Raw genomic sequence first — 56,394 nt, 5'->3', positions numbered from 1 at the left:
GTCGAAGGGCTTCTTCAAGTCCCGCAACATCGAGCTCACCCTCGAGGCCGGGCAGGGCGGCGCCGCGATCCTCCCCGCTGTCACCAACAACCAGCTCCAGTTCGGCTTCAGCAACCTGACCTCGCTGATGATCGCCCAGTCCAAGGACATCCCGGTCAAGGCGATCGCCGCGGGCGCCTCCTCGACCGGCGAGGCCGGCAAGGACTTCGGCGCCGTGGTGGTGAAGGGCGACAGCTCGATCAAGACCGCCAAGGACCTGACCGGCAAGAAGATCTCGGTGAACACGCTGAAGAACATCGGCGACACCGTCACCCGCGACTCGGTGCGCAAGGCCGGCGGCGACCCGGCGTCGCTGAACTTCGTCGAGATGGGCTTCCCGGCCATGCCGGCGGCGCTCGCGGAGGGTCAGGTCGACGCGGCCTGGGTGGTCGAGCCGCAGCTGTCCGCGATCAAGGCCGCCGGTGGCCGTGAGGTCGCCTCGACCTTCGTCGACGCCGCGCCGAACCTGACCGTCGCCGCGTACTTCACCTCGCAGAAGCTGGCCGCCGACGACGCCGACCTGGTCAAGCGGTTCACCGAGGCGATCAACGAGTCGCTGACGTACGCCGACGCCCACCCCGACGAGGTGCGCGCGATCCTCGGCACCTACACCAAGATCGACGAGAAGCTGCGCGCCGCCGTGGTCCTGCCGAAATGGCCGACCCAGATCAACGAGGCCTCCGTGCAGACCATCGCCGACCTGGGCAGCAAGGACGGCATCTTCACCAAGGCGCCGGACCTGGAGAAGCTCCTCCCGTGACGACCGCCCGTCGCGGCAACCCGGCCGGTGACACCGCGCTCCTCGGTGTCGCCGGCCTGGCCGGGTTGCTCCTCATCATCGAACTGATGCCGCGGCTGGGCCTGGTCGACGAACGGTTCCTGCCGCCCGCCAGCCGGATCGGGGCGGCGCTGGCGCAGGAGGCCGCCAGCCCCGCGTTCTGGGCGGCGCTGTCCGACACGCTGATCGCGTGGGCGATCGGCCTGGCTCTCGCGGTCGCGGCCGGCGTGCTGGCCGGGATCGTGATCGGGTCGGTGCCGGTGCTGCGGGCGCTGACCGCGTCCACCGTGGAGTTCCTGCGGCCGATCCCGTCGGTGGCGCTGATCCCGCTGGCGGTGCTGCTCTACGGCACCGATCTGGCGTCCACCCTGCTGCTGGTCTGCTACGCGGCGTTCTGGCAGGTGCTGGTGCAGGTGCTGTACGGGGTCGCCGACGTCGACCCGGTCGCCTTCGAGACGGCGCGCAGTTTCCGGTTCTCCGCCTGGGCCCGGATCCGGCACGTGCTCTGGCCGACCGCCCTGCCGTACGTGTTCACCGGTGTCCGGCTCGCCGCGTCGGTCGCCCTGGTCCTGGCGATCACCGCCGAGCTGGTGATCGGGTCGCCCGGCCTGGGCCGGGAGATCGCCGTGGCACAGGCGTCCGAGGCGGTGCCCACCATGTACGCGCTGATCGTCGTCACCGGCGTCCTCGGCGTGCTGATCAACCTGCTGACTCGTACCGGCGAGCGCCGCCTGCTCGCCTGGCACCAGTCGGTACGGGGCGAGGTACCCGTCTGATGACCGTACTCAGAAAGCTCGTGTTCGCTCTTGCTCTTCCGGCCGTGCTCTTCGGGGCCTGGTGGGTGCTCAGCGCCGGCAGCGAGTCCTACTACGCTCCCCCGCTGTCCGAGATCCTCGCCGTCTTCCCGGCCACCTGGACGCCGGCGCAGCTGGAGTCCGAGGTCGTGCCCAGTCTGCTGCGGCTGTTCGCGGGCTACCTGCTGGCGGCCCTGCTCGGCATCGGCGCGGGCCTGGCGATCGGCCTGAACCGGCGGCTGCGGGCCGTCGTGGAACCGGTCCTGGAGTTCTTCCGGGCCATCCCGCCGCCCGTCCTCGTCCCGGTGATCATGCTGTTCGCGGGCATCGGCGACACCATGAAGGTGATCGTCATCGTCTTCGGGTGCATCTGGCCGATCCTGCTCAACACGGTGGAGGGCGTCCGCGCGGTGGACGGCGTGGTGCTGGAGACCGCCCGCTCGTACGGGGTGACCGGCACCGCCCGGCTCACCCGCGTCATCCTGCCGTCGGCGAGCCCGCAGATCGCGGCCGGACTGCGCCAGGCGCTGTCCATCGCGATCATCCTGATGGTGATCAGCGAGATGTTCGCGGCCAGCAACGGCCTCGGCTTCACCATCGTGCAGTTCCAGCGCGGCTTCGCGATCCCGGAGATGTGGAGCGGGATCATCCTGCTCGGCCTGCTCGGCTTCGTGCTGTCGCTGCTCTTCCGGCTCGCCGAGCGGCGGGCGTTGCGGTGGTACGAGGGCCTGCGCGCGGCGCAGCGATCCGGCTGAGGGGGCGAGGATGCTCGAAGTCACAGGGCTGCGGAAGGTCTACCAATCCGGCGGCAGCGCGGTGGAGGCGCTCCGCCACCTCACGTTCACCGTGGACAGCGGTGAGCTGGTCTGCCTGGTCGGCCCGTCCGGCTGCGGCAAGACCACCCTGCTGCGCTGCCTGGGCGGCCTGCTCGCGCCGACCGCCGGCGACGTGCGGGTCGACGGGAGGACGGTCGACGGGCCGCCGGAGGGCATGGCGGTGGTGTTCCAGGAGTACGGGCGCAGCCTGTTCCCCTGGATGAACGTGCGCGACAACGTGGAACTGCCGCTCAAGCAGAAGAAGGTGCCGAAGAGCCGCCGGCGGGAGCTGGTGGAGGAGGCCCTGGACGCGGTCGGGCTGACCGGGACCGCGGCGGCGTACCCCTGGCAGTTGTCCGGCGGCATGCAGCAGCGGGTGGCGATCGCCCGGGCCGTCGCGTACGAGCCGCGGACGCTGCTGATGGACGAGCCGTTCGCGGCGGTCGACGCGCAGACCCGCGCCGACCTGGAGGACCTGGTCCGGCAGCTGTGGCAGCGGCTCGGGGTGACGATCCTGTTCGTCACCCACGACATCGACGAGTCGGTCTACCTCGGGCAGCGGGTGGTGATGCTGTCGTCGTCGCCGACCGTCGTGCAGGACGAGCTGATCGTCGACCTGCCGGACGCGCGCGACCAGCTCGGCACCCGGGCCGATCCCCGGTTCATCGAGCTGCGGACCCGCGTCTACGAACAGATCCAGGCCGCGAAGAAGAACGCCGGCCAGTGAGGGGTGGCCCGGGCGGTTCACACCGCCCGGGCCGTTTCATCAGCGCGGGCCGATCTCCGCACGGAACTCGTCAGCGGCGCCGACCTTCGCGAAGGTCTTGGCGGCCGTCGGGTCCGGCTGCGGGTTGGGCTCGCACTTCTTGTCCGAACGGTTGCCACGCACCCGGTCCGGCAGCGCGCCGGTGGCCAGGTAGGCGGCGATCGTGTCGTCGGTGCACGCCACGCCGTTCAGCGAACCGGAGTGGGTGGTGCCGCCGACGCCCTCGACCAGCACGGACTTCGGGAACCGCGAACGGACCTCGAGCGCACCCTCGAACGGGGTGGCCGCGTCCTCGGTCTCACCGATCAGCAGGATCGGCGGGATCTTCTTGCCGTTGATCTCGACCGGCTTGCCGGCCTTGGCGCCCCAGTTAATGCAGGGCGCGTTGTACCAGGCGTTGTTCCACGTGATGAACGGGTACCTGAGGTGGACCGCCCAGTTGTCACGCTGCCACGTCGACCACTTCGTCGGCCACTGCACATCGGTGCACTGGACACCCAGGTAGACGGCGTAACCGTTGTCGGAGCCGGGCGCGCCGGGCGTGCCGAAGAGCTCCAGCAGCGGGGCGGCGTCCTTCTCGTTGACCCAGGCCGAGAACGCCGTCGCGACGTCCTCCCAGCCGTAGACGTAGTAGCCGGCCTGGACGAAGACGTCGTTCCACTCGTCCGGGCCGATCTTCCCGGCGGCCGGGTTCTTGATCAGGGAGTACAGCGTGGTGTAGTACTTGCGCTTCACTTCCTTGGCGGTCTTGCCCAGGTGGTAGACCGCGTCGTACTTCGCGATCCAGCCGAAGTAGACGTCCATGTTCTGGTCGAACTGGATGTCCTGGTCCAGGTTGGCCTTGTACCAGACCCGCTCCGGGTTGACCACGCCGTCGAACACGAACCGGCGGACCCGGTCCGGGTGCAGGGTGGCGTAGACCTGACCGAGGTAGGTCCCGTACGAGAAGCCGTAGTAGTTGATCTTGTCAGCGCCGAGGGCCTTGCGCAGGCTCTCCATGTCCGCGACGGTGTCGGTGGTCTTCAGGTGGTCGAGCAGCGCCCCACCGGCCTTGTCGCAGGCTTCCGCGTACCCCTTGGCCTTCGCCAGCCAGGTCTTCTCCAGTTGCCGGGTGACCGGCACGTAGAACGGCCGGTTGTAGCCGGTGTAGTTCGGGTCGCAGGTGAGCGCCGGCACGCTGGAACCGACGCCACGCGGGTCGAAGCCGATCCAGTCGTAGTAACCGCCCGCGCCGTCCGGCACGAACTCGCCGAGCACCGGCAGGCCCAGCCCGGAGCCGCCGGGGCCGCCCGGGTTGGTGAGCATGACGCCCTGGTACTCGGCGTCGCTCGACTTGTGCTTGATCCGGGACACCGCGATCTTGATCTTGGTGCCCTGGGGCTTGCCGTAGTCGAGCGGCACGACCAGGAAACCGCACTGGGCGCCACGGGACGCCAGGCTGGCCCGCGTACAGGTCCCCCAGTCGATGGGTGGCGGGGTGTAACCGGGCGCCTTGGCCGGCGCCTTGGGCGCGGCCGAAGCCGCGACCGGGACCACCCCGGCGCCGATCAGCAGACCGACGGATGCGGCGATGGTGGCCGCCAGGATTTTTCGCATCCCTTGCCTTCCGTTGTCGAGCCGTCCTCCCGCCCGTTCCGGTCGCGGTGGCGACCGGCGCGAGCCTCGGACGATCCCCCGCATGCTAACCATCAAGCCATGCACATGCCTCACATCCACGGCGGTAGGTACCGATTGATATGAACGTGTGGACGCATGTCGATGCGATGCTCGGGCGATCCGTTCCCCGCTTTCCAGTTCGCAGAGGAGAACCCGTGCGAGCACTCCCGCTCATCGGCGCGACGGCGCTGGTCGCCGTCATCGGCGCCGCGAGCCCGGTCCAGGCGCAGGCAGCGGCCGCGGCGCCGGACATCTCGGTGGCCAACGTCAAGGCGCACCTGGCCCAGTTCCAGAGCATCGCGACCGCCAACGGCGGCAACCGGGCGCACGGCCGGCCCGGCTACCTGGCCTCGGTCACCTACGTGAAGGGACTGCTCGACGCGGCCGGGTTCACGACCACCCAGCAGTCGTTCACGTACAACGGCGCGACCGGGTACAACCTGATCGCGGACTGGCCGGGCGGCGACACCAGCGACACCCTGATGATCGGCGGGCACCTGGACAGCGTCACCGCGGGCCCGGGCATCAACGACAACGGGTCCGGGTCGGCGGGCATCCTGGAGGTGGCCCTGCAGGTCGCCCGATCCGGCTTCCAGCCGGACCGGCATCTGCGATTCGGCTGGTGGGGCGCGGAGGAGCTGGGTCTGCGCGGTTCCACGGCGTACGTCAACTCGCTGTCCAGCGCCCAGAAGGCCGCCATCACCGGGTACCTCAACTTCGACATGATCGGCTCGCCGAACCCGGGCTACTTCCTGTACGACGGGGACAACTCCGACGGCACCGGCGCGGGTCCCGGCCCGGCCGGCTCGGCACAGATCGAGTCGACCCTCGCGGCGTACTTCACCTCGATCGGCGTGCCGACCCGCGGCACCGACTTCGACGGGCGCAGCGACTACGGCCCGTTCATCGCCGCGGGCATCCCGGCCGGCGGCATCTTCACCGGCGCCGAAGGCACCAAGACGTCCGCGCAGGTCTCGCTCTGGGGCGGCACGACCGGCCGGTTCGACCCCTGCTACCACGCGTCCTGCGACACCACGTCGAACATCAACGACACCGCGCTGGACCGCAACTCCGACGCCATCGCGTACACCGTCTGGACGCTCGCCGACGGCGGCACCACCACGCCGCCCGGCCAGACCGTCTGGTCCGACGGCCTGGAGACCGCGACCGGCTGGACCGCCGGCACGTCCGACACCGCCACCTCCGGCCGCTTCGAGCGCGGCGACCCGGCCGCCACCAGCAGCTCCGGCGTCACCACCCAGCTCGGCACCACCGCCGGCGGCACGTACGCCCTGGTGACCGGGGCCAGCGCCGGAGCCAGCGCGGGCGCCAACGACCTGGACGGCGGCATCAGCACGATCACCTCCCCGGCGATCACCCTGCCCACCGGCACGCTGACGCTGAACCTGTCCTGGTACCTCGCGCACCTCAACAACGCCACCAGCGCCGACTACCTGCGGGTGCGGGTGGTGTCCGGGACGACCACGACGACGGTGCTCAGCCAGACCGCGTCGGCGGCCAACAAGGCGGCCGCCTGGACCACTGCCACGGCAAACCTTTCGGCGTACGCGGGACAGACGATCCGCCTCCAGGTGGAAGCCGCCGACGCCGGGACCGCTTCGCTCGTCGAGGCGGCAGTCGACAACCTGTCGATCACCCGTTCCTGACCGCTTGCGGAACGTCCCGCCCGCCGATTCAGCCCCGGCGGGCGGGAACCCTCAGCTTCACGCGTGCCCGGCCGATCAGGCACCACAGTCCCCGCCCCGGCCGACGAAGGAGCACGCCCATGACGCAGCCCGCCGGATGGTATGCCGATCCGAGCGGCCTGCCGGCGCGACGCTGGTGGGACGGCAGGCAGTGGACCGACCACATCCAGCCGGGCGGCCCCCCGACCCCGCCGCCGAACGGCTACTTCCCGCCGGTCCCGCCGAGCGGCCCGGCAGTTCCGGGCCCGCACACCGTCCCGCCGCTTTACGTGAGCCAGCACGCGGGGCCGCCGGCCCGGCAGTTCACCCTAGCGCCGCAGCCCGGGACACCGACCGGCCCCTCCACGATGCGGCCGGTCGACGCGTTCTCCGAACCGCTCGCCCTCGCGACGCCGCTGCCGGTCGCCGCCGCCCCGGACGGGCACGCGGCGTGGCGGCGGGTCGCCGGCCCGGTCGTCCTGGCCGTCATCGCCGCCCTGGTCCTGGCTCTGACCGCGTTCATCCTGCTCCGCTGACCCCCACTTCAGCGTGTGGAGTTGCGGCGCACATAGCGGCCGAACTCCACACGCTGAAAGCAAGACCCAGCGTGTGGAATTGAGGCGCACATGACGGCCGAACTCCACACGCTGAAAGCAAGACCCAGCGTGTGGAATTGAGGCGCACATGACGGCCGAACTCCACACGCTGGGGTTGGGGTTTCAGTCGGTGGACAGGTCGCGGCAGATGGCCCAGAGGGCGACCGGAATCGCCGCCGCCGTCCAGCCGAGCAGCACCGTCAAACCCTTGACGTTGCCGCCGGAGGCGAGCGCGAACGCCGCGAACGGCAGCCCGTTGTCCATCCGGTTGATCAGCCCCTCGGCGAACAGCAGCCACGCGAACACGCCGCCCAGCAGCCACATCGGGTGCCGGACCACGGTCGTGCACAACGTGCCGAACACCGCCATCACCGGAGCCACCAGCACCGTCGACCGGTAGTGCGCGGCACTCTCGCCGACCAGCACCGGCACCCCGCTGACGGCCGCCAGCACGATGCCGTACACCGCCGCCGACAGGCACTGCGCGACGAGCACCCGCCAGCGGTGCGGCTGGTTCAGCAGCACCAGCACCATGGTCCGGTGCTGGTAGTGCTGCGCGGTCACGGTCACCGCGATCCCGAAGGCGCCCAGCCCGGCGAACAGTGACCAGGCCTCCTTGCTGAACCAGCCGAACAGCGCGGCCATGAAGGTGTACCCGATCAGCGCCAGCCACGACGACCGGATGCTCACGCTGCGGTACAGCTCGCTGCGTACGACGGCGATCATCGGCCCTCCGCCACGCTCATGAAGATGTCCTCCAGATGCCGGGCCTCGGCCACCAGCTCGTAGACCGCGACCTGCGCGGCCAGCGCGATGTCGCCGGCCTGCTCCGGGGTCAGCCCGGAGACCATCAGTGCCGGGCCGTCCACCGCGACGGCCGCGCCGTGCCGCTCGAACGCCGCCGCCAGCCGGTCCGGGTCACCGCCGCGCACCCGCAGCCGCACCGTGCCGGCCAGTTCGGCCGGGGTGCCGGAGGCCAGGATCCGGCCCTGCCCGATGATCACCACGTCGTCGACGAGGTGCTCAAGCTCGGCGAGCAGATGACTGGAGATCAGCACCGTGCCGCCGTTCGCCGCGTGGGCCCGCAGCAACTCCCGTAACCAGGCCATGCCCGGCGGGTCGAGGCCGTTCGCCGGCTCGTCCAGCACCAGCACCGACGGCTCACCGAGCAGCGCCGTCGCCACCGCGAGCCGCTGGCGCATGCCGAGCGAGTAGTCGCCGGTCCGTTTGGTGGCCGCGTCCTCCAGGCCCACGTACTCCAGCAGCCGGCCGACCCGCTCGCGGGGGAAGCCGCCGAGCATGGCCTGAGTGACGAGGTGGGCGTACCCGGACTGGCCGGGATGGCTCAGGCCCTGCTCGATCACCGCCCCGACGTGCCGGACCGGGTGGTCGAGGTCGCGGTACCGCCGGCCGTTGATCAGCGCCGCGCCGCGGGTGGGTCTCGCCAGGCCGAGCAGGATCCGCAGGGTGGTGCTCTTGCCGGAGCCGTTGAGGCCGAGCAGTCCGGTGACCCGCCCCGGCGCGGCGGTGAACGTCACGTCCCGGACGGCGTCCACCCTGCCGTAGGTCTTCGTCAGTTCCCTGATCTCGATCATCGCGGGGCATTCTGCACGGCCGCGTCAAGGCCTGTCACGGTCCGTCCGAAGTGTCCGATCACGGATAGATGGATGCGCGCGTACGCTGCGCGCACTAACCTGTCCCACCACGGGTCTCCGTTCGGTGGAAGGACACCATGACGGCTGAGGGCTCCCCAGCGCACCGCGCCTCGGACGCACGCCGGAACCGGCTGATCGCCGTCGGGGCGGGATTGCTGCTGGCGATCATCCTGCTGTTGTCGACGCTGGCGTACTGCACGAACCGCAACGACCCGCCTCCGACGGCGGGTGGGCCGAGCAGCAGCGCGCCGAGCCAGCCGGACTACCTCCCCGGCGAGCCCGGATCACCCAGCCCGGGCACGTCCCCCGGCGGCGGTGGACCCGGCGGGAGTGGACCCGGCGGCGGTGGACCGGGCGGTGGGCCCGGCAGCGTCAGCCCGGGGACGGGCGACGGCGGGCCCGGCGGCGGTGGTCCGGGCGGCGGCCCGACGGAGGAGACCACGACCCCGGAGACCACGCCGGTCCGGTCGCCGACCCCGTCCGGTGGCGTCGACGCCGGTGGTGGCGGCCTGGTCTCCGGGCAGCGGGTGGCGCTGCTGGTGACGGGCGGGTTCCTGTTGATCGCGGCGGCCGGCGCGGGAGCGTACGCGCTGCGCAAGCCCCTGCACCACCGCTGAACCGCGACATGCCCGCCATCGACGACCGCCGGATGACGCCGGTCCTTCCGCCGCCGCGGATCCGGGATCGCCGGGCGGCCGCGGTCGCCGTGGTGCTCGCGCTGCTGGGCGGCCTGACCATCGCTCTCGGCCTGCGTACCGAGGACGAGATGCCGGCACCGGCGGCTCTGACGGCCGCGCCGCCGAGCGCTCCTCCCCCGGCCGCCACGTCGCAGGCGGCCGGCTCCCCGGCTCCCACGTCGCCGGCCGCCCCCTCGAAGGCCGCGGTCACATCGCCTGCCGCGCGGAAGCCGGCCGGGATGAGGGCCTCGGCGCCGGTACGGCTGCAGATCCCCTCGATCGGCGTGGATACCGCGATCATGCCGCTCGGGCTGCGTGACGACGGCACCCTGGAGGTCCCGCCGCTGCGGGGGGACGCGCCGGCCGGCTGGTACCGGCACTCCCCCACCCCGGGCGAGGTGGGCGCGTCGGTGCTGGCGGGGCACGTGGATTCGGCGCGGGACGGCCCGGCGGTCTTCTACCGGTTGCGCGAGATCAAGGTGGGCGATGCGGTCGCGGTACGCCGTACCGACCGTTCCGTCGCCCGCTTCCGGGTGACCCGGGTCGCGGTGTACCCGAAGCACGACTTCCCGAGCGAGGACGTCTACACCCCACTGGATCACCCGGGGCTCCGGCTGATCACGTGCGGCGGGGTCTTCGATCGGGGTGAGGGCAGCTACCGGAGCAACGTCGTGGTGTTCGCGGACCCGGTTACGTAACCGGTTCCGACCGGCTTTTCGGTCAGTTTGGTTCCGGAACCCGAGGGGTTGGTCCGGATAAGAACTCTCATGCCCGACAGGTCTGCTTGACATGGTGGTTCGACGGTTGATTCTGTGACGGGCATCATTGCGATCTTGTTACGGAAGGAACCCCTCCGCATGACGAGACTCCGCCGGTCCGCTGCGCCGGCCATCGCCCTCGGGCTCGCGCTCGCCGCCGCCCCGGGCCTGCCGGCTTCGGCGCACGGCGCGGCCGGCACGCCCAGCCTCGGCTCCAACGTCACCGTCTTCGACCCGAGCATGCCCGTCGCGCAGATCCAGGCGACCCTCGACGCGACCTACGCCAAGCAGGTCGACAACGAGATGGGCACGGCCCGGTACGCGTACCTGTTCAAGCCCGGCACCTACGGCACGGCAGAGCAGCCGCTGCAGATCAAGGTCGGGTACTACACGGAGATCACCGGTCTCGGCGCGAAGCCGGGCGACGTGGTGATCAACGGGAAGGTGGAGGCGTACAACCGCTGCCTCGGCACCGACCCGGCCAACCCGAACTGCATCGCGCTGGTCAACTTCTGGCGCACCCTGTCCAACCTGACCGTCAACATCAACGGCACGGGTCAGGACGGCTGCCGGCAGACCGCCAACTTCTGGGCCGTGTCGCAGGCCGTCTCGCTGCGCCGCACCCAGTTCACCGGCGGCACCCTGTCGCTGATGGACTACTGCACGGCGGGCCCGCAGTACGCCTCCGGCGGGTTCATCGCGAACTCGAAGCTGCCGGCCACCACCAACGGCTCGCAGCAGCAGTGGCTGACCCGCGACAGCGAGGTGGAGAGCTGGTCCAACGCCGTCTGGAACCAGGTCTTCTCCGGTGTGAAGGGCGCGCCGAGCGAGGCCGACTTCCCGGCCACCCCGTACACCACCCTGGACGCCACCCCGGTCAGCCGGGAGAAGCCGTTCCTGTTCGTCGACGCCAAGGGCAAGTACCAGGTACGGGTCCCGGCCGCGAAGCGCAACACCAGCGGCACCTCCTGGGACGACACCTCCGGCCGCACCCTGCCGCTGTCGGACTTCTACGTCGCGAAGCCCGGCGACTCGGTGTCGAAGATCAACCTGCACCTGGCGCTCGGTAAGCACCTGCTGCTCACCCCGGGCGTCTACGACATCGCCCGCAGCATCGAGGTGCGCCGCCCGAACACCGTCGTGCTCGGTCTCGGCCACGCCACCCTCACCGCGGTCAACGGGGCGATCCCGGTGGACGTGGCGAACGTGCCCGGCGTGATCGTCGCCGGTGTCACCGTCGACGCCGGCCTCAAGGAGTCGCCGGTGCTGCTGCGGGTCGGCCAGAAGCACGGCCTCGGCTTCAGCTCCGCCGCCAACCCGACCACGCTCAGCGACGTCTACTTCCGGGTCGGCGGGCCGCACATCGGCAAGACGAACATCGCGCTCGAGGTGAACAGCGACGACGTGCTGATCGACCACACCTGGGTGTGGCGCGGCGACCACGGCGTCGAAGGCTTCACCAACGGCGTGAACGGCGACACCGACCGCTGGAAGACCAACACCGGCCGCTACGGCGCGGTGATCAACGGCGACGACGTGACCGCGACCGGCCTGTTCGTCGAGCACTTCCAGAAGTACAACACGGTCTGGAACGGTGAGCGCGGCACCACCGTGCTCTACCAGAACGAGCTGCCGTACGACCCGCCGACGCAGGCCGACTGGATGAACGGCAAGGTCGAGGGCTACGCCGGTTACAAGGTCGGCGACAAGGTCCGCAAGCACAACCTGTACGGCGCGGGCGTGTACGTCTTCAACCAGAACAACCCGTCGATCCACACCGAGAACGGGTTCGAGGTGCCGAAGACGCCCGGCGTCAAACTGCACCACATCATGACCGTGAACCTCAGCGCGGGCGTCATCGACCACGTGGTCAACGGCGTCGGCGAGGCCGCGGACATGACGAAGGTGGGCCAGCCGGTCTACGTGACCGATTACCCCGCCGTTCCGTGATCGAGGCTGGTGGTCACCCGTTCACGGGGCGGGTGACCACCAGCACCGGACGGCCGGCCTTCTCGATCAGGGTCAGCGGGACACTGCCGAGCAGCCGCTGCGCCACCACCGGGCGGGCGCTGGAACCGGCGACGATCAGGTCGGCCTTCTGATCCTGGGCGAACCGGATGATCTGCTCGGCGGGGCGGCCCGGGAGGACCGTACGCGAGGCCTCGATGCCCGCCTCGGCCAAGCGGCCCACCGCAAGCGTCGCCGCCTTCTCCGCCCGCTCGGTGTAGACCGCCCGCGGCAGCGGCGAGAGATGTTCCGTCTCCAGTTCGTCGACCGCGACCACGGCGACCGACCCGCCGGTCTGACGCACCAGGTCGGCCACCGCGTCGGTCACCCACGGCTGCTCCGTCTCGGGGTTTGCGGCAAGCACGATATGCATGTCACCCAAGGTACGGGTAACGTCACTAATCCGCAGTGGACCTTTTCCGGGGAGCACTCATGGCGGATGTGACCTCGCACGACTCCGAGCAGCCCACTCTCAACCGGGTCATCGGCCCGGCGCTTCTGCTGCTCTTCGTGGTGGGCGACATTCTGGGCACCGGCGTCTACGCGCTGACCGGTAAAGTCGCCAACGAGGTCGGCGGCGCGGTGTGGCTGCCCTTCCTGCTGGCCTTCGTGGTCGCGCTGCTCACCGCGTTCAGCTATCTGGAACTCGTGACGAAATACCCCCGCGCCGCCGGGGCCGCGCTCTACACGCACAAGGCGTTCGGGGTGCACTTCCTGACGTTCATGGTCACGTTCGCGGTGATGTGCTCCGGCCTGACCTCGGCGTCCAGCGCGTCCAAGGCGTTCGCCGGCAACTTCGGCGAGGCCTTCGACCTGTCGATCGGCGACGGTTTCGCCCTCACCGCGGTCGCGCTCGGCTTCATCACCCTGGTCGCTCTGATCAACTTCCGCGGCGTCGGCGAGAGCGTCAAGGCCAACGTGGTCCTGACCTGTGTGGAGCTGACCGGCCTGCTGATCGTCATCGGCGTCGGCGCGTGGGCGCTCGGCGGCGGCAACGGCGACCTGTCCCGGCTCACCGATTTCCAGACCGCGCCCGGCGAGAGCATCGCGCTGTCGGTGACCGCCGGGACCGCGCTGGCCTTCTTCGCCATGGTCGGCTTCGAGGACTCGGTCAACATGGCCGAGGAGACCCGCGACCCGGTCCGGATCTTCCCCAAGGTGATGTTCACCGGCCTCTGCATCACCGGGGTGATCTACGTGCTGGTGGCGATCTCGTCGGTCGCCCTGGTCGCCCCCGCCGCACTCGGTGAGGGCGACACCCCGCTGCTCAAGGTGGTCGAGGCCGGGGCGCCCGCGTTCCCGCTCTGGATCTTCGCGTTCATCACCATGTTCGCCGTCGCCAACTCCGCCCTGATCAACATGATGATGGCCAGCCGCCTGCTCTACGGCATGGCACGCGAACGGGTGCTTCCGTCCGTGCTGGGCCGGGTCCACCGCACCCGCCGTACCCCCTGGGTCGGGATCGTCTTCACCACCGTGATCGCGTTCGGCCTGATCTGGTTCGCCGACCTGGCCGCCCTCGGCGGGACCACCGCCCTGCTGCTGCTCTGCGTGTTCACCGTGGTCAACGTGGCCTGCCTGGTCCTCCGCAAGGACAGCGTCGAACACGATCACTTCCGGGCGCCCACCGTCATCCCGATCCTCGGCGCCATCGCCTGCGCGTTCCTGGCCAGCCCGCTGTCCGGGCGGGCCGGCGCGGACTATCGGGTCGCCGGAGTGCTGCTGCTCATCGGCGTGGTGCTGTGGGCCCTCACGTACGCCGCCAACCGCTACGTCCCCGGCGCCATCAACCGCTGACCGCGCACGGCCCGCGGGGTTTCTGCTCCGGTACGGGCGACGCCCCGTGGCCGGCTCGTACCGAACACCGCGTCTCCACGCCGTTGCTGTTCGAGACGGGTCGGCACCCACGTCGTGGCAGCTCAACGGGATGTGGAAAGCTGCCCGCTACCACATGCACCCTCCTCTCCTGTCCGGAGGCCCGATATGGCATCATTCCTCTACTTTGTCGCCGGGCTCGTGATCGGCGTGATAGGCGGCTGGCTGGTATGGGGACGCCGTTCCGGCTCCGCCACCCCGGCCACCACGGCCGCGCCCGCCGCCGAGACCACCCCGGCCACCGAGTCCGCGCCCGCCGTGGCCGTCCCCGCCACGATCGCGGCGACCACCTCGGCCGGCTCCACCACCGAGACCGGCTCCTCCGCGGCGATTCCGGTCTCGCCCGTGGACACCGTCTCCTCCGTACCGTCCGCCAACGGCTCGCTCGCCGACGCCTCCGCGCTGACCTCGGCTTCTCCGGCTGCGTCGGCGATCACTGAGGACTCGCCCGTCGCCGCCGACTCGTCCGCCCCGGTCGACTCGCCGGTCGTCGTGGACTCGCCCGTCGCTGTCGACTCGTCCGCCCCGGCCGACTCGCCGGTCGTCGTGGACTCGCCGGTTGCGGAGCCCGTCGCGGAGAAGCAGACCGAGATCGAGCCGGTCGCCGCGCCGGTCAGCGATGCCTCGCCCGTCGTGTCGGACGAGCCCGCCACCGAAGCGCTTACCGGGACGCCCGCCGAGACCTCCGCTGAGACGCGTGCTGAGACGTCCGCCGACGCTGAAGTGACCGCGACCGACGCGCCCGCCGACGCTGAGGCGACCGCGACCGAGCAGCCCGCCGACGCCGTCGTGGAGTCGACCGACGCGCCTGCCGACGCCGAGGTGGACGCCGTCGTCACGCCGGCCGCGACCGAGGGCACTGCTGGGGACGAGCCGGCGGACGAGGCCGAGAAGCCCGCCGACGCGCCCGCAGCCGCCGTCATCGACGAGCCGGCCCCCGTCATCGACGAGCCGGCCGCCGTCGTGGACGAGCCGGCCGCCGTCGTGGACGAGCCGGCCCTGAGCAGCGAGCACACCGCCGCCGACCCCGAGCCGACCCCGGTCGCCGAGCCGGAGCCGGTTGCCGCCGCTGAGCCGGTCGTGGCGCCGGAGCCGGTTGCCGCCGCTGAGCCGGTCGTGGCGCCCGAGCCCGTCGCGGCGCCGGAGCCCGTCACCGCGGTTCCGGCCGTCATCACCGCGGAGCCGGACCTCGTGGGCACGCCCGCGCCGGTCCAGCAGCCGGACGACCTGACGAGGATTCCGGGCATCGGCCCCAAGGTGGCGATCGCGCTGGCCGCGGCCGGCATCACCACCTACGCGAAGCTGGCCGAGTCCGACGTCATCAGCCTCAAGCAGGCGATCAACGCGGCCGGAATGCGCGGTTCCGCGAGTCTCGCCACGTGGCCGGAGCGCGCCCGCGAGCTGGCCGGCTGACACACCACCACAAGGGCGTGGCCTCGATCGGAGGTCACGCCCTCAGTGTTTTCCGGGCGCGACCGGTGTCGCCCAGGTCACCTGAAAAAGTTGCAAGGTGGGAGCCGGCCCGACGATGTATGCGGCCGTTCGGAAGACGCGGATCGTCGAAGGAGCCAGCATGAACGTCGCCTCCCCCACGGCCTGGAACGCCCACGCCGCCTACAGCCGCCTGTCGAGCGCCCGCGCCAAGCTCGTGACCGACCAGATGCCGACCGCCGCCGCTCCCGGCGTCATCACCGCCGACCGGGCCGCCGTCGCGAACGCCGAGGCCGAGGTGGCACGGGTCGTGGCGGCACACGCGGCCGAGGTGGCCCGGTTCCAGCGCAGCGGCCAGTTCCTCGACGTCTACGCCTGACCGAAGCCGTGGCCCAGGCAGGTTCGCCAGCCGTCGCTCAGGCTTGTCCAGCGGTCTCCGAGAGGTGTCTCAGCGACGGCTGGCGAACCTGACCGGTGCTGACGCCGCGTACCCCGCAAGCCGGACACCACCAGGATCGGACGGCGGGCGGGACCACTTAGCGGCGGGCCGGTTCAATCCGGTTGCAGCCCGTCAGAACCGCCGGTCCTCGGCGAGCCAGTCAGCCGCCGCACCCCGCGGGTCGAGGTGGAAGCGCCCGGCGAGCTCCTCGTAGACGTCCACGACCTGTCCACGCTCCTCGGTGTCGATCGCGCCGTACTTCTCGTCGATGGCGTTGAGGTCGGCGATGAAACGGCGCAGCGCGCGCTCGGCGTCCACCGGCTGCCCGGCGGCGCCGGCCTCCGCCGACTTCCGGGCCCGGGCGTAGGCCGCGCCGGCTGCCTTCGCCGCCTTCTTCGAGTAGTCCACCCACCCCTCGAACGGGTTGTCCCGCTGCTCGATCAACCAGCGATCGGACAGGGCGCCGGACACGCACAACTTCACATCGGTGTCCCGGAAACGGGCCCGGAGCGCCTTGGCGATCTTCTTCCTGGTCCAGTCGAGGTGCAGATGCCGCAGCGCGGGCAGGTCCGGCAGCGTTGCCGGGTCGAGGCCGAAGGCCGAGTTCAACTGCAGGCTGCGCAGGTACGGGTGACCGGCGAGCAGGTGTGCCTCGGTGAGCGTCCCGGGCTCACCGCCGAAGGAGAGCTCCAGTTCGGTCAGCGCGGTGAATCCGGACAACGTCGCCACGGAGAACTCACCACCGACCCGTAGCGACAACCCCTCCGCCTGGAGCAGTCCTTCGGGAATCACCACGCCGGCGCCGGCCGGCCAGAGACGAAGGTCGAGTCCGTGCCGCTCGCCGGTGGCTTCGACATGGAGTTCAGCGGCCGGGCCGTCCAGCAACAGCGTCTTGATCGTTTCCGGCAGCCGCAGGCTTCTCACCCCGGCGCAGTCGAACATCCGCAGATCCTCGACACCGCTTCCGGAGAGGTCGATGTCGCCGGCCGGGCTACGCCAGTGCACGAAACGGAACCGGGGCCGGGTCGCCAGCGCCTTCTCGAGGCCTCTGCCGGGGCCGGACCAGTCGATCGCCTTCCCCTGGGGGAACTCGTCGAGCGGCGTGAAGTCGACGGGGCCCTCCGGCGGCACCAGGGAGCTCAGGTTGAGCGCCACCATGGAACGGATCATGCGGTGGGGGCCGGCGCCGAAGTCGACGTCGATGTGGTCCGAGGGCGCCGTACGGAAGCCGAAGGCATCACTCGAAACGGGCATCGGATCATCGTAGGACCACCGGATCGGGTGGAATCGCCGACTTCGCCGTGACTATGGCACGTCGGCGGGCACACCATGGATCGACGCCCTTCCACGTGACCGGTGGGGCAACATCACCGCAGGTAGATCGACATGTGCGCGATCCAGGACAGACCGTACGACTTCGAGATCAACAACGCTCCGCTGTCGAATCGCATCTTTTCGTAATCGTCACGGGGTTTCGTGTCGCGCCTCGGCATCGCACCATGGATGACGGGTGATGCATTCGATGAGCGGTCGACGACTGGCAGTGGTCATTAGCGTCGAGCAGCACGAGGACCCCGTGTTGCGCAGGTTCGCGGTGCCGTCGGCGGATGTTCCGGCGTTCGTGGACGTGCTCGGGGATCAGACGCTCGGCGGGTTCGACGTGACGTTCCTGCGAGATCCCGGGGCGCAGGAGGCGCAGGCCCGGGTCGGGTCCCTGTTCGAGGGGCGCGACCAGGAGGACTGTGTCCTCTTCTACTTCCGCGGCGTGATGCTGACCGGGCCCGGCGGCAGTCTCCACCTGGCCGTCGCGGACACGATGATGGGCCGTCCTGCGGACACCGCGCTGGACGTCGCGCAGATGGCCGCCCTCATGCAACGGTCCCGGGCGGGTCAGGCCGTGGTGCTGCTGGACGGCAGGACCGGCGGCCCCGTCGACGCCGGTCACCAATTCCGGGCGGCCCGGTCCGCCGAGTGGCAGAGCCGGGTCGTGATCGCCTCGACCGCCCGGCTCGAACCGCCCACCTTCGCCGGCCTCATCGCCGACGGCGTGACCAGCGGCGCCGCCGACCGCGACCGCGACGGTTGGATCGGCATCAGCGAACTCTACGACCACCTGCGCGAACGGGACCCGAGCGCCCGCCAGTGGGTGTTCGGCTCCGGCCGGCAGCCGTGGCTGTCCCGGATCCGCCGCCCCGGCAGCGACCAGATGACGCTCATCGCGCAACTGGCCGTCGCCGCCGCCGGCAGCGACCTGCCCCGCGCCGCCGAAGCCCGCCAGACCCTGCACGGTCTCGCCCTCGGTGAGGGCCGGGTGGCGGCCGCCGCTTCCGCCGCGCTGCGCCGCACGTCCGTACGCCTCGCTGAACCTGCCGTCACCTTCGGCAGCGTCGCTCCCGGTAGCCGGCAGGTGACCGCGGACGTCGCCGTTCAGGGGCCGCCGCTGATCACCACGTCCACGGTGACCACGTCCGTACCGGGCCTGCACGCCCGCCTCGACGGGAACGTGCTGCGTGTCGCCTGGTTCCCGACCACGGGCCGGCTGGACGGCACGGTCACCATCGACGGGCCCGCCGGAACCGCCGGCCTCACCGTGACCGGTGAGGTCACCGCCGACGCCTGGACTCCGGCGACGGGAAACGGCAGCCCGCCGCCCGGGTCCTCCCCGCCTTCCGCTCCGTCTCCGGCACAACCGGCCTCCGGCGGTCCGCCGATCCCGGGCTCACCCGTCGCACCGGCCGGCTGGCCGGGTGCCCTCTGGCCTGGGGAGACTCCGTCCGAGGCCGAGGCGTGGCCGGACGAGTCACCGTCATGGCCGGGCGAGAGCACGACGCCGGCAGGCGCCGGCTGGCAGGACGCCGCACGGCAACGACCGGAGCCCACCGCCGCTTCGCCGACGGCAGACGCATCTTCCGGTACGGCCGGAGCACCTCCCCAGCCCCCCAGCGCCCCGCCGTCTCCCACCTTCAACCCGGCCGACCCCGCCCGGGCCAGGGTCGGCACGCCGGCCGCCGGCGCTTCGCCGTGGGCTCCCGTCAGTGGGCCGCCTGCCTCGCAGCATCCGGCCAACAGGCCTTCGGCACCGGCCGAAACGTCGCCGCCGAAGGCCGGGGAGCCGCTGACCGCATCCGCCTTGCCGGACCTAGCGGAAATGCAGGTTGCGGAAACCGCGAGCGCACCGCCCACCGCTGTGCCACCGACACCGCCGCCTGCCGGGACCCCGAGCACAGCGCCCACTACGCCGTCGTGGGCACCGGTCGAGGGCACATCTGGCGAACCGCAACGGTCTCCGGCAGACGGTGCAGCGGGTGTTCGGGCGGCCGTAGACAGGCCTTCGGGTGGACTGTCATCCACACCCACGGACGCTGAGGTCGGCACTGCCGACAGTGGCCGCGAGGGGTCCGCGGGTATCGCGGCAAGCCCGACGGATCAACCGGGCGATCCGCTGATCGCGCCAAAGGCAACTGTCCGCGGGAGTGTTCCGCTGTCCGGCGCCGGAGAACTGCCGACCGTGCCCCGCGAGGATCCCACCGCAGCGGCCACCACTCCCGCGAGCGCGGGGCCGAACATCGCGCATCCGGCACGCGCCGCCGAGCCGGTGGAGGCGGAGTCCGCAGGTTCGGCGGTGGAGGCGAACGCAGCGTCCGTGAGGTCCTCCGACGACGGCTCAGCCGGGCCAACGGCGACCGGACCGGCCTCCGGCACGCCGGCTCCGGGCGACACTCCCGGAATCGGCGACAAGATTGCCACGGGTGACGCCGTTGATCAGCCGGTCCTTGGAGCCGGTCCCGGTGTCGGCAGTGCGCCACCCGCCGACACGAGCCCCGGTGCTACCAGCAGCAGTGATAGCACTGGGAAGGGTGACGCGGCGGATACACGCGCCGAGCGCGTAAAGGCGTCTGGTGCGGGCGGATATGTCGCCGGCGGGCGGGATGCCCGGCAAACCGATGACACCGAACGGGAGCAAGCCGATGGGACGAGTCACGGGGATGCCGTCGCGGACAACGCGGTAGCCGAAGACGACGCGTCCCCGGTCGGTGCCCTGAGCGGCGGGGACCGGTCCCAGCGCCCCGAAGCTGAGCGCAGTGGTGAATCGGCACTTGGTCACGCTGATGCGGCGACCGGTGCCGCTGAAGTGACGAAGGCAGAACAAGCCCGGGCCGCTTCGTGGATCGACGACGACACGCCCGGCGAAGGTGAGACCGTGGGGACGTCCGGCGTTTCGGCCGGCAACGGATTGTCGATTCCCTCGCCGCGGCAGCCCGCTGACGAATGGGTCGGGCTCACGCCGCGGGAGGAGCAGGCGGTACCAGGGCAGGACAGGATCGTGGAGAACGACCCCGCTCTGGTGACCGGCGCTGTGGCGGCGGGTGCGAGCGCCATAGGGGGCGGCGACCCTACGGCGGTGTCGGGAGCGGGCACCGGGCCCACAGCGACTTCGGGTGCCGGGGGTCACGTCGGACGCAGTTTGAGCTTCGGTGCTCTTCGTGGCCCGGCGGAGTCCCGCGACACCGGTGCCGACCGGGGTTCCGGAACCACCGGCGAAGGCGGGGGATCCGGCAGCGATCCCGGATCGAGCGCCGGCGGACCGGGGGGCGACGCCGGGCACGGTAGGGATTCCGCTTCCCACCACGGTGAAGGGGACGACATGGATCCCGCTGCGAGAGGTGAAGGGCACGACACCGATCCGGCCTCCGGTGATGAAGGGCGCGCGGGGGAGCACGATCCCCGCGGTGGAGGGCGCGACGGAGACGCCAGCGGCGCTGAGGACACCGGCTGGGGAACCCGGTCCGGTGCGGGAGCGGGCTCGGGCGGATGGGGGTCTGCACGGCCGAGTGGACCGTGGGCTGCCTCTCCGGCGGCTTCGGGTGCGGCCGGTCCGTGGCCGGGTGTCTCAGACCCGGGGCCGACGTCCGGGGCGCCACGTACCGGCTCGGCCCCCGAGCAGAGCGGACCGGTTCATGGTGTTCCGTGGCCGCGGAAGCCGGAACAAGGCGGGACGAACGGGACAGCCGAACCAGGATCCGGTGGTACGGGTCCCGCATGGTCACAACAAGGTTCGACAGCACCGGGCACCACCCCCGCAGCCGGCCGTCCGGATGGCCAGGACCAGGGCGGACAGCCGGGTCAGGGCATTCGGGGATTCGGCGAGCAAGGAACTGCCGGGGTACGGTCCGGATCACCGGCCGCCTGGCCGGGAACGGACCCGTGGGCCCAGAGCCGGGACGACCGGCCCGGCCCGGGACAACCCGGCGGCCCGCGGCAGGCAGACGGACGACCGGCGGGTTCATGGCCGTCCGGCGACACGACTCCAGGCGCGGATCCGGCAACCGCAACCGGCGCGCGGCCGGCACGCGGACAGACCGCGGACACGAACCCGGCAACCGGAAACCCCGGGGCCGACACGAACCCGTCGGCCGGGTCGCCCGTAGGCGCATGGCCGGGGACCGAACAGGGCGGTGGCACACCACCAGCCAGCGGGCAGCCCACGGGCGCATGGCCGGGCAACGGGCAGACCGAGAACATCCCGCCGGTCAGCGGCCAACCCGCAGGAGCATGGCCGGGCAACGGGCGGACCGAGAACATCCCGCCGGTCACTGGGCAACCTGCGGGGGTGTGGCCGGGCGGCGGGCAAGCCCAGAACAGCCCGCCGGCCAGTGGGCAGCCCGCGGCACCGTGGCCGGGAGACGGACAGACCGAGAGCCTGCCGCCGGTCAGCGGGCAGCCCGCGGGCCCATGGCCGGGCAGTGGGCCGGCGGCGGCACCGTGGCCGGGCAGTGGGCCGGCGGCGGCACCGTGGCCGGCCAGCGGGCACGCCGCGGCGCCGTGGCCGGGCGGTGGGCAGACCGAGAACATTCCGCCGGTGAGCGGGCAGCCCGCGAGCCCGTGGCCGGGCAGTGGGCCGGAGGAGAACACCTGGCCGGTGAGTGGACGACCGGGTGACGGGCAGGGCAGGACGGGGTTCTACTCGCCGGACGCGCCCGGGCATCCGGCGGCAGGTGGCGGTTATCCGGGTGGGCCGGCTGACACGACGTATCCGCTGGGTTCGGGCGGAACGGGTTACCCGTCGGCCGGCGATCAGACCGGGTACCACGCGGGGCCGGGACAGACCGGCTATCCGACCAGCCCCGGGCAGGGCGGATATCAAACAGGGACCGGGCAGGGCGGCTACCAGACCGGCCACGGGCAGGGCGGCTACCAGACCGGACCGGGGCAAGGCGGCTATGGGAGCGGGGACGGGTATCCGCCGCCGGGTGAAGGTGGGGCGGGCGGTTACCCGTACCCCCAAGAAAAAGCGGGACGTCGCCGCCTCGCCCTGGTGAGCGGAGTTGTCGTGGCCCTGATCCTGTTGGGTGGCGGGGCGTACGCCGGGGTGCGGTACGCGCTGGCCGGCGACGATCCGGAAGCCGCCCCCACGCAGACCGCAGCGACCCAGCCGGCGCCGGGGCAGACCGGTGGGCAGGCGCCGAGCGGGCCCGCGACCGAGCCGGCCGGGACCGCGGAGCCGCCGCCGGCGAGTCTGGCGACGCCGGTGGTGGTGGGGCGGATCGGGCTCGGGCAGGAGCCGGAGGGTGTGGCGGTCTCGCCGGACAACAAAACGATCTACGTGGCGGATCAGAGTTCCAAGGATGTGCACGTCGTCGATGTGGCGAGCAAGCAGATCCAGGTGGTGAAGGTGCCGAACACGCCGCGGTTCCTGGCGTTGTCGGCGGACGGTGGCCGGTTGTACGTGTCGCTGTTCGAGAGTGACTTCACCGGGAACGGGCTCGCGGTGATCGACACGGCGAACCGGACGCTGTTGAAGACGATCCGGACCGGGCCGCGGCCGTTCGAGCCGGCGGTGGCGCCGGACGGGAAGGTGTGGCTGCCGATCCACAACGGGGCGCGGGTGGAGATCTACGACGACAAGTCGCTGACCGAGGCGGGCCGGATCTCGGTGCCGCCGAACCCGCACTGGATCGCGTTCACCCCGGACGGGAAGACCGCTTTCACCGCCAACCACGAGTCGAGTCAGATCTCGGTGGTGAACGTGGCGGACCGCCTCGTCCTGAAGAACTTCAAGGTCGGCAAGTCGCCGCACGCGCTGGCGGTGACACCGGACGGCGCGAAGCTGGTGGCGACGAACTACGACCTGGACACCGTGGAGGTGTACGACACCGGCGACCAGCGGCTGATCCACAAGGTGAACGTGGGCCGGGAGCCGCAGGCGGTGATGATCTCCTCGGACGGCAGGCACGCGTACGTGGTGAACGAGGGCTCCGACAACATGTCGGTGATCGACCTGAACACCGGCAAGGTGGTGTCGACGGTCGCTGTCGGGGACAGCCCCCGGGTGAACGCTATCTCCCCGGACGGGTTGCGGCTCTACGTGACGGACGGGCGGGGGAAGACGGTCACGGTTCTGCGGACGACGGAGAAGTAGGGGGAAGGAATTCCCGGCACCAGGCGCGGGCCGCGTCGATCAGGGTGAGCAGGCTGCGGCCGAGCGGGGTCAACTCGTACTCGACGTGGGGCGGGTTGGCGGGGTACTCCGTGCGGGTCACCATGCCGTCGCGTTCCATCGCCCGCAGCGTCTCGGCGAGCACCTTGCGGGTGATGCCGCGCAACGGCACGAGCAGCTCGCCGAACCGGCGCGGGCCGTCCTCCAGGCACAGCACGATCATCGACGTCCACTTGTCGCCGACCCGCAACGGCACCTGCCGGGTCGGGCACTCGGGGGCGAACATGTCCGGTCGAAGGGCGGTCACGAAGCCCAGGCTAGCGCCGGTATCGTTGCGGTAACCAGACACCTGTCGATTAACGTCCGCGCCATGACCAGCATCGTCATCTTCGGAGCGGGCGGCCGGGCAGGCCGTGCGGTGACCGCCGAGGCCCAGCGCCGCGGCATCCACGTGGCCGGCGTCGTCCGCGAGCCCGACAAGCACCACGACCTCACCGCGGACCGGACGGTTCGCGGTGACCTTCTCGACGCCGGCGCGATACCGGATCTCGTCGCGGGCCACGACGCCGTGATCAACGCGGTGTCGCCCGCGTCCGGCCCGGACGATCTGAGAGAACTCGACGAGAAGTTCTACGTGCGTACGACCGACGCGCTGTTGCACGGGCTGGAGTCGGTGGGCGTACGCCGCCTGATCGTGATCGGTCTTTTCGCAAACCTGACCGACGCCGACGGGAACCTGCTGCTGGACGATCCGGCCCAGCTGCCGCAGCAGTTCCGCCACTTCGCCGTGGCGCACACGGCCGGCCTCGACCGGCTGCGCGCGGCCACCACGGACGTGGACTGGCTGGTGCTGACCCCGCCCGCCCAGCTGGTCGCCACCGCCCCACGGACCGGCCGTTACCGGACCGGCGGCGACGTGGTCGCGGGCACGACGCTGTCCTACGACGACCTGGCCGTGGCGGTCGCCGACGAGATCGAGAGCCCGCGTCACCACCGCACCCGCATCGCGGTCTTCGACTAGGCCGGCAGTCCGTCCAGGACCTGCCGCAACGCGGTGGCGGCGCCGGCCTCCGGGCGGGCGTGGCCGTGGCGCAGGTGGACGAGGTAGCGGCCCGGTGTCGCCGTGGGCTGGACGAACGGGAGGCCGCGGGCGTACGGGAACTCGTCGTTCGTGCTGAAGTGCAGGACGTAGTGGCTGGTCCAGGGGTGGAGCGCCCGCAGCCGCGGCTCGTGGAAGGCGAGGGCGACGAAGTCCCGCAGGCGGCGGCCGATCTTGTCGTCGCAGTGGTTCTCGTAGAGCCACAGCCAGCTGGCCTCCCGCCGGTCGCCGCGTTCCCGGGCCTCGGCGAGCGCGACCGAGCCGAGGAACGGCCAGGCCGCGGCGACCTCGCCGGGCCGGGCCCCGGCCAGCCACTGCCGGGCGGCGGCCGCGCAGGTCGCCAGGTCGGGGGCGATGCCCTGCAGCGCGGTGAAGTCGTTCGTGCGCAACGCCAGGCGGAACTGTCGTTTCCACGGGCTCAGCAGCAGGTCGGCGTGCCGGCCGCCGGGGTCGCCGGCGGATGCCTGCCGGGGCGAGTACTCGCCCTGGCCGGGCCGCACCGGCGGGCCGGCCGGGAACTCGGCCTGCCAGGCACGGCAGGCGTCACCGAGGGCGACGACATCCGGGTACCACCGGGCGGCGTCGCCCCACTCCCCTACTGTCATCGATACATCATGCTCCGAAGCGGGCGAGGGCGAAGCGCGGCTCGGGGCCGGTGTCGCCGAGGGCCAGGGCCGCCGTCATCTCGCCGATGACGGCGGCGAACTTGGCGCCGTGGCCGGAGCACGGGGAGGCAAGAACGATCGGTCCGACCCGGTCCAGCACGAAGTCCTCGTCGGGCGTGCTGGTGTAGAGGCAGCTCGCCTCGGCGACCGGCTCCGGTTCCAGGCCGGGCAGGAAGTCGCGGACGTACCGGACGATCAGGTCACGGGAGGCCGGGTCGATCCGGCGGTCGCGGGTGGTGGCGGTGGTCGGCAGGCCGCCGTCGTGCTGGGCCACCTTGTACGCCGGCCGCGCGCCGCCGTCCGATCCGGACGGCAGCGCGTACACCTGCACCTCGCCCAGGTGGATCGAGGTGGGCCACGCGGTGGCCGGGTCCCGGAACGGGAAGTGGAAGACCTGCTGCTGGGTGACGGTCAGCGGCGGCAGGGGCACCGGCACGACACCGCCGGACTCGGGCAGCCACGGGCCGGCGGCGACGACCACGGCGCCGGCGGCGATGACCGGGCCGTCGCCGGTGCGGATCAGCACGCCGTTCGGGACCGGGCTGATCGTGGTGACCCTGGTGTTCTCCAGGACCGTCGCGCCGAGTTCGGCGGCACGGCGGGTGAACGCGTGGACGGCGGCGTCGGCGTTCAGGTAGCCGGATTCGGGGTGGTACAGCACCGGGCCGGTGAACCGCATGCCCGGCCAGCGTTCGGCCGCCTCCCCGCCGGTGAGCAGCGAGCACTCCAGGCCCTCGGCGGTGAACCGCTCCGCCAGGCCGGCGGGATCACGGGCGGCGCCGTGATCCACGGCGCCGGTCCACCGGACGAGGGGAACGCCGGTGTCCTCTGACGCACGGGCCCACGCTTCGTTGGCGCGCCCGGTGAGCCGCAGATAGAACGGGTCGGGGTAGGCGCGCCGCACGATCCGGGACGACCCGTGCGAACTGCCGTTGACATGCCCGATGGTGTACGCCTCGACGAGCGCGACCGGCACTTCGCGGCGGGCCAGCGCCCACGCGGTGGCCGTACCCGTCAATCCGGCGCCGACGACGGCGACCGCAACCCGAAGATCAACATCCACCGCACGAAGCCTAGCGTGAAAGGCTGGCCGGCATGAGTCAGCGATTCCACGACCTTCACGCGTCCGGCACGTTCGTCATCCCCAACGCCTGGGACGCCGGGTCGGCCCGTCTTCTGGAGAACGCCGGCGCCGCCGCCGTCGCCACCACCTCGTCCGGGCTGGCCGCGAGCCTGGGCAAACTGGACCAGCAGGTGACCCGGGACGAGCTGGTCACCGCGGTGGCGGCGATGGCGCGGGCGATCGCGGTGCCGCTCAGCGTGGATTCCGAGCGGCTGTTCGACGACCCGGCCGAGACCGTGGATCTGCTCGCGGAGGCCGGCGCGGCGGGCGTGTCCATCGAGGACTACGACCCGGCGGCCGGCAGCGTGGAGCCGCTGTCGGTGGCGGTCGAGCGGGTGGGTGTGGCGGCCGAGGCGGCGCGGCGGCACGGGCTGGTGCTGACCGCGCGGGCCGAGGGCCTGCTGTACGGGCAGGGCGACCGGGACGACGTGATCACCCGCCTGGTCGCGTACCGGGACGCGGGCGCCGGCGTGCTGTTCGCGCCCGGCCTCAAGGACGACATCGAGGGCTTCGTGACGGCGGTGAAGGCGCCGGTCAACGTGCTGCTGCTGCCGGGGGTGCCGAGCGTGCCGGAGCTGGCCCGGGCCGGGGTGCGGCGGGTGTCGGTGGGTGGCTCGCTGGCGTGGGCGGCGTACGGGGCGTTGCGTGACGCCGCGCGGGAACTGCTGGACACCGGCACCGCCGGATACCGGTCCCGGGGATTGACGCCGGCCGAGGTGACGGCGGCCTTCGGGGGCTGATCCCCGGTTCGTGCCAACCCCACCGGCCCTCCCAGGCGGTTCACAGCATTCCGGCTGGGATGGCCGGTATGGCCAGAATGAGGACGGGAGCGTGGGCCGCGGCGGCGGTGCTCCTCATCGCCGGGATCGGGGTGGGTACGGCGGACACGTCGTCACCGCCGCCGCTGGCCCTGGTCGCCGTGGGAAAGACGGTCACCGCGGACCGCCTGCCCGGCGGGACGGTGCGGTTCGACCTCGGCCTGCGGGTGGTCGCGGGCCGGGAGCCGTTCGAGGTACGCGCCCGGCGCGCCGGTTACGACAGGCCGATCCTCGCCTACCGGATCGTCGAGGTGGACGGCGAGAAGACCCGCGTCCCGCTGCCCTCCGGCATGATCACCGGCCTGGGCGGCCTGAGCGACTTCACCATGATCACCGTCACCGACGGCTCGGGGCGGAGGGTCGCGCACTACGGCGCCCGGTTCTGCGGCAACGCCGCGGTGACGGAGCGGGCCCGGCGGGACGCTCCGGACGACAACCCGTACCCGGTCCGCTGCGGTGGGGAGAACCCGTTCGCGCTCGGCGCGGTCTGGGGTGTGCAGGCCGGCTGGCGCGCCGCCGTCCCGGATCAGCCGGAGTCCCCGCTCAGTCTGCCCGCCGGGCGGTACACGGCCACGGCGACCGTGGCGCCGAAGTATCAGAAGGCGTTCGGGATCCCGGCACGGAACGCCACCGCGACGGTCGAGGTGACGGTGGCCGACGCCCCCTCCTCCGCCCCGGTGGACCCGCCGGCCTTCGCCGCTCCCCCGGCGCCGGTGGCCCGCCCGCCGATCCTCGGCCGTATCCCGATGGACGGCCCCCGGCCGGATCTGCGGTCGCTGCCGGCCTGGAACGTCGCGGTGTCGCGCACGTCCGGGCGGTGGCACCTGAGGTTCCGCGCGACGATCTGGAACGCGGGCACGTCCCCGCTGGTGGTGGACGGGACGTACCAGCACCTCTTCGACGCCCAGGGCCGTCCGATCGGGGCCCGCCGGGCCGGGGATCCCACCGGGCTCGTGGGGACCTCGCTGCTGGACGCCGGCCGGAACGTGGTCGCCCGTGGCCGCGCGGAGGCGTTCTGCCTGGCCGGCACGGACCCGGTCGACTACACGATCGCCGGCGCGCGGTGGCGCCCGGAGAGCACGTGCACGACCCTGGACGTCGGCAACGGCGCGACCACCACCCGGTCGTTCGACATCACGGGCCTGCCGAACGGCGCCTACCAGCTCAAGGTCGCCGCCGACCCGGACGGGCATCTCGCCGAGCGGTGCGCCACCGACAACACCGCACGTCGCACGATCGTTCTCGGGGGTACGCCCACCGCCCGCACCGTGGACGTCGCGCCGGTGCACGGCATCACCGGCTGAACCGGTCCCCGGTCCGCTCCTCGAGGAATCCGGGGTCCGGCTCGCGGCCCAGGCCCGGCACGGTGGGGACCTCGGCGAACCCGCCGGTGCAGACGATCGGCTCGGTGGTGATGTCGCGGGCGTAGTACTTGTCGGAACCGGACACGTCCGACGGCAGGGTGAAGCCGGGCAGGGAGCTGAGAGCGACGTTGGCGGCACGGCCGATGCCGAACTCGTGCATGCCCCCGCACCACACCGGCATGCCCGCGTTCATCGCGATGTCGTGCGCTTTCCGCGCCTGGGTGAGCCCGCCCATCCGGGAGACCTTGATGTTGAGGATCCGCCCGGCCCGGAGTTCCAGCGCCGTGACCAGGTCGTCGACCTCCTCCACCGACTCGTCGAGGCAGATCGGGGTCCGCAGCCTCTTCTGCAGCGCCCCATGGGCCACCAGCGCGCGCGGCGCGTAGGGCTGTTCGATCATCAGGAGCCCCAGCTCGTCGAGCCGCTGGAAGATCGACACTTCGTCCTCGGGATACGCCCCGTTCGCGTCGACGTGGAGCGGCGTCTCCGGGAATGCCGATCGAACCGCGCGCACCGGCTCGGCGTCCCATCCCGGCGCGATCTTCAGCTTGACCCGCCGATACCCCTCGGCGACCCGCCGGCCCACCTGTTCGAGCAGGTCGTCGATGGTCGGCTCGATACCCAGCGACACACCGGCCTCCACCTTGGCCCGCTGTCCGCCGAGGGCTTTCGCCAGGGGTACGCCCGAGACCGCCGCCCACAACGCCCACGCCGCCATGTCGAACCCGGCTCGGGCGAAGTGGTTCCCGCGCACCTTCGCCAGCGCCGCCGCCAGCTCCGACGGATGCTCCCAGCGGGTCGCGCGCACGATCGGCGCGAGGAACGCCCGGGCCACCGCCCAGCAGCTGTCCACCGTCTCGGCCGAGTAGAACGGCCCGCTCGGCGAGGCGATCTCCCCCCAGCCGACGGCCCCGTCCGTACCGGTCAGTCTGACCAGGATGTGCTCCAGCTCCCGTTTGGCGTGCGAGCTGGTCCGGAACTGGTGGACGAGCGGCAGCCGCACCCGGCGCAGCTCGACCTCACTGATCTCGATCATCGTTCTCCGCGTAGATCCGCAGCTCGGACGCGAGTTCGTCGCGGTCGCGCAGGCGCCGGCCGGCGCCCTTCGAGCTGGCGATGGTCAGGGTGGCGAGCAGGTGCAGGGCGAGCACGACCGAGGTGGGCGAGTTCGCGTACGAGGCGCTGTCCGAACCGATCACGATGCTGGTCGTGGCCAGATCGGACAGCGGGGTGTCGTCGGCGTCGGTGATCAGCACCAGGTCGCCGCCGCGCCGGGCGTACGCGCCGGCCACCTCCACGGTCTCCCGGCGATAGCGGGACATCGACACGGCCACCAGCAGATCGCCCTGGCGGATGTCGCTGAGCACGTCCAGGGCGCGCAGCGAGCCGTCGCCGATCAACTGCACCCCGGACAGGCCGGCGCTCAGGTCGCTGGCCAGCATCGACGCGTAGGCGAGCGACTTGCCGTACCCCAGCAGCCACCGCCGCCGGGCCGAGACGATCAGGGCGGCGGCACGCTCGATCGCGTCCTGCTCGGCCGCCCAGGCCAGGGCCTTCTCGAACTCGGTGCGCTGCTGCTCCAGGACCCGCTGCTTGAGGACCTGGGCGGAACGGCGCTGCACGTTGCGGTCGAACCGCTCGGACGGGGTGGATCGGTGCGTCGTCACGCTTCATTCTCGAACGTGTAGACGGCCTGGCCCGCACCGTCCCGCTCGACGCCGGTCAGGCGGGCGCCGTCGTCGAACCGCTCGGTCAGCCGGGCGCGCAGCACCGCCCGGTCGGACAGCGCGGGCGCGGCGAACCGGTCGGTCGCGGGGGCCGCGACGGCCGGCACCGGGGCTCCGGGTTTGCGGGCGTGCCACAGGTCCCAGCTGACCAGGACCCGGTCGGTGCCGTCGCCGTAGTAGTCGGGCAGGAACCTGATCCCGGCCGCGCCGAGGACGGCGAAGTTGAAATGGGCGTTGCGGAGGGCGTACGGATCGAAGGTCCACCGCATGGTCCGCGCACCCGTCGCCCGGGCGACCTCCGCCTGGGCCTGCTTCAGCAGCCGCCCGACCCCGTGCCCCTGCGCCTCGGGGGCGACCACCGCCGCCTGCGAGTAGTGGTACAGCTCGCCGCCGTCCACCCCGGTGAACCCGTAACAGAAGCCGGCCATCCGGCCCGCCTCGTCGAGTGCGCCGATCACCGAGCCGGAGTTCTCCCGGAGCGCGGCGAGCAGGCGCGGGCTGACCCCGAACTCCGGCCGGGTGTAACCGAAGACCGACCGGTAGAGCGCCGCCGCCGCGAGCAGCTCCCCCGGCGCCTGCAGACTGCGGACTTCCATGGCCGGCCCCCTGGCAAAGATACGAAACGTATAACCGCCATCCTGGCAACATCATCGCTCGTTGACAACGTCATGGTTGCAACTTAGCGTTCGCATATGTCGTCAGCCGCGCTTGAGGCGCTGCACCGCTACACGGTGCTCGAGTCACCCACCGGGGACCGGAAGGCGCTCGCCGCCCTGGCCGAGGTCCTCGAAGCCGACGCCGCCCGCGCCGGTTTCCACACCGCCCGCGACAGTCATGCCACCGGCGACCACCTGATCTGGACGCTGCCCGCCCGCGGCGCCTCGGGTCCGCCGATCCTGCTGCTCAGCCACTACGACACGGTGTGGCCGGTGGGCACCCTCGCCACGATGCCGTGGTCGATCGACGGCGACGTGATCCGCGGGCCCGGCGTCTACGACACCAAAGCCGGCATCGCCGCCCTGCTCACGGCAGTCTCCACCCGCACTGTTCAACCCCATCCCGAGGTACGGGTGATCGTCGTCGCCGATGAGGAGATCGGCTCCCCCACCGCCGGTGATCTGGTGCGCGCCGAAGCCGTACGGGCCCGGGCCGTCCTCGGCCTGGAACCACCGCACCCCGGCGGCGACCTGAAGACCGGCCGGCGCGGCAGCACCCGCGCCCGCATCGACGTCACCGGAGTGGAAGCACACGCCGCACTCGACCCGGACGCCGGCGCCAACGCCATCGACGAACTCGTCGACCAGCTGATCCGCGTCCGATCGCTGGTCGCGTCCCGCCCGGTGCTGCTGAACACCGGCACCATCACCGGCGGCGGCCGCACCAACGTGGTCGCCGGCCGGGCCCACGCCGACCTGGGGCTGCGCTTCACCGACCCGGACGACGAGACCGCCGTCCTCACCGCCCTGAACGGCCTGCGGCCGGTCCGCCCGAAGGCCACCGTGACGACACGGCTGCTCTCACACCGGCCCACCTGGCGACCGTCCCCCGCCGGGGCGGCACTGCTGGACCGGATCCGTGCCCTCGCCGCCACCATCGGCCAGACCATCGACGGCCACCCGGCCGACGGCGCCGCCGACACCAACACGACCGGTTCCCTGGGCCACCCCACCGTCGACGGGCTGGCCCCACCGGGCGGGGGCGCCCACGCCCGTACCGAATGGGTCTCCGCCGCCGGCCTCGCCGCCCGCACCACCCTGCTCACCACCCTCCTGACCGGCCTGACCGCGCCCTGACCCGCGACCGATCCACCCAGCCGTCGCCCAGCCGCCCTTCGGGCACCGCAAGACCGGCCTCACGTACGGCCGGCCCGCCCAGCCGTCACCCATGCGCCCTTCGGGGCACCCGCGACCTCTCGGAGCGACGGCTCACGAACCGGCGCCGCTCAGCCGGGAGCGCGGGCTACGGCTTGCGGGCCGGCTCAGGCCGGGTCGGGAGGTCGGCGTCGGGTGGGACCAGTTCGCGGTCGGCCTCCGCCCGGGGACGGGCCGCGGGATGGCGCGGCACCTCCGCGGCACTCCACGTTCCGGCCGGTTCCCGCGTCTCTTCTTCGTGCTGCTCTTTCGCCATGGCAGCCGATTTCCCCCGAACGAGCCGTTTAGCCCTGCCGAAATGCGGGTAACCGCCGAGCGGCCATTCGGCGATGCTCGTATGCGGGGGCGAGGCTTAGGAGGATCGATGTTGAGCGATGACGACCAGCGGGTCCTCGCCGATCTGGAGACCCGCGTGCACCTCAGCGACCCCGAGTTCGCGGCACGGATGTCGGACGCCTGCGGGGAGGCCCGGTTCCCCGTCGTCGGGGTGCTCTGCGCCGCCCTGTTCATCCTGGTCCCGCCGGTGATGCTGCTGTTCGGCTGGCCGGGCCTGATCATCATGCTGGACCTGTTCCTGGCCGCCGTCATGATCGTGCTGATCCGCCGCCGTGCCGCGGAGCGCTCAGCGTGGAGAACTAACCGGCGGTGACCGTGGTCGCGGCGATGATGCCCTCGGAGTCGGGGACGCCCTGAACCGTGACGGCCAGGCCGGAGGTGAGACTGGCCAGGCCGGCCGTCTGACTGACCTTCACGGTGGTCTTGTCGCTGGTCCGGACGGTGACCGTCTCGCCGTTCGCGGTCTGCACGTAGAGGGTGGTGCCGTCGACCAGTTTCACCGTGCCGGCGGTGGCGCCGGGAACGCCGGACGGGTCGGGCCGGCCGCCGCCGAAGCCGCCGGGCATGCCGCCGGTTCCGGGCGTCGCCGGTTCGACGCCCCAGCGCTCGTGCGCCTGCACGCCGCCGAGGAAACCGCCGGCCAGCAGGACGGCGCCGAGCAGCCCGATGGTGGTCCGGTTCCACCAGCGGCGCGGGGCGGCAGCGGCAAGAGCCTCGTCCAGGCCCGAGGGAACCTCGATGACCTCGGTGTCGCGGTTGCCGGATTCCTGGGTTCTGGGAGACACGGTGGTCCTCACTCGTAGCGGAGGGCGTCGATCGGGCGGAGCCGGGCGGCGCGGGCGGCGGGCAGGCCGCCGAAGAACAGGCCGATCAGCACGGACACGCCCAGGGCGAGCGCGACCGAGCTGGGCACGATCACCGGTTGCACGCCGACGATCGGGAAACGGCTGCCGAGTACGGCGGCCGCGACGCCCAGACCTCCACCGATAACACTGAGCAGGGTGGCCTCGATGAGGAACTGGGTGAGGATCACCCGGCGGGGCGCGCCGAGGGCCTTGCGGATGCCGATCTCGCGGGTCCGTTCGGTCACCGTCACCAGCATGATGTTGGTGATGCCGATGCCGCCGACCAGCAGGCTGATCGCGGCGACCGCGCCGAGCAGGGTGGTGAAGGTGCCGGCGGTCTCGGTCTGGGTGGCCAGCAGTTGCGAGGCGTTCTGGATCCGGTACGCCGTGGTGCCGTCGCTGCTCGCCGGCAGCTCCCGGTTCAGGATCGTGCCGATCTCGGACTGGACCAGGTCGACCTGGGACGAGTCGTCGGCCTCGACCAGGATCGAGCTGAGTGGCCCGTACCCCGCGAGGACCTGCCGGACCGCGCTGATCGGCGCGACCGCGGTGTCGTTGGCGTCCTGGAGGCCCGACGAGCTCTTCTCCTTCAGGACGCCGGTGACGGTGAACAGCGCGCCTCCGGCGGTGACCTGCCGGCCGACCGGGTCGACGCCGGGGAACAGCTCCTCGGCGACGGTCTGCCCGATCACCACGACCCGCCGGGCCTGTGCCTCGTCGTCGTCGGTGAAGATCGCGCCGGACGCCACCGGGAAGTTGGACGCGGTGAACCAGGACGGCGTGGTCCCGACGAACGAGCCGGTCTCGTGCTCGGCGCCCTCGTAGGTGAGCGTCGCCGCGGTGCTGACCATGGGCGACACCGACCGGACGTCGGGGGCGAGCACCGGGTCGTCGAGGGCGTCGGCGACCTTCATGGTGAGGCCGCCCGCGTTGCGGCTGGTGCTCATCACGGTGAGGGTGTTGGTGCCGAGCGCCTCGATCCGGGTGGCGATCGCCTGGGCGGACCCGTTGCCGACGGCGACGAGCAGGATGACGGCGGCGACGCCGATCAGGATGCCGAGCATGGTGAGGATCGACCGGAGTTTGTTGGCCCCGATCCCGCGCAAGGCGAATCGTACGATTTCAGAGAAATTCATGATTTTCTGCCCGCCACCAGTGCGTGCCGCCCGATCGGCTCCTGCGTGGTGTCGCTGGTGAGACGGCCGTCGAAGAGCTTGATCAGCCGGTCCGCGCGGGCCCCCACCTCGTCCTCGTGCGTGATGATCACGATGGTGCGGCCGGCCGCGTTGAGATCGTCGAACACGGCGAGCACCTCCTCGGTGGCGTGACTGTCCAGGTTGCCGGTCGGCTCGTCGGCCAGCAGCAGGGCCGGTTCGGTGACCAGCGCGCGGGCCACCGCGACCCGCTGCTGCTGACCGCCGGAGAGCTGGTGGGGCTCGTGCTCGGCCCGGTCCGCGAGGCCGACCAGGTCCAGGGAGAACATGGCGCGGCGGCGGCGTTCGGCGGCTTTCATGCCGGAGTACGCCAGGGGCAGCGCCACGTTCGCCACCGCGCTGGTCCGGGGGATCAGGTTGAACGCCTGGAAGACGAACCCGATCAGCCGGTTCCGGGCCAGCGACAACTGCGCGTCGCTGAGCCGGCTGACGTCCACCCCGTCCAGCAGGTAGGTGCCGGTGGTCGGCACGTCCAGGCAGCCCAGGATGTTCATCAGCGTCGACTTGCCGGAGCCGGACGAGCCCATGACGGCCACGTACTCGCCCCTGTCCACCCGCAGGCTCACGCGGTCGAGCGCGCGGACCTCGGTGTCGCCCGCGCCGTACACCTTGCTGATCTGCCGGACGTCCAGGACCGGATGCATGATCAGCGCCCGCCCGTCCCGCCGCCCGGCGGAGCCCCGCCGCCGGTGAAACCGCCCATCCGCGTGGTACCGGTGGTGGTCGTGACAGTGGGCAGCAGGAGCCGTTCGCCGACGGCCAGGCCGGAGGTGATCTGGGTGGCGTCGTCGCCCTCCAGGCCCACCTTCACCTGCCGGACCTCCTGCCTGCCGGCGCTGTCCAGGACGGTGACGGTGCGCCGGTTGCCGGTCGCGGTGACGGCCGCGGAGTTGACCATGACGACCTTCTCGACGCTGCCGGTGACCACCGAGACGGTGACGGTCTGGCCCGGCTTGGCGCCGGCCGGCGGGTTCGGCAGGCTGACCGTGACGCCGTACGTGACCACGCTGTTCTCGCTGGTCGCGGTCGGGTCGACAGCCACCACCTCGCCGGTCGTCTCGGCGCCCTGCAGCGCGTTCCAGACGATCGTCGCGCTCTGGCCGGCCTTGAGCTCGGTCGCGTCCGTCTCCGAGAACGCCGCCGTGATCTGCAGCTTCTTCAGGTTCGCGAGGTCCACGAACCCGCCGGTGCCGTCGGCGGCGCCGGTGCTCGCGGATGATCCGCCGAGCGTGCCGTTGACCGCGGTGACGGTGCCGCCCATCGGGGCGGTCAGCCGGGTGCCGGCGACCGCGGCCTCCGCCTCGTCCACCGCGAGTTCGGCCTCGGTGACCGCGTTGGCCGCGGCGCCGGTGTCGGTTCCGGCGGCCCGGGCCCGGTCCAGGGCATCCTCGGCGGCCGCCAGGTTCGCCCGGGCCAGGGCCAGGTCGCGGTCGGCGTCACCGGGGTCGACCAGGGCGAGCAGGGCGCCGGCGCCGACCTCCTGACCGACCTTCACCTTGATCTGGGTGACCGTGCCGGTGGTGGCGAACGTGGCGGTAGCGGTGGACGCGCTGGCCACGGTGCCGTCGGCGGACACGGTCCGGAGCACGTCGCCTTCGGTGGCGGTGACGGTCCGGGTCCCCGACGCGCTCGCCTGGCTGGTCTGCGAGGTGTCCCGCAGCAGGGCCCACCCCCAGAACGCGGCGCCGACGATCAGCAGGGCCAGCAGGGCGTTTACCGCCGTGCTGGGACGACGAAGCGCTTTCACCCCGTCATCATGCCTTCCGGGCGGTTCACGCCCGGCCACATTCGAAACATCCGCTGATCACCAGGAACGTACGACCTGATCGCCCTCGGCCAGTCCGTCGGTTATCTCGGTGTAAAGGTCCCCGCGGAGCCCGACCGCCACGGTGCGCTGAATCCGCTCGTTTCCGCTGCGCACCAGGACGGTGCCGGAACCGCCGGAGACGTCGTGCACCGCTGTCGACGGGATCCGGACCACACCGGCGACCTCGCCGGTGCGGACCTTGACCTGGGCGCTCTGCCCGACCAGAAGGTCGGCCGGGGAGTCCGCGAAGGCGATCACCACGCCGTACCGGACCAGGGTGCCGTCCGAGGTGCCGGCCGGGTCGACCTGCACGACCTCGCCGGCCAGGATGTCGTCGGAGTCCGCCAGGGTGATCTCGGCGCTCTGGCCGGCGGCGAGCGCGCCCGCGTCCGCCTCCGGGAACTCGGCCCGCACCTGCATCGTGAAGGTGTCGGCCAGGCTGATGAAGGTGGAACCGCTCCGGGCCTGGTCACCGACGCTGCCCGAGACGGCGACGACGGTCCCGGCGATCGGCGCGGTGATGGTGGCCCCGTCCAGGGCCTTCTCCGCCACCTGGACGGCCCGGGTGGCCTGGTATACCTGCTGTTCGGCGGTGAGCACCTGGTCGCTGCCGGTGTCCGGGTAGCCGCGGGTGGGGCAGGGGCCGGCGGCCAGCAACTGCGGGCCCCGGGTCGTAGGTGCGGCGCAGGCGGTGGCGCTCGCGGTGGCCTCGGCGGCGGCCGTCGCCGCGTCGTCGAGCCGCGCCCTGGCGGTGGCCAGCTTGGCCTGGGCGTCGCTGACGTCGTCGGCCGCGTCGCTGTCGTCCAGCCGGGCCAGGGTCTGCCCCTTGGTGACCTTGTTGCCGGCCCGGACCGCCACCGACTCGACGGTGCCGCTGACCGCGAAGGAGAGGCTGCGGGTGGTCGCCGGTTCGACGGTGCCGGTGGTGGCCACGTCGACGGTGACCGCGCCCCGGTCGGCCGCGGCCACCACCAGGGCCGCCGGTGTGGTCTTCTGGTCCTCGTCGAGCGCCAGGATCCCGCCGCCGGCGACGGCGCCCAGCACGACGATCGTGGCGCCGATCCACCGGATGCGCCGATTACCTGCGGTTTGCCCCGTTCCGTTGCTCACGATCGTAGATTGTGGCGGTTCGCTACCCCGGATTCGCCGGATTCCGGATTCCCTGTGACCGATCCGGTGGTCCACCCGGTCATGGAGAGAGGAAGTCCCACCGCAACTCAAGGAGGCAGGCGTGACGCCGGATCTGCGAACCCTGTTCGAGCGGGCGCTCGACGACGAACCCACTCCCCCGGCGGGTGAGCCGGTCCGGGACGAGGAGTTCGCCGCGGTCGCCGGGATCCTCGGCGTCTCCCCCTCGGTGGTGAAGATGCGCAGCATGCGGGCGCTGGCCCGGTTACGGGAGCTGCTGGGCGCCGACGTCGCCCGGCAGTGAGGCCGGCGCCGCGCCGATGGCGGCCAGGTCCTGGACATGGTTCAGGAGGTCCTGGGCGGCGAACGGTTTCGGCAGGTAGTCGTCGCCGCCGGAGTCGAACGCCGCCGCCGCGTCCAGCCAGGAACCGCGGGCGGTGAGCAGCAGGACCGGCACCGCGGCGGTGGCCGGGCCGGCCCGCAGGGCACGGCAGACGGCGGCGGCGTCCATGTCGTGGCCGTCCGGGTCGAGGGTCGCGGAGAGCACGACGCAGTCCGGCGGATGGGCGGCGGCGGCACGCAGCGCGGCCTGCCCGGTGTTGCGCGACGTGACGTCGAACCCGGCCGATTTGAGCACCGTCTCGACGATCCGCAGCAACGTCGGATCGTCGTCGACCGCTAGTACCGAAGCCACCCCGACCCCCTTGATCAATCCATACAGTAATTGGCGTGCCGCAGCTCGGTGACCGGATCTGGACCGTGGGCCGCCTGCTCGGGGCGGGCGTGGCCGGCGCGCTGGTGGCCGTCGCCGCGGTCGGCGCGACCGGGTACGTCCGCAACCACGAGACCCTGGCCCGGCAGGCGGCGCTGACCGAGTCGGCGGCGACGCTGGCCCGGATCGGCGAGCTGCGGGCGGTCCTCGGACCGGAGCCGATCAGCGCCGACCAGTTACGGCTGAAGACCGCCGAGGCGGCCCGCCTGACCGGGTCCGATCCGGTGCACCGGGAGTACCTGGACCGGCTCGACCCGTCCGCCGGCGTCACCGAACTGCGGGCCGCTGCCGAGGGGATGCGGCGGCACGAGGAGACCGTGCTGGACCGGCGGCTCGCCGAGGCTGGCGCGGCCGCGCGCACCGGCCGGTGGCTGATCCTCTGGGTGTCCGGGATGGCGCTGCTCGCCGTGCTGGCCGCCGGGAAGCTGCTGGAACGCCGGTTCACCGCGGCGTCCGGCGAGATCACGGCCGCCGTCCGGCGGGTCCGGCGCGGCGATTGGACCACCCCCGCGGCGGTACGCTCCCCGCGCGAACTCGCCGACCTGGCCACCGTGCTGAACGAGTCGATGGCCGCCACCGCCGCCGCCCGGGACCGCGCGGACGCCGCCACCGCCGCCGGGGCCGCCTTCCTGGGCGCGATGAGCCAGGAGATCCGCACCCCGATGACCGCTGTCACCGGCATGACGGCGCTGCTGCGGGAGACCCCGCTCGACGCCCGGCAGCGCGAGCTGACCGAGACCGTGCACGCCAGCGGCACCGCGCTGCTCGCCGCCGTCGACGACCTGCTCGACCTGGCCCGGATCGAGGCCGGTGGCCTGGCCCTGGAACGGCGGCCGTTCTCGCTGCGCGGCTGCATGCGCCGGGCGATGGATCCGGTCGCCGCCGCCGCCGAGACGAAGGGCCTGCACCTGTCCGGGCATCTGGCATCCGGCTGCCCGGAGCGGATCCGCGGCGACGAGAAACGGGTCCGCCGGATCCTGTCGGCGATCCTGCGGCAGGCGGTGGCGCACACCGAGCACGGCGCGATCACGGTCAGCGCGTCGGCGCGGGCCCGCGACGACGGCCTGGAGGTACGGCTGTCGGTCCGCGACACCGGCCTCGGCGTGCCCGTCGACCGGCCCGGTGATCCGGGGATGCTGCTGTGCCGCCGGCTGGCCGAGTCGATGGGCGGCGGCGTGACCTCGGAGAGCCGGCCCGGCCACGGCACCACGGTGACCGTCACGCTGCGGGCCGAGGAGGCCGCCCAGCCGGGACGCCTGCAGCGCCGGGTGGACGGCAGGAAGCAGTCGCTGCTGGTGCTGGTGGCCGAGGACGATCCGGTGGACCAGCGGCTGACCCGGCGCCTGCTGGAACGGCGGGGCCACCGGGTGCTGACCGTCGCGGACGGGGAGGCGGCGGTCGAGGCGGCGCTGCGGGACCGCTACGACCTGCTGCTGATGGGTTCCGGCCTGCTCGTGCTGGACGGCCCGACAGCGGTCCGGCTGATCCGCGCCGACCCGCCGCCGCACGGCCCGCCGCGGATCGTCGCGGTCTGCTCGGACGCCGAGGAGTTGGAGGACTTCGCCCGGGCCGGGGTGGACGGGGTGCTGGCCCGGCCGGTCGGCGCGGACGAGCTGGACGTGGTGCTGGCGACCGCCGCCGCGTACGCCGACGTGCGCCTGGCCGGTCTCGGCCCGCTGCCCGGACCGGACGACAGCGAGCCGGCCACCATCCGCGCCTGCATCGACGTGATCGCCGGTCCGGACGCCGGGCCGGACGAACGCCGCAAACTGGCCCGGATCCTGCACAACTACGCCCACCGGCTGCCCCGCCTGCTGGACCGGATGGACGAGGCCGCCGCCACCGGCGACACCCGCAACCTGGCCCGGCTCGCCCACGGCCTGAAGGCCTCCTCGGCGACCCTCGGCGCGAACCAGTTCGCCGCCCTCTGCGCCGACCTGGAGGACCGCGCCCAGCACCACCCGGAGGACTCCCCGGAGGTCCTGCGCGACCTGCACGACCGGGCCCGCGAGGTGAGCGACACGATGGAGACGCTGTCGCGCCAGCTCACCCGCGCCTCCTGAGCTTCAGTGCTCCGGATCGACCATCAGCGCGGCGTGAACGGCTCAGTCGGTCAGGATGAGGACGTGCAGGTGGCGGGGGCCGTGCACGCCCTCGACCCGGTTCAGTTCGATGTCGCTGGTGGCGGAGGGGCCGCTGATCCAGGTCAGCGGGCGGCGCGGGTCGAGGCGGGCGATCGCGTCCGGCACCGAGGCGACGACCTGGTCCGGGCGCAGCACCACGACGTGCACGTCGGGCAGCAGGGTGATGACGCGCCGGCCCTGGTCCGGTGACGCGTCCAGGACGATCGTGCCGGTCTCGGCGACGGCGACGGCGGCGGCGGTGAGGACGGCGCCGGCCTCGGCGATGCGGCCGGGTGTCAGGCCGTCGTCGGCATAGGCGCCCTCCGGGCGCCATTCCTGCGGCAGACCCGGCGGTACGAGGACCGCCCCGCCCCCGGCCAGCCCGGCGGCCGTGGCCGCGACCTCGGCCGACGTCACCCGGTACACCTGGGCCTTGTAGTCGACGAGCCGGTCGACGAGCACGTCCAGGTCGGCCGGGTTCGTCCCGGCGGGCCGGTATCCGCGCGGGGTCGCGGGCACCACCGGGGCGTCCCGCAGCGCGGCCCGCACCCGGCCGAGGATCAGGTCACGGCTGCTCACGCTGGGCCCACCAATCGCGGAAGGTCTGTTTCGGGAACTCGGGCAGGTCGCGCCCGGCGGTCCAGCCGGACAGCGGCGGTGGCAGGCCCCGGCCGCGGCGGCCCGCGATCCGGGCGAGTTTGGCGGCGCGCTGCGCGGACGCGTACAGCTTCGGGCGGTCCATGGTGTACGCGGCGGCGGCCATCGCCGCTCTCTCGGCCGGCGGGTGCGGCACCTGGTTGCGCAGGTGCACCAGCAGCGACGGAATATCGATCTTGACCGGGCAGGCGTCGAAGCAGGCACCGCAGAGCGAGGAGGCGTACGGCAGGGAGGCGTTGTCGGCGACCCCGGTGAGCTGCGGCGACAGGACCGCGCCGATCGGGCCGGGATAGACCGAGCCGTACGAGTGCCCGCCGGTCCGCTCGTACACCGGGCACACGTTGAGGCACGCCGAGCAGCGGATGCAGTGCAGCGCCGACCGCCCGGCCGGGTCGGACAGGACCGCGCTGCGGCCGTTGTCGAGCAGCACCAGGTGGAAGTTCTGCGGCCCGTCGCCGGGGGTGACCCCGGTCCACATGGTGGTGTACGGGTTCATCCGCTCCCCCGTGGACGCCCGCGGCAGCAGTTGCAGGAACACCTCCAGGTCCTGCCAGCTCGGCAGCACCTTCTCGATGCCCATGACGGTGATCAGGGTGTCCGGCAGGGTCAGGCACATCCGCCCGTTGCCCTCGGACTCGACGACCCCGAGCGTCCCGGTGCCGGCGATCGCGAAGTTGGCCCCGCTGATCGCGACGGTGGTGGACAGGAACGTCTCGCGCAGGTAGCGGCGGGCGGCGGCGGCCAGCACCGGCGGGTCGTCCGTCAGGGCGGGGTCGACGCCGGGCATCGCCTTGAGGAAGATCTCCCGGATCTCGGACCGGTTCCGGTGGATCGCGGGGACCAGGATGTGGCTGGGTTTGTCGTCGCCGAGCTGCACGATCAGCTCCGCCAGGTCGGTCTCGACCGGGGTGATCCCGGCGGCTTCCAGGGCCTCGTTGAGCCCGATCTCCTGGGTCGCCATCGACTTGACCTTGATGACGCGTTCCGAGCCGGTCTGCCGGACCAGGTCGGTGACGATGGCGTTGGCCTCGTTGGCGTCGGCCGCCCAGTGCACCACGCCACCGGCCGCGACGACCCGTGATTCGAGCTGTTCCAGCAGCTCGGGGAGCCGGGCCATGGCGTCGGCCTTGATCGCCGAGCCGGCGTCGCGCAGCTCCTGCCAGTCCGGCAGCTCGGCGATCACCCGGCCCGACTTGCCGCGGATCGTCGTCGTGGCGTGCCGCAGGTTCCGCCGGAGCTGCGAGTTCGCCAGAGCCTCCCGCGCCGCGTGCGGGAACGTCTGGTCACCGCGCAGATGGCCGACACCGCGCGGGGCGGTGGCCGGCATGCCCAGGAAGGTGCTCATGAGTACTCCGTCGAGGCGAGGATCTCGGCGAGATGGACGGTCCGGACGCCGGTCTTCAGGCGCGACAGCCCGCCGCCGATGTGCATCAGGCACGAGGTGTCGCCGGCGGTGCACACGTCCGCGCCGGTGGCGACGATGCTGGTCATCTTGTCGGCCAGCATCGCCGTGGACGTCTCCGCGTTCTTGACCGCGAACGTGCCGCCGAATCCGCAGCACTGCTCGGCGGCCGGCAGCTCCACCAGGTCCAGGCCGCGGACCTGGCGCAGCAGCCGCAGCGGCTTGTCACCGACCCGCGTCATCCGCAAGGAGTGACAGGTCGGGTGGTACGTGACCCGGTGCGGATAGTAGGCGCCCACGTCCTCGATCTCGAGCACGTCGATGAGCAGCTCGGACAGCTCGTAGGTGCGCGCGGCCACCGACTCGCTGCGCGCCGCCAGCCCCGGCGCCCCGTACGCGGACGCGACCATGGCGTGCTGGTGCCGGATCGACCCCGCGCAGGAGCCGGACGGCACCACGATCACGTCATACGGGTCGAAGGTCGTGGCGTACCGCTTGACCAGCGGTAACGCCTCCTTCTGATACCCGGTGTTGATGTGCATCTGCCCGCAGCACGTCTGCTGATGCGGGAACACCACCTCGTGGCCGAGCCGTTCCAGGAGCCGCACCGTGGCCTTGGCCGCCTCCGGGAACAGGGTGTCGGCCAGGCAGGTGGCGAAGAACGCGATCCGCACGGGTCACCTCCCCACACGTGCGGCGGCGTCGTCCCACGCCGCGGACGGGCCGGACGGCTCGTAGCGCACGATCGCCTGAGTCTCGCGCACCAGCGCCCGCATCGCATCCAGTCCGCCGGTGACGACACCCGCCGCGCGGGCCTGGACGAGCAGGTTCCCGATGGCGGTGGCCTCGACCGGGCCGGCCAGCACCGGCAGCCCGCAGGCGTCGGCGGTCAGCCGGCACAGCAGCTCGTTCAGCGCGCCGCCGCCGACCAGGTGCACGACCCGTACCGTACGCCCGGAAAGCTCACTCGCCTGGCGCACCGCACGCCGTTGGGCGAGCGCCAGGCTGTCCAGGACGCATCGGACGATCGTCGCCCGCCCGGCGTCAGCCGGAAGGTTCGCCGCCTCGCGCAGCCGCCCCGCCATGTCGCCGGGCGGCAGGAACAGCGGGTCGTCGAGGTCGACGACGTGGGCCAGGGCGGGTTCGGCGGCGGCCGCCCGCAGCAGCTCCGGCAGGTCCGGGGAGCCCCACTCGCGCAGGCACTCCTGCAACGGCCACAGGCCCATCACGTTGCGCAGGTAGCGGATGGTGCCGTCGACGCCGCCCTCGTTGGTGAAGTTCGCCGCCCGCGACGCCTCGGTGAGCACCGGCTCGCCGAGTTCCAGGCCGACCAGGGACCAGGTGCCGCAGGAGATATACGCGAAGCCGTCGTCCTCCGCGGGCACGGCGACGACGGCGCTGGCCGTGTCGTGCGAGCCGACCGCGACCACCGGCGTGCCCTCGTGGTGCCCGATCAGCGATCCGGGGTGCCGCACCGGCGGCAACAACCCGCCCCGCAAGCCCAGCTCGGAGATCAACGACGTGGACCAGTCACGGGTACGGACGTCGAGCAGCCCGGTCGTCGACGCGTTGGTGTACTCGGCGCCGATCTCCCCGGTCAGCCAGTACGCGAGCAGGTCCGGGATCAGCAGCAGCGTCCCGGCGGCCGCGTACTGCGGGGTCGGCTCGGCCGCGAGCAGCTGGTAGACCGTGTTGAACGGCAGCTTCTGCAGCCCGCACACGTCGTAGATGTCCCGCACCCGCTCGGCGATCCCGTCGGTGCGGGCGTCCCGATAATGCACCGGGTTGCCGAGCAGCGCCCCGCTGGAGTCGAGCAGCCCGTAGTCGACGGCCCACGAGTCGATGCCGATGCTGCGCACCGGTCCCGCCTTGCGCAGCCCCTCGACCACGCCCCGGTACAGCGACAGGATGTCCCAGTGCAGGGTGCCCCCGACGCGCACCGGCTCGTTCGCGAACCGGTGCACCACGTCCAGCTCCAGCTTGCCGCCCTGGAACCGGCCGACCACGACGCGCCCGCTGGACGCACCGAGGTCGACAGCGGCGAACGCGTCGCTCATCGGAGGAACGCCGCCGCGACGCCCGCGTCGACGGGAACGTGCAGGCCGGTCGTGTGGGTCAGGTCGCCACCCGTGATCGCGAAGACCGCGTTGGCGATGTGCTCCGGCAGGACCTCCCGCTTGAGCAGGGTGCGCTGGGCGTAGAACTCGCCGAGCTTCTCCTCCGGCACCCCGTACACGGCCGCACGGTCCGCGCCCCAGCCGCCGGCGAAGATGCCGGAACCCCGTACCACGCCGTCGGGGTTGATGCCGTTGACCCGGACGCCGTGCGGGCCCAGCTCAGCGGCGAGAAGGCGGACCTGGTGGGCCTGATCGGCCTTGGCGGCGCCATAGGCGACGTTGTTCGGCCCCGCGAAGATCGAGTTCTTGCTGGAGATGTAGATGATGTCGCCGCCCATGCCCTGCGCGATCAGCACCCGCGCGGTCTCCCGCGACACCAGGAACGAGCCCTTCGCCATCACGTCGTGCTGCAGGTCCCAGTCGCGGGCGGTGGTGTCCAGCAGCGACTTCGACAGCGACAGCCCCGCGTTGTTCACGACGAGATCAACCCCGCCGAAGGCCAGGACCGCTTGCCGTACGGCGTCAGCGACCCCGTCCTCGTCGGTGACGTCCAGGGCGACCGGCACGGCCACATCGGCCCCGCCGATCTCGGCGGCGACCCGCGCGGCCGCCTCGGTGTCCCGGTCACTGACCACGACGCAGGCGCCCTCGGCGGCCAGGCGCAGCGCGATCGCCCGGCCGATGCCCGAACCGGCGCCGGTGACCAGGGCGATCCGGGTCGCGAGGGCCTTCGGCTTCGGCATGCGCTGCAGCTTCGCCTCCTCCAGCGCCCAGTACTCGATCCGGAACTTCTCGGCCTCGTCGATCGGCGCGTACCGGGAGATCGCCTCGGCCCCGCGCATCACGTTGATCGCGTTGACGTAGAACTCGCCGGCCACCCGGGCGGTCTGCTTGTTCGCCCCGAACGAGAACATGCCCACGCCCGGGACCAGCACGATCGCCGGGTCCGCGCCACGGATCGCCGGGCTGTCCGCGGTCGCGTGCCGCTCGTAGTAGCCGCGGTAGTCCGCCCGGTACGCCTCGTGCAGCTCCTTCAGGCGGGCGATCACCTCGTCCAGGGGAGCGCCCGGGACGGTGTCCAGGACCAGGGGCTTGACCTTCGTACGCAGGAAGTGATCCGGGCACGACGTGCCGAGCGCGCCCAGCTCGCCCACCCGCTCGCTGCCGGCGAACTCCAGGACCACGGCACTGTCGTTGTAGTGCCCGACCTGAGGGCGGTCCGTGGAGGCGAGACCGCGGATCACCGGGAACAGCTCCGCCGCGCGCCGGTGACGTTCCGTTTCCTCCAGGGCGGCGACCTGCTGGGCGCCGAACGGCGCGCTACGTCCGTGCTCGGCGATGTACGCCGCCGCGGTGTTGATGATCTCGTTCGAGTGGGCCTCGCACTCGTCACTGGTCGCGCCCCACGCGGTGATCCCGTGGCCGCCCAGGATCACGCCGATCGCCTGCGGGTTCGCCCTGTGCACGGCCGCGATGTCCAGGCCGAGCTGGAAACCCGGGCGGCGCCAGTCCACCCACAGCACCCGGTCGCCGAAGATCTCCTTGGTCAGCGCCGGCCCGTCCGCGGCCGTCGCGATCGCGATGCCGGCGTCCGGGTGCAGGTGATCCACGTGCGGGGCGTCGACCAGGCCGTGCATGGCGGTGTCGATGCTGGGGGCCGCGCCGCCCCGGCCGTGCAGGCAGTAGTCGAAGGCGGCGACCATCTCGTCCTCACGGTCCAGCCCCGGGTAGACCCCCGGCAGCGCCCGCAGCCGGTCCAGCCGCAGCACGGCGAGACCCTTCTCGGTGAGCGTGCCGAGGTCGCCGCCGGAGCCCTTGACCCACACCAGTTCGACCGCGTCACCGGTGACCGGGTCGGTGTCGGCGCCCTTGGCGGACGTGTTCCCGCCGGCGTAGTTGGTCGTCCTCGGATCCGCACCGAGGCGGTTCGAGCGGGCGATGAGCTCGGAGACTACGGGGTTGGTCATGGGGGGTCCGCTTCTCTTCGGCGTGCGTTTCCGGCGCGCTTTCCGGCCGCTCAGGTGTGAAACGTTTCAGAGTTACCGGTAGATTACGGCCGCCGCTCACCCGAGGTCAAGGCCGGACCCCGCCCGTTTTCCCACCCTCGTTTCAATCCCCACCGACCCACCGCGCGGCCGACAGGCGGTCCGGCCCACCGGCCGTCGCCCAGACCGGCCAAGGCCGACCGGTGACCGGCCTGGCGTACGGCTGACCTCGCCAGCCGTACGCCAGGCCGGTCACCGCGCCCCGGAAGGCGGCGTGAGCGACGGCTGGCGATCTGCTTTCGGCTGGACGATCGTGGACATTGTTCACGAATGGTGCGCTTCGGCTGGCGGTAAACCGGCTGCCGAGCACGCGGTGGCCGTCCTAGGCTCCGGCGATGCGCATGGGGATGACGGTGATCCGGGAGAAGACGGCCGCGGACACGGCGGATTGCCTGGAAGTGCTGGCGCGGGTGCACGAACGCGACGGCTACCCACTGGTCGTACCGCCCAGCGGCCTGGCCTCCTTCCTCGGGGCCCGGCACGAGCGGGCAGGCTGGGTCGCCGAGGTCGACGGCCGGATCGCCGGGCATGTGGCTCTGCACTGCCCGGCCGAGAGCCCGACCCTGGCGGTCGCCTCGGACGCGACCGGCCTGCCCGTGGACCGGCTCGCCCTGGTGGCCCGCCTGTTCGTCGCGCCCGAGGCACGGCGTTCCGGTGTCGGCCGCGCCCTGCTGCGGCACGCCGCCGAGCAAGCCCCCGCGCTGGGCCGGCGGGCCGTCCTCGACGTCGGGCAGCGGCTGCACACGGCGGTCGCCCTCTACGAGTCGGAGGGCTGGTCCCGTGCCGGGGAGCTGCATATTCCTCTCGACGACCCGTACCCGAAGATCATGCTCGATCTCTGGGTCTATGTGAGCCCGCCGAGCAGCGAGCGCAGCCGGTCGGTCAAGGCCTCGTCGTCGTAGACGGTGAAATCGCCGAGAATCGTCAGATCGGCACGCCCTTCCCGCGAGGTCATGGCGGCGAGCCGCCGGATCAACCGGGGATCCGGGCCCAGAAGGTCGGCCAGCAGTTCCGCCGCCTCGGCCCGGTCCTCCTCCAGCAGCGCCCACAGTGCGGGCAGGACCCCGGCGACGTCCCCGGTCGCAGCGACGATGACCCGCGCCGCCAGCACCCGCGTCCTGCTGCCGACATCCGGGCGGCCTGCCAGGCAGGCTCTCGCGGCGGGCACTACCGGCAACAGGTCCGGTCCGGGATCCAGCAACGGCACCGAGCCGATCCAGCAGTCATGGCCCTCGATGCCGCAGGCGCGCGGGCACTCCCCACGGAACGTTCCGTCCAGTGCATGGAGCAGTGGTTGCGCGTCGCCGGTCAGTCGCCGGATCGCGGCGGCCCCGTCGAGGTCACCGTCGGCAGCGAGTGCCAGCAGAGATGGCAACGCCTCGGGAGGCGCCTGGCCGAGACGGGCGAGGGCACGAGCCGCGGTACGGCCGCTGGTGGGCAGAAGGGTCAGGAGATCGGGTACGGCGGCCGTCGCTCGGCGTCCCCACGAGCCGACCAGGTCGGCGAGTCCCGGCAGTTCCGGCAGGCGCCGCCGAACCGCCTCGAACACCTGCGGGCTGAACGCGACGAGACCCAGGCGTACGTCGGCCGCGCGGGGAATCGGGTCCAGGTCGAGCCACCGCGGATCACCGATCGCCCGGAGCATCTCGGCGACCTCGGGTGAATCGAACACCGTGACATCGTCGGCGGCGGTCATGAGCCGCCCGAGCAGCGGAGCGGCGGCCCGGCCGGCCGCGGGAAGGGAGCTCCGGACGGCCGCGCGGACACTCGGGTCCGGGTCGTCCAGCAGCGGCGCGATCAGTGGCATCAGCAGGGCGGGGCCCGATCGGTGCGCTTTGGACCAGGCGCCGGCAGCGTGTACGGCGACCCGGCGAGCCTTCGGATCAGGGCTGGTGACCGCGGCCGTGACCAGCTCCACGACGTTGCGCGGGTCAGCGGCATCGATCAGCGGGAACACCGAGGAGACGAACTCGTGGCGATAGTGCATCCGGACGCCGGAGCCGATCGCTGCCACGGCGGCCCCGGCGGGCAGGACGCCACCGGAACGAGCCAGGGCGAACACCGCGGCGTACTGCTCCTCGGCGGTACCGCCGGACCGGAGCCGGGTCGCGGCCGCGCCGGGATCACGTTCGGCGACGGCGGCGAGCAACGATGCCCGTACCTCACGATCCTCCTCGACGGCGATGCGGTCGCGCAGGGCCGTGCGAGGACCACCCGCCCTGGCCAGGAGGAAACCCGCCGCCCCCCGCATCGCGGGATCGGGGTGATCGAGCGGCCGCGGAAGCCCGGCCGCCACGAGAGCCCGGACGTCGTCACGAGATCCGGCATCGACCTCGCGATGCCCGAGGATCTCGACGAGAAGCCACACCGCCTCGTCCCTCTTCCAGGTCGTTCCATGAGCGAGTTCGAGGAGCCGCGGCACCGCCCGCACCATGCCGGAGCCGAGTTCCCGCCCGAGCCGGATGCGGTGCCGTAGGTGCTCCATGACGCCGAGGTCATCGCGCGACTGCTTCGACTCGTCATCCATCGGCGCACCCTAACGGTGTGCGCCGCGACCGTCTCCGCAGTGGTTGCCCGAGCCGGGAAGCCGCAGGGACGTCCGCGGTGACCCCCGCGTCTGCGCTCACCGTCGGCACCTCTGCCGGACCGTCGTCCTGCGGCAAGCCCGCGCAGCGATCTTGAGCAGTTGGCGCCGGCACCCCCTGCGCAAGATCGGTAAGGCTGGTGATCTTGCGCAGGGGGTGCCGGATTTCCGGAGTCGCGCACACGAGTTCGGGCGGGACTTCGATCTTGCGGACGTGGCTCCGGCACCAGTTGCACAAGATCCGCCGCGAAGGTTTGTTCGGGAAGGCACGCCGGCAACCGGTGCGGTTCTGACCGCACCGGCCGGACAGGAGCTTGACGGGCCGGCCCTCAACAGCCGCGAAGAGGCTTCACCGGCACAAGATCGCTGAGGCGACGGTCGTTCGCCCAACGAGGCCGGCAAGGCGGGCGAGGGGGCGGAAGCGGCAGGTGACAGACGGGAGGCGGACGGTGGGAAGGGGGAGACGGAGGGTGTGCGGTCAGCCGGCATGCTGCGGATTCAGTGGGGAACCGTGACGCTGTCGCCGCCGTGCCAGGAGCGCCACAGGGCCGCGTACGGGCCGCCTGCCGTGACCAGGTCGTCGTGGGTGCCGAGTTCGATGATGCGGCCGTCGTCCATCACCGCGACCCGGTCAGCGTCGTGTGCCGTCTGCAGGCGGTGGGCGATGGCGATGACGGTGCGTTCGTGCAGGACGGCGGCGAGGGCGCGCTCCGCGGTACGGGCGGCTGTCGGGTCGAGCAGGGCGGTCGCCTCGTCCAGGATGACGGTGTGCGGGTCGGCGAGGACCACCCGGGCCAGGGCGAGCTGCTGGGCCTGGGCCCCGTCGAGTGGGTGTTCGGCGAGGTCGCGGTCCAGGTCGGAGGCCCAGTCCGCCCCCACGGTGCGCAGCGCGGACCGTAACCGGTCGTCGGGCGCGTCGACCATCAGGTTGGCCCGGAGCGTGTCACGGAAGACGTGATGTTCCTGGGTGACCAGGACGACGTGCCGGCGCAACCGGTCGGGTGGCAGGTCGGCGATGGGGACGCCGCCGACGGTGACGCTGCCGGCGGTGGGCCGGTCGACGCCGGCGATGAGGCGGCCGAGGGTGGATTTGCCGGCGCCGGACAGGCCGACGACGGCGAGGCGTTCGCCGGGGCGGACGGTCAGTTCGACGTCGTGCAGGACGTCACGGCCGGTGTCGTAGGCGTACCGCACGCCCCGTACTTCGATCTGTTCGTCGCGGGGTTCCCGGTTGTCGGCGGGTGGTGGGGCGGGCACGGCGCCGAGGCCTTCGACGCGGGCGAACGACGCGGCGGCGGCCTGCAACTGGTCGACGAAGATCAGGATGCTGTCCAGCGGGCCGACGAGCTGCCGCAGGTAGAGGACGGCGGCGGCGACCGTGCCGATGCTGACGTGGCCGTCGAAGTGGAGCAGCCCGCCGAGGACGAGGACGAGCACGGCGGGTACGGCGTACGACGACTCGGCGAGGGGGAAGTAGACGCTGCGCAGGCCGAGGGTGAAGAGGCGGGTGCGCCGGGTCTCGGCGAGCGCGGCGTGCCCGGCGGCGAGGCGGCGTTCGTGCAGCCCGAACGCTTCGACGGTGCGGGCGCCCTGGGTGGTGGCGGCGAGTTCCTCGGCGAGCCGGGAGTTGGCTTCGCCTTCGACGAGGTACGCGTCCCGGCCGCGCCGCAGGTACCACCGGGTGACGAACCAGATGCCGGAGAACCCGATCACGCCGACGACGCCGAGCAGCGGGTTGAGCAGGACGACGGCGATGATCAGGTACAGCATCTGCACGACGCCGACGAAGATCGGCGGCAGCAGGTCGCGCAGCGCGTTGGCGACGGCGTCGATGTCGGTGCCGCCACGGGCGGCGAGGTCACCGGCGGGGACGCGTTCGACGACGGCGGCGGGCAGGCCGAGGACGCGGCGCAGGAAGGTCTCCCGGATGCGGGCGGCGGTGCGTTCCCCGAAGCGGTACGCCGACCGCAGCGAGAACCGGGCCAGCACGGTCTGGGTGACCGCGCACAGCAGCACGGCGAGCGCGAGCCGGTCCACGTCGCCGGTGCCACCGCCGGCGGCGACGGTGTCGATGACCCGGCCGAGCAGCCACGGCCCGCCGAGCCCGGCGAGGGCGGCGAGCGAGCTGAGGGCCAAGAACCCGGCGACGGCCCGCTTGTCGGCGGCGACGAGGCGCCGGGCGGCCCGGGTGACCTGGCGGCGGTCGGCGATCGGCAGCAGGCTGGTCACGCGGTCTCCTCTCCGAAGGCGCGGGCGACGAGGGCCCGGTATCCGGGTTCGGCGGCCAGCAGCTCCCGGTGCGTGCCGGTGGCGGCGACCCGCCCGCCGACCAGGTAGTGCACGGTATCGGCGCGGTCCAGCAGCACCGGCGAGGTGGTGGCCAGGACGGTGCCGCGGCCGCGCCGGGCGGCGGTGAGCCGGTCGGCGATGGCGGCTTCGGTGTGCGCGTCGACGGCCGAGGTGGGTTCGGCGGCGAGCAGCATCTCCGGGTCGGTGTGCACGGCCCGGGCGAGGCGGACCCGCTGCCGCTGCCCGCCGGACAGGTTGCGCCCGCCCCAGTCGACGGGCCGGTCCAGGTCGGCGCCGACGTCGTGGGCGACGGCGGTGTCCAGGGCGCGGCGGATCCGGGCGTCGTCGGGGTCGGCGCGGCCGGCGACGACCTCGCGGAGGGTGCCGGCGAACAGGTCGGCGTCGTGGGCGGCGACCAGGATCCGGGAGCGGATCTCCGGCTGGGCGATCCCGGCGAGCGGCAGGCCGCCCCAGGTGGCGTCGCCGGGCTGGTAGCGGCCGAGCCGGTCGAGGATCCGGGCGGACTCGGCGGGCACGTTGCCGGCCAGGGCGGTGAAGCAGCCGGGCTCGGCGGTCACGCCGGACTCCGGGTCGTGCAGCACGGCAGGCCCGGCGGGTGCGGGCCGGCCGGCGGGGTCGTCCGCGGGCAGGCGCAGGAAGTCGGTGATCCGGCGGGCGGCGACCACGCCGCGGGTGACGTCGAACCCGACGAAGATCATCACGTTGACCGGGATGACGAGCATGGCGGTGTAGCCGTACACCGCCACCAGCTGACCGGCCGTGAGGCCGCCGCCGACCGCGAGCCGCGCCGCCAGCCAGATGACGACGGCGAGGTAGACCACCGGCAGGCCCTCGCCGAGCGCGCCGATCCAGCTGGACGGCCCGCCGACCCGGTAGCCCTGCTCGCGCAGTCTCGCCGACTCCCGCTCGTAGTTCTCCTGGTGGGCCTCCTTGCCGCCGAGGCCGTTGAGGACCCGCAGCCCGCCGACGATGTCGACCAGCCGGGCGTTGAGGCGGCCCTGGTGCTCGCGGTACCGGGCGCCGGCCCGCTGCGTGCGGCGCAGCAGCGGGCCGATGGTCAGCGCCACCACCGGCACCCCGACCAGCACGACGACGGCGAGCAGGCCGGAGATCCGCTGGAGCAGCACCGCGATGGCGGCGAACGCGACGAGAGCGGCGACCCCGACGCCGCCGATGTTCATCGCGCGGCCGACCGTCCACACGTCGGAGATGCCGATGGTGACGACCTCACCGGCGGTGACCCGGCGGGGCAGGGCGGCGCCGAGCCGGGTGGCGTGTGTCATCACCAGGTCGGCGGTGCGCAGGGCGGCGGCCAGCCGCAGTTTGGTCATGCTGCGGTGCCGCATGATGCCGAGCCAGGCGCTGGCGACGCCGACGGCGAGGATCACCGCGGCCCAGGTGAGGAGTGCGGTGGGGCGGCGCGGCGCGAGGCCGCGGTCGATCGCTTGCGAGATGAGGTACGGCGTGACGGCGAGGCTGATGAACCACAGCGACCCGTAGATCGCCCCGAGTGCGACCCTGCCCTTGACCTCCCGCACCAGCCACCACAGGTACCGAACGGGTCCGCGCGCATCCACCACGGGGCCATGCTGCCGCACCCTCGCCAGTGGATGTCACCCGTTTTTCACCGTTTGGACCGTCCCGGCCGCCGGCGTCCGGCTGCCGGCCAGGGCGAACACCGTGATCGCCGCGACCACAGCGAACCCGGCCGCGACGAGCGCCACACCGCTGAGGCCGGCCGCGTACCCGCCGGTCGCCGCCCGGTCCTGGAGCACCGCGCCGAAGATCGCCACCCCGAACGCGAACCCGAGCTGCCGGAACGTGTTGAGCGCCCCGCCGGCCATGCCGCTGCGCTCGCGGGGCACCTCGGCCAGCACCGCCGACGACAGCACCGGCAGCACCACCCCGGCGCCGAGCCCGACCAGGATCAGGCCGGGGATCAGCACCGCCGCGCGGCTGCCGTCGTCCACAACCGACTGGGCGAGGTCGCCGGCGGCGATCAGCAGCAGGCCGGCGCCGACGGCGATGCGGGGCTTGACGTTCTGCAGACGCCGCCCGGCGAGCGCGCCGACGACCAGCGCGGCCCCGCTCAGCGGCAGCGCGCCGAGCAGCCCGGCGTCGACCGGCCCGTACCCGAGGACGGCCTGCAGCCAGGTGGTGGTGAACGGCAGGTACGCGAACGCGGCGGCGTGGCACAGGAACGCGGCCACGATCATCGCGGTGAACGCCGGCCGCCGGAACAGCGTGAGGTCCAGCATCGGGTCTGCCGACCGGAGCTCGACCAGCACGAACAGCGCCGCACCGGCCAGTCCGGCGGCCAGCGGGCCGAGCACCGACGGCGCGGTCCAGCCGTCGTCGGCGGCGGTGATCAGCCCGTACGTGACGGCCGTCGCCGCCAGGGTGAACGTGACGGTGCCGGGCACGTCGAAGCGGCCGGCCCGCCCGGCGCGGGACTCGGTGACGGCGCGCAGCGTGAACCAGGCCGCGGCCACGCACACCGGCAGGTTGACCAGGAAGATCCAGCGCCAGCCGAAGTGCTCGGTGAGCAGGCCGCCGGCGAGCGGGCCGGCCGCGGTCGCCGCGCCGCTGACCGCGCCCCACACGCCGAACGCGACGCCGCGGTCCCGGCCCTGGTAGGTGACGTTGAGGATGGCGACGGTGGTGGCGAACATGGCGGCGCCGCCGATGCCCTGCAGGGCGCGGGCGGCGACCAGCGCGGGCACGTTCGGGGCGAGGGCGCAGAGCAGCGACGACACCGCGAAGATCGACAGCCCGATGAGGTACGTGGCCCGGCGCCCGTACCGGTCGGCGAGCGCGCCGGCGCCGAGCACCAGGGCGGCCAGCGCCAGGGCGTAGCCGTCCAGCACCCAGGCCAGGTCGTGCGGGCCGGCGTTCAGGTGCTCGGCGATGCCGGGCAGCGCGACCACCACGATGGTGACGTCCACGAGCAGCAGGAAGGTGCCGAGACAGACGGCGACCAGCGGTATCCATTTTCGCATGCGCCGTACTCTGCCGCCGGTTCGCTACATCGCCCCACGTTCTTCCGGGCATCCGGCGGATCTCGACACTGCGCTACGGTGCTTTGGTGGAAATCGACGACCTGGACCGGGCGATCGTGCACGCCCTGCGGATCGACGGCCGGGCCGGCTGGCGGGAGATGGGCGCGGTCCTGGGCGTCTCCGACCAGACGGTGGCCCGGCGCTACCGGCGGCTGCGCGAGACCGCCGGGGTCCGGGTGGTCGGGCTGATCAACCCGGTCCGGCTCGGCTACGAGACGTGGATGTTGCGCCTGCACACCCGCCCGGACAGAGCCGCTCCGCTGGCCGACGCCCTGGCCCGCCGCCCGGACACCACCTGGGTGAGCCTGTTCTCCGGCGGCACCGAGGTGTCCTGCTCGGTGCGGGTCGCCGCGCACGCCGACCGGGCCGCCCTGCTGCTGCAGAAACTGCCGCGCACACCGAACCTGGTGTCGGTGAGCGCGCACTGCCTGATCCACCACTACGTCGGCGGCATGATCGGCCCGGACCGCCGCGACGACGCCCTCACGCCCACCCAGATCGCCGCCCTGACCCCGCCCGCGTCCGGCGGCGACCCGGCCCCGGTCACCGACGGCGACGGCCCGCTGCTGGAGGTGCTCTCCCGGGACGGCCGCGCCGGGTACGCCGAGCTGGCCGCCGCGACCGGCTGGCCGGAGTCGACGGTCCGGCGCCGGATGCGGGAGCTGCGCGGTTCCGGCTCGCTGTACTACGACGTCGAGGTGACCCCGCCGGTGTTCGGGTTCCTGGCGCCGGTGCTGCTCTGGATGACGGTGTCCCCGGCCCGGCTGGCCGCCGTCGGCGCGGCGCTGACCGAGCACGAGGAGGTGGTGTTCGCGGCGGCGACCACCGGCGCCACCAACCTGGTGGCGACGGTGATCTGCCGGGACATGGCCGCCTTCTACCGCTACCTGACCGAGCGGGTGAACGGGCTCGACGGCGTCGACCGGGTCGAGTCGGCGCCGCTGCTGCGCCACGTCAAACAGCTCGGCGCCGTCTGAATCAGGGCCGTTCGATCCGGGTGGGGTCGCCGCGGACCAGTTCGTCGTGCACCCGCCACCGGGCGGTCTCCACGGCCCGGCCCGCGGCCCGGTCGCCGGCCTCCAGACGGTCCCGCAGCTGGCGCAGGGCGAGGCTGCGGTTCAGGCTGAACTGGCGTTCGGTGTCGACCACCACCACGGTCCCGGTGGGCCGGTGGGTGGCGCGGACAGCCGTGCTGGCCTTGTTGCGGTGCTGCCCGCCCGGTCCGCCGGTCCGGCAGCCGACGATCTCCACGTCCCGCTCGTCGAACGGGGTGCTGTCGGCGCCGAGCCGGCACGGTTGCGCGGTGACGTACCAGTTCTTGCGTCCCGGCCCGGTCCGGTACGGGCTGGGCGCCTGCCAGCACAGCGTCCCGGTCCACGACGCGGCGAACGCGTCCGCCCCGTCCCCGGCGATCTCCACGATCATCGACCGGAACGTCCCGGGCCGCTCCCCCGGCACGCTCTCCACCCGCCGCGTCGTGATCTTCCGCCGCGCGGCGTCGGCCTCCAGCCGCCGGACCAGCCGGGCCAGGGCCCATGCGCACTCCTGCGGTCCGCGACCGGCGGACACCAGCAGATGTACGCTCACCGCGCCCACCTCCTCATCCGCGGGCGGGTGACCGCCTCCTGGTTGCGCGGGCGGTCGACCGGGCGCGGCCGGTGCGGCGCCAGGCACCGGCCGATCCAGCAGGTCACCACCGGCACGGCCCTCATCGGCGGCCGCCGCGGCGGGGCGCGAGGTCGGCGGTCTTGTAGGTGACCAGCGGCAGCGTGCTCACGACCGGGGTGGCCAGCTCGTGCGCGACCAGGTCGCCGATCACCTGCTCGATCTTCTTGTACGCGGTCGGCGCCTCCTCGAAGAGCAGTTGCCGGTCGCCGCACACGACCAGGGAGCCCACCGCCGTACGCCGCAGCTCTTCG

Annotated in this window: 51 protein-coding genes (2 of these 51 only partly in view); 22 read left to right on the top strand and 29 right to left on the bottom strand. The window is 72.4% G+C overall.

Annotated elements, in window-relative coordinates; genetic code table 11:
- The 4 genes in view from ACZ3II_RS18385 to ACZ3II_RS18370 are tightly spaced (at most 10 nt apart) and all read left to right on the top strand, a layout consistent with a single transcriptional unit that may run on beyond the window.
- Positions 1 to 799, top strand: the 3' portion of a protein-coding gene (locus ACZ3II_RS18385; protein ID WP_465518851.1) for an ABC transporter substrate-binding protein. 155 nt of this gene lie to the left of the window's left edge; 799 of the gene's 954 nt are visible here — the last part of the coding sequence; the start codon falls outside the window, past its left edge; its stop codon occupies positions 797 to 799.
- Positions 796 to 1,593 (top strand): ABC transporter permease, encoded by a 798-nt coding sequence (locus ACZ3II_RS18380; protein ID WP_465518850.1) that lies wholly within the window; start codon positions 796 to 798, stop codon positions 1,591 to 1,593. The genes ACZ3II_RS18385 and ACZ3II_RS18380 overlap by 4 nt, the downstream gene beginning before the upstream one ends.
- Positions 1,593 to 2,366 (top strand): ABC transporter permease, encoded by a 774-nt coding sequence (locus tag ACZ3II_RS18375; protein WP_465518849.1) that lies wholly within the window; start codon positions 1,593 to 1,595, stop codon positions 2,364 to 2,366. Before ACZ3II_RS18380 ends, ACZ3II_RS18375 begins: the two co-directional genes overlap by 1 nt.
- 10 nt (positions 2,367 to 2,376) lie before the next feature.
- Positions 2,377 to 3,153, top strand: coding sequence for an ABC transporter ATP-binding protein (locus ACZ3II_RS18370; RefSeq protein ID WP_465518848.1), 777 nt, complete (start codon positions 2,377 to 2,379; stop codon positions 3,151 to 3,153).
- Positions 3,154 to 3,192: 39 nt separating this feature from the next.
- Here the strand turns inward: ACZ3II_RS18370 and ACZ3II_RS18365 are convergent, their stop codons facing one another.
- Entirely contained in the window at positions 3,193 to 4,788 is a 1,596-nt protein-coding gene (locus tag ACZ3II_RS18365; RefSeq protein WP_465518847.1) for an alpha/beta hydrolase, read from the bottom strand.
- A gap of 167 nt (positions 4,789 to 4,955) precedes the next feature.
- Between ACZ3II_RS18365 and ACZ3II_RS18360 the strand changes: the two genes are divergently transcribed.
- Both ACZ3II_RS18360 and ACZ3II_RS18355 read left to right on the top strand, forming a co-directional pair.
- Entirely contained in the window at positions 4,956 to 6,515 is a 1,560-nt protein-coding gene (locus ACZ3II_RS18360) for a M28 family metallopeptidase (RefSeq protein WP_465518846.1), read from the top strand.
- A gap of 119 nt (positions 6,516 to 6,634) precedes the next feature.
- Entirely contained in the window at positions 6,635 to 7,069 is a 435-nt protein-coding gene (locus tag ACZ3II_RS18355) for a DUF2510 domain-containing protein (RefSeq protein ID WP_465518845.1), read from the top strand.
- A 183-nt stretch (positions 7,070 to 7,252) separates the two neighbouring features.
- Here the strand turns inward: ACZ3II_RS18355 and ACZ3II_RS18350 are convergent, their stop codons facing one another.
- Complete coding sequence (locus ACZ3II_RS18350) at positions 7,253 to 7,855, bottom strand: hypothetical protein (RefSeq protein WP_465518844.1); 603 nt, start codon at positions 7,853 to 7,855, stop codon at positions 7,253 to 7,255.
- Complete coding sequence (locus ACZ3II_RS18345) at positions 7,852 to 8,724, bottom strand: ABC transporter ATP-binding protein (RefSeq protein ID WP_465518843.1); 873 nt, start codon at positions 8,722 to 8,724, stop codon at positions 7,852 to 7,854. The genes ACZ3II_RS18350 and ACZ3II_RS18345 overlap by 4 nt, the downstream gene beginning before the upstream one ends.
- Positions 8,725 to 8,861: 137 nt before the next feature.
- Between ACZ3II_RS18345 and ACZ3II_RS18340 the strand changes: the two genes are divergently transcribed.
- From ACZ3II_RS18340 to ACZ3II_RS18330, 3 genes are all read left to right on the top strand, one after another.
- Positions 8,862 to 9,401: a hypothetical protein gene (locus ACZ3II_RS18340; protein ID WP_465518842.1), complete on the top strand. Its 540-nt coding sequence runs from the start codon at positions 8,862 to 8,864 to the stop codon at positions 9,399 to 9,401.
- A gap of 8 nt (positions 9,402 to 9,409) precedes the next feature.
- Complete coding sequence (locus ACZ3II_RS18335) at positions 9,410 to 10,159, top strand: class F sortase (RefSeq protein WP_465518841.1); 750 nt, start codon at positions 9,410 to 9,412, stop codon at positions 10,157 to 10,159.
- Between the two features lie 159 nt (positions 10,160 to 10,318).
- Positions 10,319 to 12,169 (top strand): adenylyl cyclase, encoded by a 1,851-nt coding sequence (locus tag ACZ3II_RS18330; protein ID WP_465518840.1) that lies wholly within the window; start codon positions 10,319 to 10,321, stop codon positions 12,167 to 12,169.
- Between the two features lie 13 nt (positions 12,170 to 12,182).
- Here ACZ3II_RS18330 and ACZ3II_RS18325 read toward each other — a convergent pair whose 3' ends face one another.
- A complete protein-coding gene (locus ACZ3II_RS18325) occupies positions 12,183 to 12,599 on the bottom strand; it encodes a universal stress protein (protein WP_465518839.1) in 417 nt (138 codons plus the stop codon).
- 59 nt (positions 12,600 to 12,658) lie between these two features.
- Between ACZ3II_RS18325 and ACZ3II_RS18320 the strand changes: the two genes are divergently transcribed.
- The 3 genes from ACZ3II_RS18320 (at position 12,659) to ACZ3II_RS18310 (ending at position 15,911) form a co-directional block, all read left to right on the top strand.
- Positions 12,659 to 14,023 (top strand): APC family permease, encoded by a 1,365-nt coding sequence (locus ACZ3II_RS18320; RefSeq protein ID WP_465518838.1) that lies wholly within the window; start codon positions 12,659 to 12,661, stop codon positions 14,021 to 14,023.
- A gap of 219 nt (positions 14,024 to 14,242) precedes the next feature.
- A complete protein-coding gene (locus ACZ3II_RS18315; protein ID WP_465518837.1) occupies positions 14,243 to 15,514 on the top strand; it encodes a helix-hairpin-helix domain-containing protein in 1,272 nt (423 codons plus the stop codon).
- A gap of 160 nt (positions 15,515 to 15,674) precedes the next feature.
- Positions 15,675 to 15,911 carry a hypothetical protein gene (locus ACZ3II_RS18310; RefSeq protein ID WP_465518836.1) on the top strand — a complete coding sequence of 79 codons (237 nt, stop codon included), beginning with the start codon at positions 15,675 to 15,677 and terminating at the stop codon, positions 15,909 to 15,911.
- Between the two features lie 192 nt (positions 15,912 to 16,103).
- Here ACZ3II_RS18310 and ACZ3II_RS18305 read toward each other — a convergent pair whose 3' ends face one another.
- Together ACZ3II_RS18305 and ACZ3II_RS18300 are read right to left on the bottom strand one after the other, a co-directional pair.
- Entirely contained in the window at positions 16,104 to 17,225 is a 1,122-nt protein-coding gene (locus ACZ3II_RS18305) for a hypothetical protein (protein WP_465518835.1), read from the bottom strand.
- A gap of 169 nt (positions 17,226 to 17,394) precedes the next feature.
- Positions 17,395 to 18,456: a hypothetical protein gene (locus tag ACZ3II_RS18300; protein ID WP_465518834.1), complete on the bottom strand. Its 1,062-nt coding sequence runs from the start codon at positions 18,454 to 18,456 to the stop codon at positions 17,395 to 17,397.
- A gap of 3,375 nt (positions 18,457 to 21,831) precedes the next feature.
- Between ACZ3II_RS18300 and ACZ3II_RS18295 the strand changes: the two genes are divergently transcribed.
- Entirely contained in the window at positions 21,832 to 23,391 is a 1,560-nt protein-coding gene (locus ACZ3II_RS18295; RefSeq protein ID WP_465518833.1) for a beta-propeller fold lactonase family protein, read from the top strand.
- On the opposite strand, the gene ACZ3II_RS18290 is transcribed toward ACZ3II_RS18295, so the two are convergent.
- Entirely contained in the window at positions 23,363 to 23,716 is a 354-nt protein-coding gene (locus tag ACZ3II_RS18290; RefSeq protein ID WP_465518832.1) for a winged helix-turn-helix transcriptional regulator, read from the bottom strand. The genes ACZ3II_RS18295 and ACZ3II_RS18290 overlap by 29 nt on opposite strands.
- A gap of 63 nt (positions 23,717 to 23,779) precedes the next feature.
- Here ACZ3II_RS18290 and ACZ3II_RS18285 point away from each other — a divergent pair, with 63 nt between their 5' ends.
- A complete protein-coding gene (locus ACZ3II_RS18285) occupies positions 23,780 to 24,430 on the top strand; it encodes an NAD(P)-dependent oxidoreductase (protein ID WP_465518831.1) in 651 nt (216 codons plus the stop codon).
- Here ACZ3II_RS18285 and ACZ3II_RS18280 read toward each other — a convergent pair.
- Both ACZ3II_RS18280 and ACZ3II_RS18275 read right to left on the bottom strand, forming a co-directional pair.
- A complete protein-coding gene (locus ACZ3II_RS18280) occupies positions 24,427 to 25,113 on the bottom strand; it encodes a DUF6193 family natural product biosynthesis protein (protein ID WP_465518830.1) in 687 nt (228 codons plus the stop codon). The genes ACZ3II_RS18285 and ACZ3II_RS18280 overlap by 4 nt on opposite strands.
- 7 nt (positions 25,114 to 25,120) lie before the next feature.
- Positions 25,121 to 26,236, bottom strand: a complete 1,116-nt coding sequence (locus ACZ3II_RS18275; RefSeq protein WP_465518829.1) for an FAD-dependent oxidoreductase — start codon at positions 26,234 to 26,236, stop codon at positions 25,121 to 25,123.
- Positions 26,237 to 26,268: 32 nt separating this feature from the next.
- Here ACZ3II_RS18275 and ACZ3II_RS18270 point away from each other — a divergent pair, with 32 nt between their 5' ends.
- Positions 26,269 to 27,036, top strand: a complete 768-nt coding sequence (locus ACZ3II_RS18270; protein ID WP_465518828.1) for an isocitrate lyase/PEP mutase family protein — start codon at positions 26,269 to 26,271, stop codon at positions 27,034 to 27,036.
- Positions 27,037 to 27,113: 77 nt separating this feature from the next.
- Positions 27,114 to 28,418 carry a lysyl oxidase family protein gene (locus ACZ3II_RS18265; protein ID WP_465518827.1) on the top strand — a complete coding sequence of 435 codons (1,305 nt, stop codon included), beginning with the start codon at positions 27,114 to 27,116 and terminating at the stop codon, positions 28,416 to 28,418.
- Here ACZ3II_RS18265 and menC read toward each other — a convergent pair.
- From menC to ACZ3II_RS18250, 3 genes are read right to left on the bottom strand one after another with little or no spacing between them, the layout of a single operon-like run.
- Complete coding sequence (gene menC, locus ACZ3II_RS18260; RefSeq protein WP_465518826.1) at positions 28,408 to 29,514, bottom strand: o-succinylbenzoate synthase; 1,107 nt, start codon at positions 29,512 to 29,514, stop codon at positions 28,408 to 28,410. The genes ACZ3II_RS18265 and menC overlap by 11 nt on opposite strands.
- Positions 29,498 to 30,145, bottom strand: a complete 648-nt coding sequence (locus ACZ3II_RS18255; protein WP_465518825.1) for a MurR/RpiR family transcriptional regulator — start codon at positions 30,143 to 30,145, stop codon at positions 29,498 to 29,500. Before ACZ3II_RS18255 ends, menC begins: the two co-directional genes overlap by 17 nt.
- On the bottom strand, positions 30,142 to 30,801 hold the full coding sequence (locus tag ACZ3II_RS18250; protein WP_465518824.1) for a GNAT family N-acetyltransferase: 660 nt from the start codon (positions 30,799 to 30,801) through the stop codon (positions 30,142 to 30,144). The genes ACZ3II_RS18255 and ACZ3II_RS18250 overlap by 4 nt, the downstream gene beginning before the upstream one ends.
- A 96-nt stretch (positions 30,802 to 30,897) precedes the next feature.
- On the opposite strand from ACZ3II_RS18250, the gene ACZ3II_RS18245 reads away from it, so the two are divergent.
- Together ACZ3II_RS18245 and ACZ3II_RS18240 are read left to right on the top strand one after the other, a co-directional pair.
- On the top strand, positions 30,898 to 31,998 hold the full coding sequence (locus tag ACZ3II_RS18245; RefSeq protein ID WP_465518823.1) for a M20/M25/M40 family metallo-hydrolase: 1,101 nt from the start codon (positions 30,898 to 30,900) through the stop codon (positions 31,996 to 31,998).
- Between the two features lie 442 nt (positions 31,999 to 32,440).
- Positions 32,441 to 32,725 carry a DUF3040 domain-containing protein gene (locus tag ACZ3II_RS18240; RefSeq protein WP_465518822.1) on the top strand — a complete coding sequence of 95 codons (285 nt, stop codon included), beginning with the start codon at positions 32,441 to 32,443 and terminating at the stop codon, positions 32,723 to 32,725.
- On the opposite strand, the gene ACZ3II_RS18235 is transcribed toward ACZ3II_RS18240, so the two are convergent.
- Genes ACZ3II_RS18235 through ACZ3II_RS18215 form a run of 5 tightly spaced genes read right to left on the bottom strand, consistent with a single transcriptional unit; the run spans position 32,712 to position 37,388 of the window.
- Positions 32,712 to 33,197, bottom strand: coding sequence for a hypothetical protein (locus tag ACZ3II_RS18235; protein ID WP_465518821.1), 486 nt, complete (start codon positions 33,195 to 33,197; stop codon positions 32,712 to 32,714). The genes ACZ3II_RS18240 and ACZ3II_RS18235 overlap by 14 nt on opposite strands.
- 8 nt (positions 33,198 to 33,205) lie before the next feature.
- Positions 33,206 to 34,393: an ABC transporter permease gene (locus ACZ3II_RS18230; RefSeq protein ID WP_465518820.1), complete on the bottom strand. Its 1,188-nt coding sequence runs from the start codon at positions 34,391 to 34,393 to the stop codon at positions 33,206 to 33,208.
- The gene (locus tag ACZ3II_RS18225; RefSeq protein ID WP_465518819.1) at positions 34,390 to 35,115 is read right to left on the bottom strand and encodes an ABC transporter ATP-binding protein; all 726 of its coding nucleotides are present in this window, start codon (positions 35,113 to 35,115) and stop codon (positions 34,390 to 34,392) included. Before ACZ3II_RS18225 ends, ACZ3II_RS18230 begins: the two co-directional genes overlap by 4 nt.
- Positions 35,116 to 35,117: 2 nt before the next feature.
- Positions 35,118 to 36,218, bottom strand: a complete 1,101-nt coding sequence (locus tag ACZ3II_RS18220) for an efflux RND transporter periplasmic adaptor subunit (RefSeq protein ID WP_465518818.1) — start codon at positions 36,216 to 36,218, stop codon at positions 35,118 to 35,120.
- Positions 36,219 to 36,275: 57 nt separating this feature from the next.
- A complete protein-coding gene (locus tag ACZ3II_RS18215) occupies positions 36,276 to 37,388 on the bottom strand; it encodes an efflux RND transporter periplasmic adaptor subunit (RefSeq protein ID WP_465518817.1) in 1,113 nt (370 codons plus the stop codon).
- A gap of 121 nt (positions 37,389 to 37,509) precedes the next feature.
- Between ACZ3II_RS18215 and ACZ3II_RS18210 the strand changes: the two genes are divergently transcribed.
- Positions 37,510 to 37,710: a hypothetical protein gene (locus tag ACZ3II_RS18210; protein ID WP_465518816.1), complete on the top strand. Its 201-nt coding sequence runs from the start codon at positions 37,510 to 37,512 to the stop codon at positions 37,708 to 37,710.
- Here the strand turns inward: ACZ3II_RS18210 and ACZ3II_RS18205 are convergent.
- Positions 37,672 to 38,100, bottom strand: a complete 429-nt coding sequence (locus ACZ3II_RS18205; protein WP_465518815.1) for a response regulator transcription factor — start codon at positions 38,098 to 38,100, stop codon at positions 37,672 to 37,674. The genes ACZ3II_RS18210 and ACZ3II_RS18205 overlap by 39 nt on opposite strands.
- 35 nt (positions 38,101 to 38,135) lie before the next feature.
- Between ACZ3II_RS18205 and ACZ3II_RS18200 the strand changes: the two genes are divergently transcribed.
- Positions 38,136 to 40,241 (top strand): hybrid sensor histidine kinase/response regulator, encoded by a 2,106-nt coding sequence (locus ACZ3II_RS18200; RefSeq protein ID WP_465518814.1) that lies wholly within the window; start codon positions 38,136 to 38,138, stop codon positions 40,239 to 40,241.
- Positions 40,242 to 40,283: 42 nt separating this feature from the next.
- Here the strand turns inward: ACZ3II_RS18200 and ACZ3II_RS18195 are convergent, their stop codons facing one another.
- From ACZ3II_RS18195 to ACZ3II_RS18175, 5 genes are read right to left on the bottom strand one after another with little or no spacing between them, the layout of a single operon-like run.
- A complete protein-coding gene (locus tag ACZ3II_RS18195; protein WP_465518813.1) occupies positions 40,284 to 40,880 on the bottom strand; it encodes a LutC/YkgG family protein in 597 nt (198 codons plus the stop codon).
- Positions 40,867 to 42,303: a lactate utilization protein B gene (locus ACZ3II_RS18190; RefSeq protein WP_465518812.1), complete on the bottom strand. Its 1,437-nt coding sequence runs from the start codon at positions 42,301 to 42,303 to the stop codon at positions 40,867 to 40,869. The genes ACZ3II_RS18195 and ACZ3II_RS18190 overlap by 14 nt, the downstream gene beginning before the upstream one ends.
- Positions 42,300 to 43,034 carry a (Fe-S)-binding protein gene (locus ACZ3II_RS18185; RefSeq protein ID WP_465518811.1) on the bottom strand — a complete coding sequence of 245 codons (735 nt, stop codon included), beginning with the start codon at positions 43,032 to 43,034 and terminating at the stop codon, positions 42,300 to 42,302. The genes ACZ3II_RS18190 and ACZ3II_RS18185 overlap by 4 nt, the downstream gene beginning before the upstream one ends.
- A 3-nt stretch (positions 43,035 to 43,037) precedes the next feature.
- Positions 43,038 to 44,417: a rhamnulokinase gene (locus tag ACZ3II_RS18180; RefSeq protein WP_465518810.1), complete on the bottom strand. Its 1,380-nt coding sequence runs from the start codon at positions 44,415 to 44,417 to the stop codon at positions 43,038 to 43,040.
- Positions 44,414 to 46,444: a bifunctional aldolase/short-chain dehydrogenase gene (locus tag ACZ3II_RS18175; protein WP_465518809.1), complete on the bottom strand. Its 2,031-nt coding sequence runs from the start codon at positions 46,442 to 46,444 to the stop codon at positions 44,414 to 44,416. Before ACZ3II_RS18175 ends, ACZ3II_RS18180 begins: the two co-directional genes overlap by 4 nt.
- A gap of 413 nt (positions 46,445 to 46,857) precedes the next feature.
- Between ACZ3II_RS18175 and ACZ3II_RS18170 the strand changes: the two genes are divergently transcribed.
- Complete coding sequence (locus ACZ3II_RS18170; protein ID WP_465518808.1) at positions 46,858 to 47,424, top strand: GNAT family N-acetyltransferase; 567 nt, start codon at positions 46,858 to 46,860, stop codon at positions 47,422 to 47,424.
- Here the strand turns inward: ACZ3II_RS18170 and ACZ3II_RS18165 are convergent.
- The 4 genes from ACZ3II_RS18165 to ACZ3II_RS18150 form a co-directional block, all read right to left on the bottom strand.
- Positions 47,367 to 49,049 (bottom strand): hypothetical protein, encoded by a 1,683-nt coding sequence (locus ACZ3II_RS18165; protein ID WP_465518807.1) that lies wholly within the window; start codon positions 49,047 to 49,049, stop codon positions 47,367 to 47,369. The two genes, ACZ3II_RS18170 and ACZ3II_RS18165, sit on opposite strands and share 58 nt — an antisense overlap.
- A gap of 555 nt (positions 49,050 to 49,604) precedes the next feature.
- Positions 49,605 to 51,335, bottom strand: a complete 1,731-nt coding sequence (locus ACZ3II_RS18160; RefSeq protein WP_465518806.1) for an ABC transporter ATP-binding protein — start codon at positions 51,333 to 51,335, stop codon at positions 49,605 to 49,607.
- On the bottom strand, positions 51,332 to 52,993 hold the full coding sequence (locus ACZ3II_RS18155) for an ABC transporter transmembrane domain-containing protein (protein ID WP_465518930.1): 1,662 nt from the start codon (positions 52,991 to 52,993) through the stop codon (positions 51,332 to 51,334). Before ACZ3II_RS18155 ends, ACZ3II_RS18160 begins: the two co-directional genes overlap by 4 nt.
- Before the next feature lie 36 nt (positions 52,994 to 53,029).
- The gene (locus ACZ3II_RS18150) at positions 53,030 to 54,415 is read right to left on the bottom strand and encodes an MFS transporter (protein WP_465518805.1); all 1,386 of its coding nucleotides are present in this window, start codon (positions 54,413 to 54,415) and stop codon (positions 53,030 to 53,032) included.
- An 86-nt stretch (positions 54,416 to 54,501) separates the two neighbouring features.
- On the opposite strand from ACZ3II_RS18150, the gene ACZ3II_RS18145 reads away from it, so the two are divergent.
- Positions 54,502 to 55,452 (top strand): Lrp/AsnC family transcriptional regulator, encoded by a 951-nt coding sequence (locus ACZ3II_RS18145; protein ID WP_465518804.1) that lies wholly within the window; start codon positions 54,502 to 54,504, stop codon positions 55,450 to 55,452.
- A gap of 1 nt (position 55,453) precedes the next feature.
- Here ACZ3II_RS18145 and prfH read toward each other — a convergent pair whose 3' ends face one another.
- Together prfH and ACZ3II_RS18135 are read right to left on the bottom strand one after the other, a co-directional pair.
- Positions 55,454 to 56,062 carry a peptide chain release factor H gene (gene prfH, locus ACZ3II_RS18140; protein ID WP_465518803.1) on the bottom strand — a complete coding sequence of 203 codons (609 nt, stop codon included), beginning with the start codon at positions 56,060 to 56,062 and terminating at the stop codon, positions 55,454 to 55,456.
- A 121-nt stretch (positions 56,063 to 56,183) separates the two neighbouring features.
- Positions 56,184 to 56,394, bottom strand: the 3' end of a protein-coding gene (locus ACZ3II_RS18135; protein ID WP_465518802.1) for an RNA ligase RtcB family protein. Its footprint extends 932 nt past the window's final position; only the last 211 of its 1,143 coding nucleotides appear in the window; its start codon lies off the right edge, out of view; its stop codon occupies positions 56,184 to 56,186.

Source organism: Actinoplanes sp. NPDC019969, assembly GCF_055562375.1.
This window is presented reverse-complemented; position numbering and strand designations above follow the sequence as displayed.

What these genes read in the sequence shown, in the direction of transcription:
- ACZ3II_RS18375 (WP_465518849.1), top strand. Translation starts at nt 1,593, where the DNA reads ATGACCGTACTCAGAAAGCTCGTGTTCGCTCTTGCTCTTCCGGCCGTG.
- ACZ3II_RS18370 (WP_465518848.1), top strand. Translation starts at nt 2,377, where the DNA reads ATGCTCGAAGTCACAGGGCTGCGGAAGGTCTACCAATCCGGCGGCAGC.
- ACZ3II_RS18365 (WP_465518847.1), bottom strand. Translation starts at nt 4,788, where the DNA reads ATGCGAAAAATCCTGGCGGCCACCATCGCCGCATCCGTCGGTCTGCTG.
- ACZ3II_RS18360 (WP_465518846.1), top strand. Translation starts at nt 4,956, where the DNA reads ATGCTCGGGCGATCCGTTCCCCGCTTTCCAGTTCGCAGAGGAGAACCC.
- ACZ3II_RS18355 (WP_465518845.1), top strand. Translation starts at nt 6,635, where the DNA reads ATGACGCAGCCCGCCGGATGGTATGCCGATCCGAGCGGCCTGCCGGCG.
- ACZ3II_RS18350 (WP_465518844.1), bottom strand. Translation starts at nt 7,855, where the DNA reads ATGATCGCCGTCGTACGCAGCGAGCTGTACCGCAGCGTGAGCATCCGG.
- ACZ3II_RS18345 (WP_465518843.1), bottom strand. Translation starts at nt 8,724, where the DNA reads ATGATCGAGATCAGGGAACTGACGAAGACCTACGGCAGGGTGGACGCC.
- ACZ3II_RS18340 (WP_465518842.1), top strand. Translation starts at nt 8,862, where the DNA reads ATGACGGCTGAGGGCTCCCCAGCGCACCGCGCCTCGGACGCACGCCGG.
- ACZ3II_RS18335 (WP_465518841.1), top strand. Translation starts at nt 9,410, where the DNA reads ATGCCCGCCATCGACGACCGCCGGATGACGCCGGTCCTTCCGCCGCCG.
- ACZ3II_RS18330 (WP_465518840.1), top strand. Translation starts at nt 10,319, where the DNA reads ATGACGAGACTCCGCCGGTCCGCTGCGCCGGCCATCGCCCTCGGGCTC.
- ACZ3II_RS18325 (WP_465518839.1), bottom strand. Translation starts at nt 12,599, where the DNA reads ATGCATATCGTGCTTGCCGCAAACCCCGAGACGGAGCAGCCGTGGGTG.
- ACZ3II_RS18320 (WP_465518838.1), top strand. Translation starts at nt 12,659, where the DNA reads ATGGCGGATGTGACCTCGCACGACTCCGAGCAGCCCACTCTCAACCGG.
- ACZ3II_RS18310 (WP_465518836.1), top strand. Translation starts at nt 15,675, where the DNA reads ATGAACGTCGCCTCCCCCACGGCCTGGAACGCCCACGCCGCCTACAGC.
- ACZ3II_RS18305 (WP_465518835.1), bottom strand. Translation starts at nt 17,225, where the DNA reads ATGCCCGTTTCGAGTGATGCCTTCGGCTTCCGTACGGCGCCCTCGGAC.
- ACZ3II_RS18285 (WP_465518831.1), top strand. Translation starts at nt 23,780, where the DNA reads ATGACCAGCATCGTCATCTTCGGAGCGGGCGGCCGGGCAGGCCGTGCG.
- ACZ3II_RS18280 (WP_465518830.1), bottom strand. Translation starts at nt 25,113, where the DNA reads ATGACAGTAGGGGAGTGGGGCGACGCCGCCCGGTGGTACCCGGATGTC.
- ACZ3II_RS18270 (WP_465518828.1), top strand. Translation starts at nt 26,269, where the DNA reads ATGAGTCAGCGATTCCACGACCTTCACGCGTCCGGCACGTTCGTCATC.
- ACZ3II_RS18265 (WP_465518827.1), top strand. Translation starts at nt 27,114, where the DNA reads ATGAGGACGGGAGCGTGGGCCGCGGCGGCGGTGCTCCTCATCGCCGGG.
- menC (WP_465518826.1), bottom strand. Translation starts at nt 29,514, where the DNA reads ATGATCGAGATCAGTGAGGTCGAGCTGCGCCGGGTGCGGCTGCCGCTC.
- ACZ3II_RS18250 (WP_465518824.1), bottom strand. Translation starts at nt 30,801, where the DNA reads ATGGAAGTCCGCAGTCTGCAGGCGCCGGGGGAGCTGCTCGCGGCGGCG.
- ACZ3II_RS18245 (WP_465518823.1), top strand. Translation starts at nt 30,898, where the DNA reads ATGTCGTCAGCCGCGCTTGAGGCGCTGCACCGCTACACGGTGCTCGAG.
- ACZ3II_RS18240 (WP_465518822.1), top strand. Translation starts at nt 32,441, where the DNA reads ATGTTGAGCGATGACGACCAGCGGGTCCTCGCCGATCTGGAGACCCGC.
- ACZ3II_RS18230 (WP_465518820.1), bottom strand. Translation starts at nt 34,393, where the DNA reads ATGAATTTCTCTGAAATCGTACGATTCGCCTTGCGCGGGATCGGGGCC.
- ACZ3II_RS18225 (WP_465518819.1), bottom strand. Translation starts at nt 35,115, where the DNA reads ATGCATCCGGTCCTGGACGTCCGGCAGATCAGCAAGGTGTACGGCGCG.
- ACZ3II_RS18190 (WP_465518812.1), bottom strand. Translation starts at nt 42,303, where the DNA reads ATGAGCACCTTCCTGGGCATGCCGGCCACCGCCCCGCGCGGTGTCGGC.
- ACZ3II_RS18180 (WP_465518810.1), bottom strand. Translation starts at nt 44,417, where the DNA reads ATGAGCGACGCGTTCGCCGCTGTCGACCTCGGTGCGTCCAGCGGGCGC.
- ACZ3II_RS18175 (WP_465518809.1), bottom strand. Translation starts at nt 46,444, where the DNA reads ATGACCAACCCCGTAGTCTCCGAGCTCATCGCCCGCTCGAACCGCCTC.
- ACZ3II_RS18170 (WP_465518808.1), top strand. Translation starts at nt 46,858, where the DNA reads ATGCGCATGGGGATGACGGTGATCCGGGAGAAGACGGCCGCGGACACG.
- ACZ3II_RS18165 (WP_465518807.1), bottom strand. Translation starts at nt 49,049, where the DNA reads ATGGATGACGAGTCGAAGCAGTCGCGCGATGACCTCGGCGTCATGGAG.
- ACZ3II_RS18150 (WP_465518805.1), bottom strand. Translation starts at nt 54,415, where the DNA reads ATGCGAAAATGGATACCGCTGGTCGCCGTCTGTCTCGGCACCTTCCTG.